This is a genomic window from Burkholderia sp. BCC0097, assembly GCF_902832985.1.
GTDB lineage: Bacteria > Pseudomonadota > Gammaproteobacteria > Burkholderiales > Burkholderiaceae > Burkholderia > Burkholderia orbicola.
Map to the genome: position 1 here is coordinate 1 of NZ_CADFDM010000016.1, position 57,210 is coordinate 57,210.

At 67.5% G+C, this 57,210-nt stretch carries 51 protein-coding genes and 1 pseudogene (1 of these 52 only partly in view); 19 read left to right on the plus strand and 33 right to left on the minus strand.

From position 1 onward, the window contains the following. From HWX07_RS34965 to HWX07_RS34975, 3 genes are all read right to left on the minus strand, one after another. The coding region (locus HWX07_RS34965; protein WP_175879306.1) for an amidohydrolase at positions 1-1,785 on the minus strand (1,785 nt) is incomplete at its 3' end. A 19-nt stretch (positions 1,786-1,804) separates the two neighbouring features. Further along, positions 1,805-1,972: a DUF1427 family protein gene (locus HWX07_RS34970; protein ID WP_175879307.1), complete on the minus strand. Its 168-nt coding sequence runs from the start codon at positions 1,970-1,972 to the stop codon at positions 1,805-1,807. Positions 1,973-2,140: 168 nt separating this feature from the next. Continuing rightward, positions 2,141-2,827: a hydrolase gene (locus HWX07_RS34975; RefSeq protein WP_034175518.1), complete on the minus strand. Its 687-nt coding sequence runs from the start codon at positions 2,825-2,827 to the stop codon at positions 2,141-2,143. 306 nt (positions 2,828-3,133) lie between these two features. Here HWX07_RS34975 and HWX07_RS34980 point away from each other — a divergent pair, with 306 nt between their 5' ends. Beyond that, complete coding sequence (locus HWX07_RS34980; RefSeq protein WP_175879308.1) at positions 3,134-3,412, plus strand: XapX domain-containing protein; 279 nt, start codon at positions 3,134-3,136, stop codon at positions 3,410-3,412. 158 nt (positions 3,413-3,570) lie between these two features. Beyond that, complete coding sequence (locus tag HWX07_RS34985) at positions 3,571-4,479, plus strand: LysR family transcriptional regulator (protein WP_175879366.1); 909 nt, start codon at positions 3,571-3,573, stop codon at positions 4,477-4,479. 155 nt (positions 4,480-4,634) lie between these two features. Here the strand turns inward: HWX07_RS34985 and HWX07_RS34990 are convergent, their stop codons facing one another. Next, positions 4,635-5,372, minus strand: a complete 738-nt coding sequence (locus HWX07_RS34990; RefSeq protein ID WP_175879309.1) for a YoaK family protein — start codon at positions 5,370-5,372, stop codon at positions 4,635-4,637. After that, a complete protein-coding gene (locus HWX07_RS34995; protein WP_175879310.1) occupies positions 5,354-5,590 on the minus strand; it encodes a DUF1427 family protein in 237 nt (78 codons plus the stop codon). Before HWX07_RS34995 ends, HWX07_RS34990 begins: the two co-directional genes overlap by 19 nt. 309 nt (positions 5,591-5,899) lie before the next feature. Between HWX07_RS34995 and HWX07_RS35000 the strand changes: the two genes are divergently transcribed. Both HWX07_RS35000 and HWX07_RS35005 read left to right on the plus strand, forming a co-directional pair. Beyond that, the gene (locus HWX07_RS35000) at positions 5,900-6,775 is read left to right on the plus strand and encodes an alpha/beta hydrolase (RefSeq protein ID WP_175879311.1); all 876 of its coding nucleotides are present in this window, start codon (positions 5,900-5,902) and stop codon (positions 6,773-6,775) included. Between the two features lie 40 nt (positions 6,776-6,815). After that, the gene (locus HWX07_RS35005; protein WP_175879312.1) at positions 6,816-7,958 is read left to right on the plus strand and encodes an FAD binding domain-containing protein; all 1,143 of its coding nucleotides are present in this window, start codon (positions 6,816-6,818) and stop codon (positions 7,956-7,958) included. A 199-nt stretch (positions 7,959-8,157) separates the two neighbouring features. Here the strand turns inward: HWX07_RS35005 and HWX07_RS35010 are convergent, their stop codons facing one another. From HWX07_RS35010 to HWX07_RS35030, 5 genes are all read right to left on the minus strand, one after another. Then, positions 8,158-8,436: a DUF4148 domain-containing protein gene (locus HWX07_RS35010; protein ID WP_175879313.1), complete on the minus strand. Its 279-nt coding sequence runs from the start codon at positions 8,434-8,436 to the stop codon at positions 8,158-8,160. Between the two features lie 173 nt (positions 8,437-8,609). Continuing rightward, positions 8,610-9,359: an amino acid ABC transporter ATP-binding protein gene (locus HWX07_RS35015; protein WP_006493844.1), complete on the minus strand. Its 750-nt coding sequence runs from the start codon at positions 9,357-9,359 to the stop codon at positions 8,610-8,612. After that, positions 9,346-9,996: an amino acid ABC transporter permease gene (locus HWX07_RS35020; protein WP_006481394.1), complete on the minus strand. Its 651-nt coding sequence runs from the start codon at positions 9,994-9,996 to the stop codon at positions 9,346-9,348. The genes HWX07_RS35015 and HWX07_RS35020 overlap by 14 nt, the downstream gene beginning before the upstream one ends. Further along, entirely contained in the window at positions 9,993-10,679 is a 687-nt protein-coding gene (locus HWX07_RS35025; RefSeq protein ID WP_011545692.1) for an amino acid ABC transporter permease, read from the minus strand. Before HWX07_RS35025 ends, HWX07_RS35020 begins: the two co-directional genes overlap by 4 nt. Before the next feature lie 89 nt (positions 10,680-10,768). Next, a complete protein-coding gene (locus tag HWX07_RS35030) occupies positions 10,769-11,575 on the minus strand; it encodes a transporter substrate-binding domain-containing protein (protein WP_175879314.1) in 807 nt (268 codons plus the stop codon). 471 nt (positions 11,576-12,046) lie between these two features. On the opposite strand from HWX07_RS35030, the gene ansP reads away from it, so the two are divergent. Continuing rightward, on the plus strand, positions 12,047-13,537 hold the full coding sequence (gene ansP / locus HWX07_RS35035; protein WP_175879315.1) for an L-asparagine permease: 1,491 nt from the start codon (positions 12,047-12,049) through the stop codon (positions 13,535-13,537). 71 nt (positions 13,538-13,608) lie between these two features. Here ansP and HWX07_RS35040 read toward each other — a convergent pair whose 3' ends face one another. Continuing rightward, positions 13,609-13,914: a DUF4148 domain-containing protein gene (locus tag HWX07_RS35040; protein WP_175879316.1), complete on the minus strand. Its 306-nt coding sequence runs from the start codon at positions 13,912-13,914 to the stop codon at positions 13,609-13,611. A gap of 127 nt (positions 13,915-14,041) precedes the next feature. After that, positions 14,042-14,319, minus strand: a pseudogene (locus tag HWX07_RS37100) (AbrB/MazE/SpoVT family DNA-binding domain-containing protein). A 207-nt stretch (positions 14,320-14,526) separates the two neighbouring features. Between HWX07_RS37100 and HWX07_RS35045 the strand changes: the two are divergent. From HWX07_RS35045 to HWX07_RS35055, 3 genes are read left to right on the plus strand one after another with little or no spacing between them, the layout of a single operon-like run. Further along, positions 14,527-17,775, plus strand: coding sequence for an efflux RND transporter permease subunit (locus tag HWX07_RS35045; protein ID WP_175879317.1), 3,249 nt, complete (start codon positions 14,527-14,529; stop codon positions 17,773-17,775). Between the two features lie 52 nt (positions 17,776-17,827). After that, a complete protein-coding gene (locus HWX07_RS35050; RefSeq protein WP_175879318.1) occupies positions 17,828-19,291 on the plus strand; it encodes an efflux RND transporter periplasmic adaptor subunit in 1,464 nt (487 codons plus the stop codon). Positions 19,292-19,322: 31 nt separating this feature from the next. After that, positions 19,323-20,858, plus strand: a complete 1,536-nt coding sequence (locus tag HWX07_RS35055; protein WP_175879319.1) for an efflux transporter outer membrane subunit — start codon at positions 19,323-19,325, stop codon at positions 20,856-20,858. On the opposite strand, the gene HWX07_RS35060 is transcribed toward HWX07_RS35055, so the two are convergent. Further along, positions 20,836-22,296, minus strand: a complete 1,461-nt coding sequence (locus tag HWX07_RS35060) for a heavy metal sensor histidine kinase (RefSeq protein ID WP_175879320.1) — start codon at positions 22,294-22,296, stop codon at positions 20,836-20,838. The genes HWX07_RS35055 and HWX07_RS35060 overlap by 23 nt on opposite strands. Then, on the minus strand, positions 22,293-22,970 hold the full coding sequence (locus HWX07_RS35065) for a heavy metal response regulator transcription factor (RefSeq protein ID WP_011545700.1): 678 nt from the start codon (positions 22,968-22,970) through the stop codon (positions 22,293-22,295). Before HWX07_RS35065 ends, HWX07_RS35060 begins: the two co-directional genes overlap by 4 nt. Before the next feature lie 518 nt (positions 22,971-23,488). On the opposite strand from HWX07_RS35065, the gene rbsK reads away from it, so the two are divergent. Genes rbsK through HWX07_RS35080 form a run of 3 tightly spaced genes read left to right on the plus strand, consistent with a single transcriptional unit; the run spans position 23,489 to position 26,884 of the window. Next, positions 23,489-24,415 carry a ribokinase gene (gene rbsK, locus HWX07_RS35070; RefSeq protein WP_175879321.1) on the plus strand — a complete coding sequence of 309 codons (927 nt, stop codon included), beginning with the start codon at positions 23,489-23,491 and terminating at the stop codon, positions 24,413-24,415. A gap of 40 nt (positions 24,416-24,455) precedes the next feature. Beyond that, complete coding sequence (gene fucP / locus HWX07_RS35075) at positions 24,456-25,829, plus strand: L-fucose:H+ symporter permease (RefSeq protein WP_175879322.1); 1,374 nt, start codon at positions 24,456-24,458, stop codon at positions 25,827-25,829. 2 nt (positions 25,830-25,831) lie between these two features. Further along, the gene (locus HWX07_RS35080; RefSeq protein WP_175879323.1) at positions 25,832-26,884 is read left to right on the plus strand and encodes an aldose 1-epimerase family protein; all 1,053 of its coding nucleotides are present in this window, start codon (positions 25,832-25,834) and stop codon (positions 26,882-26,884) included. 46 nt (positions 26,885-26,930) lie between these two features. Here the strand turns inward: HWX07_RS35080 and deoR are convergent, their stop codons facing one another. After that, positions 26,931-27,701, minus strand: coding sequence for a DNA-binding transcriptional repressor DeoR (deoR, locus tag HWX07_RS35085; RefSeq protein ID WP_012337409.1), 771 nt, complete (start codon positions 27,699-27,701; stop codon positions 26,931-26,933). Between the two features lie 146 nt (positions 27,702-27,847). Between deoR and deoC the strand changes: the two genes are divergently transcribed. From deoC to HWX07_RS35100, 3 genes are all read left to right on the plus strand, one after another. Next, on the plus strand, positions 27,848-28,528 hold the full coding sequence (gene deoC / locus HWX07_RS35090; RefSeq protein WP_175879324.1) for a deoxyribose-phosphate aldolase: 681 nt from the start codon (positions 27,848-27,850) through the stop codon (positions 28,526-28,528). 240 nt (positions 28,529-28,768) lie between these two features. Beyond that, complete coding sequence (locus HWX07_RS35095) at positions 28,769-29,680, plus strand: phytanoyl-CoA dioxygenase family protein (protein WP_175879325.1); 912 nt, start codon at positions 28,769-28,771, stop codon at positions 29,678-29,680. 109 nt (positions 29,681-29,789) lie between these two features. Further along, positions 29,790-30,656, plus strand: coding sequence for a DUF2071 domain-containing protein (locus HWX07_RS35100; protein WP_175879326.1), 867 nt, complete (start codon positions 29,790-29,792; stop codon positions 30,654-30,656). 8 nt (positions 30,657-30,664) lie between these two features. Here HWX07_RS35100 and HWX07_RS35105 read toward each other — a convergent pair whose 3' ends face one another. Both HWX07_RS35105 and HWX07_RS35110 read right to left on the minus strand, forming a co-directional pair. Next, positions 30,665-31,636: an ATP-binding protein gene (locus tag HWX07_RS35105; protein ID WP_175879327.1), complete on the minus strand. Its 972-nt coding sequence runs from the start codon at positions 31,634-31,636 to the stop codon at positions 30,665-30,667. Continuing rightward, complete coding sequence (locus HWX07_RS35110) at positions 31,633-32,541, minus strand: DMT family transporter (RefSeq protein WP_175879328.1); 909 nt, start codon at positions 32,539-32,541, stop codon at positions 31,633-31,635. The genes HWX07_RS35105 and HWX07_RS35110 overlap by 4 nt, the downstream gene beginning before the upstream one ends. A 90-nt stretch (positions 32,542-32,631) precedes the next feature. Here HWX07_RS35110 and HWX07_RS35115 point away from each other — a divergent pair, with 90 nt between their 5' ends. Continuing rightward, a complete protein-coding gene (locus HWX07_RS35115; RefSeq protein WP_006489734.1) occupies positions 32,632-33,432 on the plus strand; it encodes a helix-turn-helix transcriptional regulator in 801 nt (266 codons plus the stop codon). A gap of 32 nt (positions 33,433-33,464) precedes the next feature. On the opposite strand, the gene HWX07_RS35120 is transcribed toward HWX07_RS35115, so the two are convergent. Both HWX07_RS35120 and HWX07_RS35125 read right to left on the minus strand, forming a co-directional pair. Beyond that, the gene (locus HWX07_RS35120; protein WP_012337249.1) at positions 33,465-33,950 is read right to left on the minus strand and encodes an anthrone oxygenase family protein; all 486 of its coding nucleotides are present in this window, start codon (positions 33,948-33,950) and stop codon (positions 33,465-33,467) included. 2 nt (positions 33,951-33,952) lie between these two features. Next, complete coding sequence (locus HWX07_RS35125) at positions 33,953-34,198, minus strand: hypothetical protein (RefSeq protein WP_244130067.1); 246 nt, start codon at positions 34,196-34,198, stop codon at positions 33,953-33,955. 93 nt (positions 34,199-34,291) lie between these two features. Between HWX07_RS35125 and HWX07_RS35130 the strand changes: the two genes are divergently transcribed. Beyond that, positions 34,292-34,954, plus strand: a complete 663-nt coding sequence (locus HWX07_RS35130; RefSeq protein ID WP_175879329.1) for a TetR/AcrR family transcriptional regulator — start codon at positions 34,292-34,294, stop codon at positions 34,952-34,954. A gap of 71 nt (positions 34,955-35,025) precedes the next feature. Here the strand turns inward: HWX07_RS35130 and HWX07_RS35135 are convergent, their stop codons facing one another. From HWX07_RS35135 to HWX07_RS35160, 6 genes are all read right to left on the minus strand, one after another. Continuing rightward, positions 35,026-35,880, minus strand: coding sequence for a 3-hydroxybutyryl-CoA dehydrogenase (locus tag HWX07_RS35135; protein WP_175879330.1), 855 nt, complete (start codon positions 35,878-35,880; stop codon positions 35,026-35,028). 38 nt (positions 35,881-35,918) lie between these two features. After that, on the minus strand, positions 35,919-37,112 hold the full coding sequence (gene bktB, locus HWX07_RS35140; protein WP_124484365.1) for a beta-ketothiolase BktB: 1,194 nt from the start codon (positions 37,110-37,112) through the stop codon (positions 35,919-35,921). Between the two features lie 48 nt (positions 37,113-37,160). Next, positions 37,161-38,834, minus strand: coding sequence for an electron transfer flavoprotein-ubiquinone oxidoreductase (locus HWX07_RS35145; protein WP_175879331.1), 1,674 nt, complete (start codon positions 38,832-38,834; stop codon positions 37,161-37,163). A gap of 36 nt (positions 38,835-38,870) precedes the next feature. Beyond that, positions 38,871-40,661 (minus strand): acyl-CoA dehydrogenase, encoded by a 1,791-nt coding sequence (locus HWX07_RS35150; RefSeq protein ID WP_175879332.1) that lies wholly within the window; start codon positions 40,659-40,661, stop codon positions 38,871-38,873. A 405-nt stretch (positions 40,662-41,066) separates the two neighbouring features. Then, the gene (locus HWX07_RS35155) at positions 41,067-42,215 is read right to left on the minus strand and encodes an AraC family transcriptional regulator (protein ID WP_175879333.1); all 1,149 of its coding nucleotides are present in this window, start codon (positions 42,213-42,215) and stop codon (positions 41,067-41,069) included. After that, positions 42,215-43,849 carry an AMP-binding protein gene (locus tag HWX07_RS35160; RefSeq protein WP_175879334.1) on the minus strand — a complete coding sequence of 545 codons (1,635 nt, stop codon included), beginning with the start codon at positions 43,847-43,849 and terminating at the stop codon, positions 42,215-42,217. Before HWX07_RS35160 ends, HWX07_RS35155 begins: the two co-directional genes overlap by 1 nt. A gap of 301 nt (positions 43,850-44,150) precedes the next feature. On the opposite strand from HWX07_RS35160, the gene HWX07_RS35165 reads away from it, so the two are divergent. Further along, positions 44,151-44,942, plus strand: coding sequence for an HAD-IIB family hydrolase (locus tag HWX07_RS35165; RefSeq protein ID WP_175879335.1), 792 nt, complete (start codon positions 44,151-44,153; stop codon positions 44,940-44,942). A 185-nt stretch (positions 44,943-45,127) separates the two neighbouring features. Beyond that, positions 45,128-46,228 carry an AraC family transcriptional regulator gene (locus HWX07_RS35170; protein WP_175879336.1) on the plus strand — a complete coding sequence of 367 codons (1,101 nt, stop codon included), beginning with the start codon at positions 45,128-45,130 and terminating at the stop codon, positions 46,226-46,228. A gap of 15 nt (positions 46,229-46,243) precedes the next feature. Here HWX07_RS35170 and HWX07_RS35175 read toward each other — a convergent pair whose 3' ends face one another. From HWX07_RS35175 to HWX07_RS35200, 6 genes are all read right to left on the minus strand, one after another. Continuing rightward, positions 46,244-47,758 carry a HAMP domain-containing sensor histidine kinase gene (locus tag HWX07_RS35175; protein ID WP_175879337.1) on the minus strand — a complete coding sequence of 505 codons (1,515 nt, stop codon included), beginning with the start codon at positions 47,756-47,758 and terminating at the stop codon, positions 46,244-46,246. Beyond that, the gene (locus HWX07_RS35180) at positions 47,758-48,477 is read right to left on the minus strand and encodes a response regulator transcription factor (protein WP_011545754.1); all 720 of its coding nucleotides are present in this window, start codon (positions 48,475-48,477) and stop codon (positions 47,758-47,760) included. Before HWX07_RS35180 ends, HWX07_RS35175 begins: the two co-directional genes overlap by 1 nt. 170 nt (positions 48,478-48,647) lie before the next feature. Next, positions 48,648-50,729: a bifunctional diguanylate cyclase/phosphodiesterase gene (locus HWX07_RS35185; RefSeq protein ID WP_175879338.1), complete on the minus strand. Its 2,082-nt coding sequence runs from the start codon at positions 50,727-50,729 to the stop codon at positions 48,648-48,650. A gap of 236 nt (positions 50,730-50,965) precedes the next feature. Next, entirely contained in the window at positions 50,966-52,039 is a 1,074-nt protein-coding gene (locus HWX07_RS35190; protein ID WP_175879339.1) for a porin, read from the minus strand. A 187-nt stretch (positions 52,040-52,226) separates the two neighbouring features. Then, positions 52,227-53,669, minus strand: coding sequence for an MFS transporter (locus HWX07_RS35195; protein WP_175879340.1), 1,443 nt, complete (start codon positions 53,667-53,669; stop codon positions 52,227-52,229). 234 nt (positions 53,670-53,903) lie between these two features. Continuing rightward, positions 53,904-54,827: a dihydrodipicolinate synthase family protein gene (locus HWX07_RS35200; protein WP_175879367.1), complete on the minus strand. Its 924-nt coding sequence runs from the start codon at positions 54,825-54,827 to the stop codon at positions 53,904-53,906. Positions 54,828-55,013: 186 nt separating this feature from the next. On the opposite strand from HWX07_RS35200, the gene HWX07_RS35205 reads away from it, so the two are divergent. Next, positions 55,014-55,958 carry a LysR family transcriptional regulator gene (locus tag HWX07_RS35205; protein WP_012337218.1) on the plus strand — a complete coding sequence of 315 codons (945 nt, stop codon included), beginning with the start codon at positions 55,014-55,016 and terminating at the stop codon, positions 55,956-55,958. Between the two features lie 135 nt (positions 55,959-56,093). Here the strand turns inward: HWX07_RS35205 and HWX07_RS35210 are convergent, their stop codons facing one another. After that, positions 56,094-56,894: a hypothetical protein gene (locus tag HWX07_RS35210; RefSeq protein WP_175879341.1), complete on the minus strand. Its 801-nt coding sequence runs from the start codon at positions 56,892-56,894 to the stop codon at positions 56,094-56,096. Positions 56,895-57,017: 123 nt separating this feature from the next. Continuing rightward, positions 57,018-57,210: the 3' portion of a hypothetical protein gene (locus HWX07_RS35215; protein WP_175879342.1), read on the minus strand. It continues 635 nt past the right edge of the window; 193 of the gene's 828 nt are visible here — the last part of the coding sequence; its start codon lies off the right edge, out of view — the gene reads right to left on this strand; its stop codon occupies positions 57,018-57,020.

A 57,210-nucleotide genomic window follows, 5' to 3' on the forward strand; every position in this document is an offset into this window, starting at 1 on the left:
GCATTCGTTCGCGCAGGCGCACATCGCGGCGGCCGCCGCGCGCTGCAGCGGCGCGCCGTTGCGCTGCGTCGCGCCCCAGCCGCCATAGCCGCCGAACTCGCGCACCGGTGACCAGTCCGGCATGGCCGGCGGAATCGGCGCGTCGTGCGACGCGAACGGCCCCGCGCCCCACACGATCTTCCCGTCGACCACCGTCAGCAACGCGGTCGTGCCGGCGATATCGTCCTCCGCGCACGCGAAGAAATCGCGATCCGGGACCACCAGATCGGCAAGCTGCCCGACCGCGATGCGTCCTTTCTTGCCCTCTTCGTTCGAGAACCACGTCACGTACTCGGTCCACATCCGCAGCGCGGTTTCGCGATCGAGCAGGTTGCGCTGCGGATACAGGCGCATGCCGCCGACCGTCTTGCCGGCCACGAGCCATGCAAGCGACACCCACGGGTTGTACGACGCGACGCGCGTCGCGTCGGTGCCGGCCGACACCTTGAGCCCCTTCGCGAGCATCTTCGCGACCGGCGGCGTCGCCTCGGCGGCCTGCGCGCCGTAACGCTCGACGAAGTATTCGCCCTGGTACGCCATCCGGTGCTGCACCGCGATGCCGCCGCCGAGCGCGGCGATCCGGTCCATCGATTGTTCGGTGATCGTTTCCGCGTGATCGAAGAACCAGTTCAGCCCGGCGAGCGGGATGTCTTCGTTGACCTTCTCGAACACGTCCAGCGCGCGGCTGATCGTTTCGTCATAGGTCGCATGCATGCGCCACGGCCAGCGGTTTTCCGCGAGCACGCGCACGACGCCTTCGAGGTCGTCCTCCATCTGCGCGGGCAGATCCGGCCGCGCGACGCGGAAGTCTTCGAAATCGGCCGCGGAAAACGCCAGCATCTCGCCCGCGCCGTTGTTGCGGAAGTAGTCGGTGCCGTCGTGGTACTTGACGCTCTTCGTCCAGTTCACGAAGTCTTCCTTCTCCGCGTTCGGCTTCTGCGTGAACAGGTTGTACGCGATCCGGATCGTCATCTCGCCCGCGTCGTGCAGCTTGCGGATCACTTCGTAATCGTCGGGATAATTCTGCGAACCGCCGCCCGCGTCGATCACGCCCGTCACGCCGAGGCGGTTCAGTTCGCGCATGAAATGGCGCGTCGAGTTGTACTGATACTCGAACGGCAGCTTCGGGCCTTTCGCGAGCGTCGCGTAAAGGATCGTCGCGTTCGGGTTCGCGAGCAGCAGGCCGGTCGGGTTGCCCGCGGCATCGCGCAGGATCGTGCCGCCCGGCGGCTCCGGCGTGTCCTTCGTGTAACCGACGACACGCAGCGCCGCCGCGTTCAGCAACGCGCGATCGTACAAATGCAGGATGAACACGGGCGTATCGGGCGCGACTGCATTGAGTTCGTCGATCGTCGGCAGCCGTTTCTCCACGAACTGATGTTCGGTGAAGCCGCCGACCACGCGCACCCACTGCGGCGCCGGCGTCACGGCGACCTGCTGCTTGAGCATCTCCATCGCGACCGCAAGCGACGGCACGCCGTCCCAGCGCAGTTCCATGTTGTAGTTCAGTCCGCCACGAATCACGTGGCAGTGGTTGTCGATCAAACCCGGCAGCACGCCGCGGCCGCCGAGATCGACCACCTTCGTCGCGCGGCCCGCGAGCGGCATCACGTCCGCTTCGCCGCCGACGGCGACGAAGCGTCCGGCGGCAATCGCGACCGCCGTCGCGACGGGGTTCGCGCGATCGAGCGTCGTGAATCGTCCGTTATGCAGGATCAGATCCGGTTGGGTCACGGTTGCGGTCATATGCATCACCTCTTGTTGATCAGAAGCCAAAGAGTTGTTTCAAGGGGGGTAAGGCTTGCACGCCGATCAGCATGCCGAGCAACCCGACCAGCGCAATCAGCGGCGGTGCGGGAGAGCGAACCTTGATGGCGCTGTAAATCACACCGATCAGCACACCCGCGCCAAGGGAAACCAGATAAGGTTCCATGCAATAAATCTCCCGGACAATTTCAAATGCAGGCGCGGTGTTCCGACCTGCGTGCCGCGGGCGGCATGCGCGTTTCGCTCACGTCCGCCGCCCGCGGCAATGGCGCCCATGCGGCGCGTTCACATCGAACCCGCCGCACCGGCATCGGCGGTTGCCGGTCGTCCGCGCTTACTTCGCCGGAACGGGCGCAATCGACTCGTGCGGCGTCGCGGTGCGCTGCGGCGCCTTGTGGAGCATCGTGTACGCGTAGTCCACGCCCATCCCGTAGGCGCCCGAATGCTCCTTCGCGATCGCCATCACCGCGTCGTACGTCTCGCGGCGCGCCCAGTCGCGCTGCCATTCGAGCAGGACCTGCTGCCACGTGACCGGCACCACGCCGGCCTGCACCATCCGCTGCATCGCGATATCGTGCGCAGCCTGCGTCGTGCCGCCCGACGCGTCGGCGACCATGTAGATCTCGTAGTCGCCTTCGAGCATCGCGCAGAGCGCGAACGTCGTATTGCAGACTTCGGTCCACAGGCCCGACACGACCACCTTCTTGCGGCCGTTCGCGGCGAGCGCGTCGCGCACCTTCTGGTCGTCCCACGAGTTCATCGACGTGCGTTCGAGCGTCTTCTGGTTCGGGAACACGTCGAGCAGCTCGGGATAGGTATGGCCCGAGAAGCTCTCGCTTTCGACCGTCGTGATCGTGGTTGGGATGTTGAAGACCTTCGCGGCCTTCGCGAGCCCGACGACGTTGTTCTTCAGCGTCTGGCGATCGATCGACTGCACGCCGAACGCCATCTGCGGCTGCTGGTCGATGAAGATCAGCTGGCTGTTGTGTGGAGTAAGTACTTCAAGCTTCGGATTGCTCATGGTGATGATGTCCTTTGACGCGGAGAAAAATGAGGCTTGCCTGGCCGACACATCCGCGAGGCATCCAATGCGCTATACGGGAAGCGTCGGCAGTCGGCCTGCATCATTCAATACGCGAATTTTCGACCGCACCAGTTAATTGTTCTGATTCTCGCCACGCTCCTAATTCAAACTGAAAAGATCTGAATTTCATTGAATCGGCTAACGACGAACGCGCAGACCTGATAGGCTGGCCCAAGATTTTCGGATCGACGCCAGCCCGGTATTTATCCGTATTTTTAACGGCCGTCATTCCATTCAGAACCTATGAAACCGTACATTGCTTCACTTCTCGCCGGCATCCTCGCCGGCGTCGTCTACGCGCTGATCGGCGTGCAATCGCCGGCGCCGCCGACTATCGCCCTGGTCGGCCTGCTCGGCATTCTGGCCGGCGAGCAGATTCTTCCCGTGGTGCGGCGGATGTTCGACGGCATCCGGCTGGGAACCGCATGGCGCGACGCGAAGTGCAGCCAGCACATGTTCGGCGCGCTGCCCGGCGCACACGCCGACGCTTCCGCGAAACACCGCGAATCGACGCCGACGTGACAGGCGGACGTCGAGCGAACGCGGCGGAGGCCCGACCGTCGGCACGCATGCGTGCGTGCCTCGGTACGTCGGACGACGAACCGTTGTGAACAGTATTGGATTCAGCGTCGCTCGACTGCGCGACACCGTCTGATGTCCTTGTCGTAGCGAAACTCGTCATGAAACTGTCTTTCGAAGCACTCGAGGCACTGGACGCGATCGACCGCACCGGTACGTTTGCCGACGCGGCGGAGTTGGTGCACCGCGTGCCGTCCGCACTGACCTATCTCATCCAAAAGCTCGAGAGCGATCTCGACGTCGCGTTGTTCGATCGCAGCGGGCGTCGTGCGAAGCTCACGCGCGCGGGCCGCGTCGTCGTCGAGGAAGGCCGTCGTCTGCTTCATGCCGCCGAACAGCTTGAACGGAAGGCGCAGCGCGCGGAGCAAGGTTGGGAAACCGAGGTCCGCGTCTGCATCGCCGAGATACTGCCCTTCGACATGATGTGGCCATACGTCCACGCGTTCTACGATCTGGAAATGGACACGCGGCTGCGCCTCTCCACCGAAGTGCTCGGCGGCACCTGGGATGCGCTGATTTCGCGGCGAGCCGATCTGATCGTCGGCGCGGCGGGCGAGCCGCCGGAACTGCCGGACATCGTGGCGCAGCCCATTGGCACGCTCCGGCACGTATTCGCGGTCGCCCCGACCCATCCGCTGGCTGCACTGCCCGAACCGCTGTCGATGGCGTCGATCGTCGAGTATCGCGGCGCGGTGATCTCCGACACGTCCCGCGAACTTCAGCCGCAGTCGGTCGCGGTTGATGCTGGCCAACCGTATCTCGCGGTGCCGACGCTCGCGGCGAAACTGGCCGCGCAATGCGAAGGACTCGCGGTGGGTACGCTCCCGGACTGCATCGCGGCGCCCGCGATCGCACAAGGCAGGCTTGTCGCGCGGGAAGTCACCGGCATGCGCGACACGACCCATTGCTATATCGCGTGGCGCACCGACGAAGCCGGGCACGCGCTACGCTGGTGGGTCGAACAGCTCGGTCACCCGGACCTCGTCGACCGGTTCACCGCGCTCGTGTGACGCGGCGCTTTCCGCGAACGGTCGAGCGGTCTCGCGCTTACCGACCTGCATCAAGCCGTTCTCGAAATCAGCGTTGAAGGAAATGAAGAAACGCAGCGCGGCTTCGCCGCCGCCCCGGTCGCGCACGCAGCCGACGCCGCGTGCGGAATCGGCGCTCAGCGCGACACGGAGGGTTCGCCAGTCCGGCCGGATCGCCAGGTGAGGAAACCGAGCGCCGCGAGCGGCAACGCCAGTGCCCAGAACCCGGCGTACACGTAGGCGCTCGCCCCGGCGCCCGCGCCGAGCGCGAAACCGGCGACCGGCGGCAACGTGCGTCGCAGCCGCGCGCGTGCCGCTTCCCGTTCGGCCGGCGCGGCGATCGGCACGAGCCAGTCGAATGCATCGATGACGGCCTGCGTGACGTTACCGGTCATCACGGTGTTCGCGACGACGGTGCGCGCGGTCAACCGGCCGTGCGCGTTCTGCACGCCCATTGCCGCCGCACCCAGCAGCCCGCAGAGGATCGTCGCGGGCGCATCGGCGCTGCCGATCGGCGACGCCGCGACGCCCGCAAGCATGAATCCGGCCAGCAGGATCGTCTGCAGCGCGTACAGCGAGCGCGCCCGCGCGCCATGCCCGCGCACGCGCATCCGGTGATCGAGCACGCGGGCGGCGACGATGCCCGCGATGAATGCCGGAAACGCGAGCCATTTGATCATGAGGCCCTGGCCGACCCCGGCGAGGCCCGAGCCGATCAGGATGAAGTTGCCGGTGACGTGCGCGGTAAAGAGCCCGAACAACGCGACGAAGCCGAGCGTGTCGACGTAGCCGGCGATCGATGCGAGAAACACGTCCTCGCCGCGCAGGTGATCGGGGGCCGCCGCGCCCGCCGCCGTTACTTGCGCGGGCTGCATGTCGTGGCTTCCGCGGTTGTGTCGACGGTGTCCGCATCGCGGGCCTGCGCGGCGAGCGCACGCAACGGCGCCGGCACGAGCGGAATCGCATGCTCGCGGACGACGATGCCGAACGGGCGCGCCAGCGCGACCAGCGGCGGCGCGGGCGACTGCACGCGCACGAGGGGGTGCAGGAGGCCGACCGAGATGCGGGCTCCAGGGGAAATCAGGTCAGGCATGGTCCATTCCGGTTGTGCCGTCGGCCGGGCCGGCCGAAGGGCTTCGGCCTCGTGCGGCGGCTCGGTAACAAGACTAGGGAAGGCGGCCCTGAAAGTCACGGCGACGAACTGAATCGTTCTGAACGCGCGGTGCGGCGCGGTGACGCATACGCGCGACGACCGCCGACGAGCCGGCCGCCACGCCGCGCCCCCGCCTCACACCGGAGTTCAGAACGATTCAGCCACGATGTTCGTCACGTGGCCTATGCTCGGACAGCATCGGACGCGAGCCATATCGCGCACCGTCCGCATCGAACCGGGATTCCCACCATGACGACCGACACGCTCGCACTCACCCATCACACCGTTACGGCGAACGGCATCCGCCAGCACGTCATCGATGCCGGCGCGGGGCCCGTCGTCGTGCTGCTGCACGGCTTCCCCGAAACCAGCTTCGCATGGCGCTTCCAGATTCCGGTGCTCGCGCGGCACTATCGCGTGATCGTGCCCGACCTGCGCGGCTACGGCGAAACCGACAAGCCCGCGGCCGGCTACGACAAGCGCAACATGGCGCGCGATCTCGCCGCGCTGCTCGATGCGCTCGGCATCGAGCGCATCGCGCTCGTCGGCCACGATCGCGGCGCACGCGTCGCGACGCGTTTCGCGAAGGACTTCCCCGAACGCGTCGAGCGGCTCGTCGTGATGGACAACGTGCCGACGCGCATCGTCGCGCAGAACATGACCGCGCAAACGGCGCGCGCGTACTGGTTCTTCCTGTTCCACCAGGTGCCCGACCTACCGGAGGCGCTGATCGCCGGCAAGGAAGCCGAATGGCTCAGCTACTTTTTCGCCGACTGGTGCTACAACCCGCACGCGATCTCGGGCGATGCGTTCGACACGTACGTGCGCGCGTATCGGCGCCCGGGGGCCGTGCGCGGCGCGCTGGCCGACTATCGCGCGAACGCGGAAGACGTGCGGCAGGATCTCGTCGATGCGGACGTCAGGATCGCGTGCCCGACCATGGCGATCTGGGGCGAGGATTTCTACGCGGTCGGCAAGATGTTCGACATGAAGGCCGTATGGGAAGGCATGGCGACCCACCTGCGTGCCGAGCCGATCGCGCAGTGCGGGCATCTGCCGCACGAGGAGCAGCCCGAGCGCGTGAACGCGCTGCTGCTCGATTTCCTGAGCGGCTGGGCCGGCTGACGCCACGCCCGCCGCACGCGGCATCATCGGGGGACCTCGAATGGAACACGGATCGGGCCGCAAGGCCGTCATCGCCGGCGGATCGGTCGGCGGGCTGTTCGCGGCGACCGCGCTGCGCGCGGCCGGCTGGGACGTCCGCGTATTCGAGCAATCGCCGCACGCACTCGACAGCCGCGGCGGCGGCATCGTGCTGCAACCGCCGATCGAGCGCGCGTTCGCGTTCGGCGGCGTCGCGCTGCCGCGCGAGGCAGGCGTCGATTCGATCGACCGGATCTACGTCGATGCGCACGACCGGATCGTGCAGCGCTTCGCGATGCCGCAGACGCAGACGGGCTGGAACGTGATCTACACGGCGCTCAAGCGTGCGCTGCCCGCCGGCGTCATCCACGCGGGCGACGCGTTCGAGCGGTTCGAACCGGACGGCGAGCGGATCGTCGCGCATTTCGCGAGCGGCCGCACCGAGACGGTCGACCTGCTGATCGGCGCGGACGGCGGCCGCTCGACCGTGCGCGCGCAATTGCTGCCGGACGTGCGGCCGACGTATGCGGGCTATGTCGCGTGGCGCGGGCTCGTCGACGAACACGCACTGCCCGAGCAGGTGCTCGTTCTGCTGCGCGATCGATTCACGTTCCAGCAAGGCGACCGGCACCTGTTCCTGACCTATCTGGTGCCCGGCGCCGACGGCACGATCGAACCGGGCAAACGACGCGTGAACTGGGTGTGGTACCGGCGTCTCGCGTCCGACCGGATGCCGTCGCTGTTCGTTGCGCGCGACGGCACGCAGCGCGACGGGTCGCTGCCGCCCGGCGCGATGCGCGACGACCACCGCGCGGAACTCGTCGACGCCGCCGACCGGATGCTCGCGCCGACGCTCGCCGCGCTCGTCGATGCAACCGCCGCGCCGTTCGCGCAGGCGATCCTCGATCTCGCGGTCGGGCGGATGGCTGTCGGGCGCGCGGTGCTGCTCGGCGATGCCGCATGCATGGTGCGCCCGCACGCGGCGGCGGGCGTCGCGAAAGCGGCGGACGACGCGGTCGGCCTCGCCGAAGCCGTGCGCGACGTCGCACGCGGCGCCGCGTTCGATGCCGCGCTGGCGGGCTGGGACGCCCGTCAGCGCGCCGCCAGCGCAGCGATCGCCGCGCGCGGCATCGCGCTCGGCGCGCGGCTGATGGGCGCGGCGTGAGCGTGCGCCGGCCGGGTGTCGACTGTATGGCGGTGCGGATCGAACCGTGGATTCAGCCCGTGCAGCACGCTGGCGCGCCCGCCGTCGTCATCGGGCAGTTGCGGCTGCCCGCGCGCGAAGGCCGGGGCCGGGGCCGCGGCCGCCGCGAGCCACGCGGCGATCGCCAGCCCGGCCATGCGTGCCGATACCGTACCCCGCTTCATTGCGCGCTCGCCGTCGACACGGCGGCCGACGTCGCGGCCATTGCCGTGGGCCGGTCGCCATGCGCGATCGCATACAGCTCGCGATTGCGCGCGATCGTCTGCGTGCTCGGCGGATAGTCCCAGTTCGACGTCGGCAGCGTGCCGTCGCGCTCCGCCTGAATCAGGTCGGCACGCACGTCGGCGCGCGTGACCGTATGGTCGGCGGTTTGCGCGAATGCGACGATCGGTGCGCTCAGCGCACAGGAAAGCAATGCCGCACGAATCAGCGTGTTCATGATGTTCACCTCTCGAAGATAGCGTGTTAGCGTCCGCAGATCAGGCCGGACATCCGCTCCGCATCGATGCGATGAGGAGTGGTGTCCATTCTGCGATTCGCGCGCTGTCCGGAAGGTGAAGCTTCGATTACGGTCCTGTCATCTATCGCGGCCGGGCCGCACGGCGGCGTCGGTCAGCGCGTCACGGTTTCGGTGTTTCGCACACTGCCCAGAAACCGCGTCAACTCCACCGTCTGCGGCCGCTCGAAGATCTCGTCGGCCGTCCCGCTCTCCCACACGCGCCCCTGGTGCATGAACACGATCCGGTCGCTCACCGCCCGCGCGAAGTTCATCTCGTGCGTGACCATGATCAGCGTCATGTCCTCTCGCGCGAGTTGCTCGACCACACCCAGCACCTCGCCGACGAGCTCCGGATCGAGCGCGGACGTGATTTCGTCGCACAACAGCACGCTCGGCTTCATCGCGAGCGCCCGCGCGATCGCCACGCGCTGCTGCTGGCCGCCCGACAGCTGTTCCGGAAACGCGTCGAACTTGTCGCCCAAGCCGACGCGCTCGAGCATCAGTTCCGCGATCGCACGCGCCTGCTGGCGGTGCGCCTTCTTCACCACCGACTGCGCGAGCATCACGTTCTGGCCGGCGCTCAGGTGCGGAAACAGGTTGTATTGCTGGAACACCATGCCGACCTTCAGCCGCAGCGCACGCAAGTCCGCGTGCCGCGCATCGACGCGTTCGCCGTCGACCGAAATCGTGCCCGCGTCGATGCTCTCGAGCCCGTTGAGCGTGCGCAGCAGCGTGCTCTTGCCCGAGCCGCTGCGGCCGATGATCGAGACGACCTGCCCGCGCTCGACGGAGAAATCGATGCCCTTGAGCACATGATGGGTGCCGAAGTTCTTTTCGAGACCCCGGGTTTCAACGAGCGGCATGCCATCTCCTTTGCAACGTGCGCGCATAACGGGTAAGCGGATAACAGAGCGCGAAATAGATCAGCGCGACGAGGCCATACACGACGAACGGCCGGAACGTCGCGTTCGAGATCGCGATGCCGACTTTCGTCAGCTCGGTGAAGCCGATGATCGACACCAGCGCCGTGTCCTTCACGGCCTGCACGCCGAAACCGACCGTGGGCGCGATCGCGATGCGCGCGGCCTGCGGCAGGATCACGTGACGCAACTGCTCGACGTAGCTCATCGCCAGGCTGGCCGACGCCTCCCACTGCCCTTTCGGCACGGCCTCGACACAGCCGCGCCAGATCTCGGCCAGATACGCGCTGGTGAAGAACGTGAGCCCCGCCGTGGCAGCGACCCACGGCGGCACGTCGAGCCCGACGAGCGGCAGGCCGAAGAACACGATGAACAGCTGCATCAGCAACGGGGTGCCCTGGAACACTTCGATATAGAGCTTCGCGATGCCGCGCAGCACCGTCGAGCCCGACACGCGCATCACGAGCAACCCGAGGCCGACGAGGCCGCCCGTCACGAACGACACGATCGACAGCACGATCGTCCAGCGCGCGGCCAGCAGCAGGTTCGCGAGAATCTGCCCCAACGTGAAATCGGTCATCGCGCACCTCGCACGCGGCGGGTGAACAGGCGGCGGCCCATCGCGCCGAGCGTGGCGCGCAGCAGCAGCGCCATCGCCAGATACGCGAGCGTGATCACGAAGTACGTCTCGAACGCGCGGAAGTTGCGCGACTGAATGTAGCTGGCCGCGTAGGTCAGGTCGGCCACCGAGATCTGCGACACGACGGCCGAGCCGAGCATCGTGATCACGATCTGGCTCGACAGCGCGGGAAACACCTTGGCGAGCGCCTGCGGCAACACGACGTGGCGCAGCATCTGCGCGCGCGACATCGCCAGCGCGGACGCGGCCTCCAGATGCCCTTTCGGCACGGCGGCCACGCCCGCGCGCACGATCTCGACCGAATACGCGCCGAGATTGAGCGTCATCGCAAGAATCGCAGCCGTGTATTCGTCGATATGCACGCCAAGCGCCGGCAAGCCGAAGAAGATGAAGAACAGCTGGACGACGAACGGCGTATTGCGAATCGCCTCGACGTACGCGCCGATCAGCGGGCGCAAGCGCACGGCCGCGCGCGCGTCGGCGCTGTACGCGGCCGCGCCGAGCACGCCGACCGCCACGCCGAGCACGGTCGCGACCGCGGTCAGCGCAAGCGTGATCGCCGCGCCGCTCGCGAACACGCCGACGTACTCGGACAGTTCGCCGAATTGAAGCTGGTAGCTCATGGGAAGGGAATAAATTCGGGTTCGGACAACGACACGCGCCACGCCGGGTACCCCGGCCGCGGCGACGTATCAGGCGACACGGCGATGCGTCACAGTCCGGCCGGCAACGGCTGGCCGAGCCACTTGCGCGACATCTCGCCCAGCGAGCCGTCCTGCTTCGCATGCGCGATCGCATCGTCGATCTTCGCAAGCAGGCGCGGTTCGTTCTTGTTGACGCCGACGAAGCACGGCGAATTCTTGATCACGAACTTCACCTCGGGGCGGCGCGGCGGATTCTTCGCGAGAATCGCCGCCGCGACGATGTTGCCGGCGGCGATCAGTTGGACCTGCCCCGACAGGAACGCCTGGATCGTCGCGTTGTTGTCCTCGAAGCGCTTGATCGTCGCGTTCGGCGCAAGCTGCGACAGCGCGATCTCCTCGAGCGCGCCGCGCGTCGCGCCGACCGTCTTGCCGGTGAGATCGGCGGGCCCGCTCACCTTCACGTCGGACGGCCCGAACACGCCCTGGAAATACGGTGCGTACGCGCTCGAGAAGTCGATGACCTTCTCGCGTTCCGGGGTCTTGCCGAGCGACGAGATCACCATGTCGACCTTGTTGGTCGTCAGGTATGGAATCCGGTTCGCGCTGTTCACGGGCACCAGCTTCAGCTTGACGCCGAGCGCCTTGGCAAGGAGTCCTGCCATGTCGATGTCGTAGCCCTGCGGCTGCATGTCCGTGCCGACCGAGCCGAACGGCGGATAGTCCTCGGGCACCGCGACGCGCAGCGTACCGTTTTTCGCGATGGTGTCGAGCGCATCGGCATGGGCCGGCGCGGCGGCGAACAGCGCGATCACGGGGGCGGCGAGCAGCGCAGCCAGCCAGGTGCGTCGGGGGAACGGTCGGGTCGTCGGGCTCACGGTGAATCTTCCTTGTCTGGTATGTCGTCGGGCAGCGCGCAACGATTGCGCGGCCGACACCACTCCAGCAAAAACCGGGCCATTGCCGTGAAACGCTTGCCGCACGGGCAGGAGAGGGAAATGTCGGCGAACCTTTCGGCAAACCGAATTCCTCATTTCGGTGCATGAACCGGCGCCGTCGGTAACGGTTGCCCCCGCAGTGCGCGCCGGCGCACCAAATTACCTAACCGGTTCACCCGCCGCCGCGGCGTTATGCGCGGATTCGAACACGCCCAGTCCAAATTTGCATTCCGTTTGTGGCGGGAATTACGGCTGCATACGTTCGCGACGTACCGAGCCTTTCGTCACGTCCGACGAATCGCGATCAGGACGAGCGCGCCCGATTCCGCGCGCGAGTCCTCCGGTACCGGTGGTCCCGATCGTCCCGCGATCGGGATGAATTCAATCCCATCCGTGCGCGAGGATACCGTCATGGCATCGATTCCCGACCCGTCGACAACCGGCGAAACCGACAAACGCAGCTGGCTCGAATCGCACGAAGCCGGCTATCACAAGACCCTCGGCAATCGACAGGTGCAGATGATAGCGATCGGCGGGGCGATCGGCACCGGGCTGTTTCTCGGGGCCGGCGCCCGGCTGCAGGCCGCCGGCCCGGCGCTCGCGATCGTCTATCTGGTCTGCGGCGCGTTTTCGTTCCTGATCCTGCGCGCGCTCGGCGAGCTGGTGATGCATCGCCCCAGCAGCGGCAGCTTCGTGTCGTACGCGCGCGAATTCCTCGGCGAAAAAGCCTCGTTCGTCGCCGGCTGGATGTACTTCCTGAACTGGGCGATGACCGGCATCGTCGACATCACCGCCGTCGCGCTCTACATGCATTACTGGGCGCCGTTCGCGGCCGTGCCGCAGTGGATCTTCGCGCTCGTCGCGCTGTGCATCGTCGCGACGATGAACCTGATCGGCGTGAAGTGGTTCGCCGAGATGGAGTTCTGGTTCGCGCTGATCAAGGTCGCCGCGATCGTGCTGTTTCTCGTGATCGGCGCGGCGATCCTCGGCACGGGCATGCCGGTGGCCGGCCACGGCACCGGCATGCATCTGATCACCGACAACGGCGGGTTCTTCCCGCACGGGCTGATGCCGGCGCTGGTGCTGGTGCAGGGCGTGGTGTTCGCGTTCGCGGGCGTCGAACTGGTCGGCACGGCCGCCGGCGAATGCAAGGACGCGCGCAAGGTGCTGCCGCGCGCGATCAACAACGTGATCTGGCGCATCGCGATCTTCTACGTCGCATCGGTCGTGCTGCTGGTCTGCCTGCTGCCGTGGAGCGCGTACAAGGCGGGTCAGAGCCCGTTCGTCACGTTCTTCGGCGCGCTCGGCGTGCCGGGCATCGGCTCGGTGATGAACCTGGTGGTGCTCACCGCCGCGCTGTCGAGCCTCAACTCCGGCCTGTATTCGACGGGGCGCGTGTTGCGTTCGCTGTCGATGGGCGGCTCCGCCCCCGCGTTCCTCGCGCGAATGAGCGGGCAATCCGTGCCGTACGCGGGCATTCTGGTGACGGTCGCGATCTACGTGGTCGGCGTGCTGCTCAACTATCTCGTGCCGTCGAGCGTGTTCGAGATCGTGCTGAACATCGCGTCGCTCGGCATCATCAGCACCTGGGGCTTCATCGTCGTGTGCCAGATGAAGTTCCGCGCCGCGGTCAGGCGCGGCGAGGTCGAGGACGTATCGTTCAGGATGCCGGGCGCGCCCGTGACGTCGTGGCTCACGCTGCTGTTCCTGCTCGGCGTGCTGGTGCTGATGGCGTTCGACTACCCGAACGGGACGTGGACGATCGCATCGATCCCGCTGGTCGCGCTGCTGCTCGTGGCCGGCTGGAAGTGGCTGAGCCGCCGCGCGCGCCGCGCGCTGCTCAAGCCGACGATTCCGTCGATCGCGCTCACGCAGAACGTGCTCGAGAAAGGCGAGAACTGACGCGCGGCGGCATGCGGGCCGCTCGTCGAACGATCCGCCGCCGGGCTGCCGACGGCGGTCGCCGACCGCACTCAGTGATGCTCGTACAACGGCTGCGCGTCGAGCGATGCGAGCGACGACGTAACCGTCTTGGCCGCGTCTGTTGGCTGGGCAGCGGCCGATTGCGCTTGCTGCGCGACGACCTTCGCTTCCGCGGCCTGGATGTCTTCCGGGTAGTACGGGTCGGTGCCGATCGGCCGATAACCAGCCTTCTCGACGCGGACGAGATCGGCCCGCACCTCGGCGCGGGTGACCGCATGGTCGGTGGTTTGCGCAAATGCGACGATCGGTGCGCTCAGTGCGCAGGACAGCAGGACTGCACGAATCAGGTTGTTCATGATGTTCACCTCTCAAGGATGGCGTGTTCGCGTCCGCAGATCAGGCCGGACATCCGCTCCCCATCGATGCGATGAAGAGTTGGATGCATTCTGCGATTCGCGCGCTTTCCTGAAGGTGAGGCTTCGATTACGGTTTTGTTATCCGGCCGTATCCAGTCCGATCATCGAGCGGACGCCCCTGTTCGACGATGGCCCGACTCATGTCCTCGATTGACACCGGCTTCTCGGGCTTCTTCACGACGCCCTTCAGCGATGCGAGCGAGCGCGTGGCCGGGTAGATCTCATACCGGCCCGTTGCCTCGTTGAAGCTGAATTCGATCCGGTCTCCGGACTCCAGGCCCAGGCGATTGGGACGTCCACCGGAATGGTGACCCGCCCCTTTGACGTGATAGTGGCTGCTGTCATTGCGGCACCTCCAATATGCCTTACTTTCTTGTAAGGCATATAAAAAAGCAAGGGCGAGCCGCAGACCACCAAACGCCGACGCTGCCGCCGCCCGCACAGATAACGGTTTCGTAATCCTCGAGTCAGGGTCGGGTCAACGCCGCGCCGGCAGACTGCGTGCTCGTCGCATCGAATGCGCATCCGAGCCCTGCTTCGAGGAGCACCATCATGTGGATCGTCCGGCTGGCGTTACGCAGGCCCTACACGTTCGTCGTACTCGCGCTGCTGATCTTCATCGCGGGGCCGCTCGCGCTGCTGCGCACGCCCACCGACATCTTCCCGAGCATCGACATTCCGGTCGTCAGCATCGTCTGGTCGTACAACGGCTTCTCCGCGGAGGACATGGCCAAGCGGATCACGTCGAACTACGAACGCGCGCTCACATCCGACGTCGACGACATCGAGCACATCGAGTCGCAGTCGCTGAACGGCGTGTCGGTCGTGAAGATCTTCTTCCACCCGGGCGCCGACATCAATCGCGCGATCGCGGAAGCCGCGAGCAACGCCGCGTCGATCCTGCGCATCCTGCCGCCCGGCACGCTGCCGCCGAACATCATCACGTACAACGCGTCGACCGTGCCGATCCTGCAGCTCGGGCTGTCGAGCGGCACGCTCGCCGAGCAGCAGCTGTACGACCTCGGCAACAGCTTCATCCGCACGCAGTTGGCGACCGTCCAGGGCGCGGCCGTGCCGCTGCCGTTCGGCGGCAAGATCCGCCAGATCGTCGTCGATCTCGATACGCGCGCGCTGCAGGCGAAGGGGCTCGCGCCGATCGACGTCGTCAACGCGATCAACGCGCAGAACCTGATCCTGCCGGGCGGCACCGCGAAGATCGGCACGCACGAATACAACGTGCAGATGAACGGCAGCACGCAGACGGTCGCCGCGCTGAACGATCTGCCGGTGAAGACGATCGGCGGCAACGTCGTGTACGTGCGCGACGTCGCGCACGTTCGCGACGGCTACGCGCCGCAGACCAACATCGTGCGGGTGGACGGCAAGCGCGCGGCGCTGCTGACGGTCGAGAAGACCGGCAGTGCATCGACGCTGACGATCATCGACCAGGTGAAGGCGATGCTGCCGAAAATCGCGGCCGGGCTGCCGAAGGCGCTGCACATCGCGCCGCTCGACGATCAGTCCGTGTTCGTGAAGGCGGCGGTCCAGGGCGTCGTGCGCGAGGCGCTGATCGCCGCGTGCCTGACCGCGCTGATGATCCTGCTGTTTCTCGGCAGCTGGCGCGCGACGCTGATCATCGCGATCACGATCCCGCTCGCGGTGCTCACGTCGCTGCTCGCGCTGTCCGTGCTCGGCCAGACCATCAACATCATGACGCTCGGCGGGCTCGCGCTCGCGGTCGGCATTCTCGTCGACGACGCGACCGTCGCGATCGAGAACATCACGCATCATCTCGAGCTCGGCGCGCCGCTCGAGGAGGCCATCCTGACCGGCGCGGGCGAAATCGCGGTGCCGACCTTCGTGTCGACGCTGTCGATCTGCATCGTGTTCGTGCCGATGTTCCTGCTCACGGGTGTCGCGCGCTATCTGTTCGTGCCGCTCGCCGAAGCCGTGATCTTCGCGATGATCGCGTCGTACTTCTTCTCGCGCACGCTGGTGCCGACGCTCGCGATGGCGCTGATGCGCGCCAAAGGCGGCGGACGGCCGCCGCGCGGCGTATTCGCGCCCCTCGTGCATGTGGCGCGTTTCCAGGCCGCGTTCGAGCATCGTTTCGAGGCCGTGCGGCTGCGCTATCGCGCGCTGCTGTCGGCGGCGATCGCGCGGCGCCGCCGCTTCGCGGCTGCGTTCCTGCTCGCCTGCGTCGCATCGACGGGCCTCTACGCGTTCGCCGGGCAGGACTTCTTCCCGTCGGTCGATACCGGCGAGATCCGCCTGCATCTGCGCGCGCCGACCGGCACGCGAATCGAGGAAACCGCGCGGCTCACCGACGAAGTCGAAGCGAAGATCCGCAGCGTTATTCCGGCGAACCAGCTCGCCGGCGTGCTCGACAACGTCGGCGTGCCGGTGAGCGGGATCAACCTCACGTACGACTCGTCGGACCCGATCGGCACCGAGGACGCCGACGTGCTCGTCACGCTGAAACCGGATCATGCGTCGACGGCCGCGTACGTCGCCAAGCTGCGCAACGTGCTCGCGCAATCTTTCCCCGGCGTGACGTTCGCGTTCCTGCCGGCCGACATCGTCAGCCAGATCCTCAATTTCGGGCTGCCCGCGCCGATCGACATCCAGATCGTCGGCAACAAGCTCGACCAGAACCGTGCGGTCGCGAATACGCTGCTCGCGAAGCTGCGCGGCGTGCGGGGGCTCGTCGATGCGCGCATCCAGCAGCCCGGCGACGAGCCGGCGATCAACGTGAACGTCGATCGCACGAAGGCGATCCAGGCCGGCCTCGAACAGCGCGACGTCGCGCAGAACCTGCTGATCGCGCTGTCCGGCAGTTCGCAGACGACGCCGAACTTCTGGCTCGATCCGCGCAACGGCGTCAGCTATCCGGTGCTCGTGCAGACGCCGCAATACACGGTGAATTCGCTGCAGTCGCTCGCGAACGTGCCGCTGCCCGCCGGCACCGCGCGCGCGCCGCAGACGCCGGCCGGCGGCCCGGCCGCGGGTGCGCCCGCGCAGAACCTGCTCGGCGCGCTCGGCTCGTTCTCGCGCGCGACGCAGCAGGCTGTGGTGTCGCACTACAACGTGCAGCCGGTGCTCGACATCTTCGCGTCGGTGCAGGGGCGCGACCTCGGCGGCGTCACGGGCGACGTGACGAAGCTCGTCGACGCCGCGCGCGCGCAACTGCCGCCCGGCTCGTCGATCGTGCTGCGCGGCCAGGTGCAGGCGATGCACGAGTCGTTCACGGGCCTGCTCGGCGGCCTCGCGCTCGCGATCTCGCTGGTCTACCTGCTGATGGTCGTGAACTTCCAGTCGTGGCTCGATCCGCTCGTGATCGTCGGTGGGCTGCCGGCGTCGCTCGCCGGCATCGCGTGGATGCTGTTCGTCACGCGCACCACGCTGTCGGTGCCCGCGCTGACCGGCACGATGCTGTGCATCGGCATCGCGACCGCGAACAGCATTCTCGTCGTGAATTCGGCGCGCGAACTGCTCGCCGCTGGCGAGCCGCCGTGGCAAGCGGCGCTCGACGCCGGTTTCAGCCGCTTCCGGCCCGTCGTGATGACCGCGCTCGCGATGCTGATCGGCATGTTGCCGATGGCGCTCGGGCTCGGCGACGGCGGCGAGCAGAACGCGCCGCTCGGCCGCGCAGTGATCGGCGGCCTCGCGTTCGGCACGGTGTCGACGCTGCTGTTCGTGCCGGTGCTGTTCGGCTTCGTCCACGCGTGGCTCGCGCGGCGTCGCGATGCCGCGGCAGCGCGGGGTGCGCAGGACGCACCCGATACGCCTGCGCTGCGTTGAGTGCGGACGGCCGCCCTTTCTCATCCTTCGACTCGCCCGACCCGGACCCATCATGAACGACTCGATCGAACCCGTCGCCCCGCCGCCCGCCGCCGAAGCGGCCACCGTGCCCGCAGCCGCGCCGCCCGCCGCGCGCGGCGCCGCCTCCGACACGCCGCCGCCCGCCGCACGCGCCAACACCTCCGACACCCCCCCGCCCCGCCGCGGCCGCAAGCTGGCCGTGCCGCTCGCGGCCGTCGCGCTCGCCGCCGCGCTGCTCGCGCTCGGCATCGTGCCGCGGATCGATGCACGCGCCGCGCAGCGTGCGCAGGTCGCCGCGCAGCAGGCGCTGCCGGTGTCGGTCATCGTGCCCGGCGCGGCGCCGGCCGACCAGACGCTGACGTTGCCCGGCTCGGTGGCGCCGTATGCGGACGCATCGATCTATGCGCGCACGAGCGGCTATATCGCGCACTGGAGCGTCGATCTCGGCACGCACGTGAAGGCCGGCCAGACGCTCGCGCAGATCTCCGCACCCGATCTCGACGCGCAGTTGCGCCAGGCGCGCGCCGACGAAGCGAGCGCGCAGGCGAACTACGACTATGCGAAATCCACCGCGCAGCGCTGGCAGGACATGCTGAAAACACAGTCGGTGTCGCAGCAGGACACCGACACGAAGGTCGCGGACATGAACGCGAAGCGCGCGATGCTCGCGTCCGCGCAAGCGAACGTCGCGCACCTTGCCGAACTCGTGTCGTACGAGTCCGTCACCGCGCCGTTCGACGGCGTGATCACCGCGCGCAACGTCGACGTCGGCACGCTGGTCACCGCGGGCGGCACGCCGGGCAGCCCGGGCCTGTCCGGAGAACTGTTCCATCTCGAACAGACGGACACGCTGCGCGTGTTCGTCGACGTGCCGCAGGACAGCGCGACCGGCGTGTCGACCGGCACCTCCGTCTACCTGACGACGCCGCAGTATCCGGGGCGGCGGTTTGCCGCGCAGGTCGCGCGCAGCGCGGGTGCGATCGATCCCGTCACGCGCACGCTGCGTGTCGAGATCGACGTCGACAATCGCGACGGCGCGCTGATGCCCGGCGCGTATGCGCAAGCGCATCTCGTCTTGCCGAGTGCGGCGCCGGCGCTGGAGCTGCCGGTCAGCGCGCTGCTGTTCCGCCCGAATGGCGTGACGGTCGCCACCGTCGGCGCGAACGGGCAAACCGCGCTGAAGACCGTGCAGATCGGGCGGGATTTCGGCACGCGCGTGGAGATCGTCGCGGGGCTCGCGGCGACCGATCGCGTGATCGACAATCCGGGCGATGCGATCACGGCCGGGGAAGTCGTGAAGATCGTGTCGACTTCCCACGATGCGGCGTCGGTTGCGGCTTCGTCGGCTTCGTCTGCGCAGGTCGCGCGGGCCGCACAGGCCGCACAGGCCGCGCAACCAGCGTCCGCGACCGGTGTGCGCAACGTGCCGCCCCTGCGCGCGGCCGGCATCGCACCTGCCGCGTCGACACCCGCTCCGGCACCCACCCGCGGCTGACCCATCGACGACGACTCACGAGACATTTGCCATGCGCCTTCCTCATCCGCTTCCGTTCGCTCGCCGCATCGTCGCGCTCGGCGCCGCCGCGGCACTGACCGCCTGCTCGACGCTGCCGCCCTATTCGCCACCCGCCGTCGCGGTGCCCGCGCACTACGCGGGCGCACCGGTTGCACCGGCCGCACAGGCCGGCTGGCGCGCCGCGATGCCCGCCGACGCCGCCGCGCGCGGCGCGTGGTGGACCGTGTTCGGCGACGCCGATCTGAACGCGCTCGAAGCGCGCGTCGACGTGTCGAACCAGACGGTGAAGAAAGCCGTCGCCGATCTGCAACAGGCCCGCGCGATGGTCGACTATCAGCACGCCGGGTTCCTGCCGACGATCACGGCAGGCGTCGCGCAAAGCCGTGCGCGCGTGTCGCAGAACCGGCTCGGCTCGTCGCTCGCCGGCAAGACGACGCCCGACTACCAGGCCGGCGTCGCCGCAAGCTGGGAGCCCGACGTGTTCGGCCGCGTGCGCGACGCTGTGACCGGCGCGCGGGCGAACGCCGCCGCGAGCGCGGCCGACCTGCAGGCCGTGAAGCTGTCGGTCACGGCCGAACTCGCGACCGACTATTTCGCGCTGCGCTCGCTCGACACGCAGAAGCAGTTGCTCGACGACACGGTGCACGCGTACGCCGATGCGCTGACGCTGCTCAAGCAGCAACTGGCGGCCGGTGCGATCGACGCGTCGGCGGTCGCGCAAGCCGAGACCCAGCTCGAATCGACGCGCACGCAGGACACCGACATCGATGCGTCGCGTGCGCAGTTGCAGCACGCGATCGCGACGCTCGTCGGCGAGAGCGCGTCGACGTTCGCGCTGCCGCCGCGCGTGCAGGCGTTCCACGTGCCAGCCATTCCGGCCGGCGTGCCGTCGCAACTGCTGGAGCGACGGCCCGACATCGCGGCGGCCGAGCGCCGTGTCGCGGCCGCGAACGCGCAGATCGGCGAGGCGCGGGCCGCGTTCTTCCCGGATCTCGTGCTGTCGGCGAGCGCCGGCCTCGAAAGTTCGTTCTTCGCGCCGTGGCTCGCCGCGCCGAGCCTGTTCTGGTCGCTCGGCCCGCAACTCGCCGGCACGCTGTTCGACGGCGGCCGCCGCAGCGCATCGCTGCGCGGCGCGCATGCGCAATACGACGGCGCGGTCGCCGACTACCGGCAAACCGTGCTCGTCGCGTTCCAGCAGGTCGAGGATCAGTTGTCCGCGCTCGATGCACTCGCGTCCGAAGCAGGCAGCCAGCAGCGCGCGACCGACGCGGCCGACCTGTCGCTGCGGCTGACGACGAATCGCTTCAACGCGGGCGCCGTCAGCTATCTGGACGTGGTGACCGCACAGACGATCGCGCTGACGAACCGGCGCACCGCCGATCAGATCGACGCGCGCCGGATCGAGGCCGAAGTCGGGTTGCTGAAGGCGTTGGGCGGCGGCTGGCAGGCGAGCGCGAGCGCTGGCGCGGAATCGAACACCGGTGCGAAGGAACCCGCGGCCGCCGTGCGGCCCGAACCCGCCGTCACGCAGCCGGCGGCCGGTTGAACGTGAGCACGAAGCGCGTGCCGCGCGCATCGCTTTCGACTTGCGCGGTGCCGCCGTGCAGCTCCATCACCGAGCGCACGATCGCGAGGCCGAGCCCGGCCGTGCCGCCCGGCGCACCGCCGCTGCGCGCGGGGTCGCCGCGCACGAAGCGGTCGAAGATCCGCGGCAGCAATGCAGGATCGATCGGCTCGCCCGGATTCTCGACGACGACGCGTACCGCATCCGGCGTTTCATCGACGGCGAGCGTGATGACACCGCCGGCCGGCGTGTAACGTAGCGCGTTCGCGAGCAGGTTGCCGACCGCGCGACGAAACAGCTCGACATCGGCAGTCAGTTGCCCGTGCCCGTCCACGCGCAATGTCGAGCCCGCTTCGTCGGCGAGCCCTTCGAAATACTCCGCGATGCGCTCGAGTTCTTCGCGCACGTCGAACGCGCGCTGCCGCGTGACGAAGCTCGGATGCTCGGCGCGCGCGAGAAACAGCACGTTCTCGATCATCCGCGCGAGACGGTCGTATTCCTCGAGATTCGATTCGAGCAGCGTCTGGTACTCGTCGACCGACCGCGGCCGCGCGAGCGCGACTTCGGTGGCGCCGCGCATGTTGTTCAGCGGCGTGCGCAGGTCGTGAGCGAGATCGGCGCTGAATTGCGACAGATGCGCGAACGCCTGCTGCAGGCGCCCGAGCATCGCGTTCTGCGCATCGACGAGCGCGCGCAGCTCGGGCGGCGCGCGCGACGCGTCGAGCCGCGTGTCGAGCTTGTCGACCGTGATCCGGCCGGTGTCGTCGACGATCTCGCGCAGCGGCGCGAGCGCCTTGCGGATCAGCCCGTAGCCGAGCAGCAGCGCGAACAGCGCGCCGAGCCCGCCGGCGAGCTTGAGCCGGTCGCGGTAGCCGTCGAGCAGATCGGCCCGGTCGCGCATGTTGCGCGCGATCGCGATGCGGATCGGCGTGCGGTCGCCGAGCGCGGCCTCGATCACGACGCCGCGCATCGGCGTGCCGCCGTCGGCGGTCCACGTGACGAGGCGATCGGCCGTGATCCGGTCGTTCGCGGGAACCGGCACCGCGTGCGGCGTGAACAGTTGCGCGTCGGCCAGCGGCGTCGAGGCGGCCGCCGGCGCATCGTCGAGCGCGGCGAGCCGGACGTTGTGGCGCGCGAGCACGTCGCCCCCCGCATCGACGACGGCCATCGACAGCGCCTCGTTGCCCAGCACCTGGCTCGTCAGCCGCTCCGCGTGCGCCCGCGCCGCATCGAGCGACTCGAGTTCGCCCGCGAGCCGGCGCGTGTGGCGCGCGGCCAGCACGATGTCGAGATCGTCCTGCGTGTTCACCTGCCGCTCGAGCCCCGCATACACATACGCGCCGACGAGCGCGAACGCGGCCAGCGTGGTCGCGGCGAACGCGAGCGCGAGCGTCGCGGCCAGCGAGCGCGGGCGCGTCATGCGTCGTCCTTCGGTTCGAGCACGTAGCCGACGCCGCGCACGGTATGGATCAGCTTGACCGGAAACGCGTCGTCGATCTTCGCGCGCAGGCGCCGGATCGCGACCTCGACGACGTTGGTGTCGCTGTCGAAATTCATGTCCCACACGTACGACGCGATCTGCGTGCGGCTCAGCACCTCGCCCTGCCGGCGCGCGAGCAGTTGCAGCAGCGAGAATTCGCGCGGCGTGAGGTCGATCCGCGTGGCGCCGCGCTTCACGCGGCGGCGCACCACGTCGATTTCCAGATCGCCGACCGCCAGATGTTCGGTCTCGCGCGGCGGCCCGCGACGCGCGAGCGTGCGGATGCGGGCGAGCAGCTCGACGAACGCGAACGGCTTCACGAGATAGTCGTCGGCGCCGAGTTCGAGGCCGTGCACGCGGTCCTGCACGTCGTCGCGCGCGGTCAGGAACAGCACCGGCGTCGTGTGCGTGTCGCGCAGCCGCTTGAGCACGGCCCAGCCATCGAGCACGGGCAGCATCACGTCGAGCACGATCACGTCGTAACGCTCTTCCTGCGCGAGCGTCAGCCCTTCGCCGCCGTCCTTCGCGAGATCGACGCTGAAACCCGATTCCTCGAGCCCCTTCTTCAGGTACGCGCCCGTCTTCGGTTCGTCTTCGACTATCAGGATGCGCATGGCCGGCTCCGTCGCGTTCGTGGGGACATCCGGCGATGTTACCGGGAAACGGCGACGCGGCACCCCTGCGTGCAAGCGCGAATGGCGTAGATGACAAAACCGTAATCAGCCGGTCAGCCTGGCGTGCGGTTGCGGAGCCAGGCGGCGAATTCCCGTCCCGTCCGGCCTGTGCGCGCAGTCCTGACGAGCAGCCGGCGGCGCAATCGCCATGTGACCTTTCATGCGTCGGAAATTGCCATTGGCCAACACGACGAAGGAGTGAGGGCTGCGGCCACGACATTCCAGAGGAGCAACCCCAAGCCCTCTCGAGTGCATTACTGGCATTTTCGGCCCGTCGCTCACGCCACCTGGCCATGAGGCCGCACACCCTGTCCTCATGCGACGGCCCCCGACCCCGAAGTGACCCTCCTAACATCACAGGATTGCATTTTCACATTTAATGTGATTTTATTATCACCTGTCGCGACCCGCCGCCGCCCACGTGCGCGCGTCGCCCACATACCAAGGAAGAGACGCAGATGGAGACAATCGCCGTCATCGGCAGCAACATGGTCGACCTCGTGACCTATGTCGCGCGCATGCCCGTCCGGGGCGAAACGCTGGAGGCCCCGAACTTCGAGCTCGGCTGCGGCGGCAAGGGCGCGAACCAGGCCGTCGCGGCCGCGCGCCTGGGCGCACGCGTCGTGATGGTCACGAAAGTCGGCGACGACGTCTTCGCCGACAACACGATCCACAACTTCGAGCGCGAAGGCATCGACACCACGCACGTGCGCAAGGTCGCCGGCGTGCCGAGCGGCGTCGCGCCGATCTTCGTCGAGCCCGATTCGAGCAACAGTATCCTGATCGTCAAGGGCGCGAACCGCCACCTGCAGCCGGCCGACATCGACGCAGCCGCGCCGATGCTCGCCGAATGCGCGCTGATCGTGCTGCAACTCGAGATCGAGCTCGACACCGTCTATCACGCGATCGAATTCGGCGCGCGGCACGGCATCCCGGTGCTGCTGAATCCCGCGCCGGCGGTCGCCGACCTCGATTTCGAACGCATCCGTTCCGTCGAATTCTTCGTGCCGAACGAAACCGAGCTCGCGATCGTGTCGGGCCTGCCGGTCGATTCGCGCGAGAGCGCGACCCGCGCCGCCGAAGCGCTGGTCGCACGCGGGCTCAAGCACGTGCTCGTCACGCTCGGCAGCAACGGTTCGTTGCTGGTGTCGCGCGACGGCGTGCATCACGTGCCGGGCGTCCCGGTCGACGCGCGGGACACGACGGGCGCCGGCGACGCGTATATCGGCTGCTTCGCGCGCTGCTATGCCGCGTCGCGCGATGCGGTCGATGCGATGCGCTATGCGTCCGCGTACGCCGCGCATTCGGTCACGGGCCTCGGCACGCAGAAGTCGTACGCCGACGCCGCGACGTTCGAACGCTTCCTGCGCGACGCCGGCTTCTGACCGGCGCCTTCATCGACGAGACATTGGGAAGGAGACACCCATGAGCCGAACCCGGATCGAACACGCCCCCGACGGCTATTACCTGAATCGCACGCCCCTCTTCGCGTTCACGCTGCTGTGCTGCCTGTTCGCGCTGTGGGGCACCGCGGCGAACCTGAACGACGTGCTGATCGCGCAGTTCAAGAAATCGTTCTTCCTGTCCGATTTCGAATCGGCATTCGTGCAGTCCGCGTTCTATCTCGGCTACTTCTTCCTCGCGATTCCGGCCGCGACCGTCGTGAAGAAGTTCAGCTACAAGACGACGATCCTCGTCGGCCTGCTGCTCTACACGACCGGCTGCCTGCTGTTCTTCCCGGCCGCGTCGATGGCGAAGTACGGGATGTTCCTCGTCGCGCTGTTCGTGATCGCCGCGGGCCTGTCGTTCCTCGAAACGGCGTCGAACTCGTATTCGACGCTGATGGGCCCGCGCGACACCAGCACGCGGCGGCTGAATATCTCGCAGACGTTCTATCCGTTCGGCGCGATGGCCGGCGTCTACATGGGCAGCTTCCTGATCTTCAAGGAAGGCGACGCGTCGCATGCGCAACTCGCGGCAATGTCGGCCGCCGACGCGCACACGCACCAGCTCGCGATGATCCAGGCCACACTCGAACCGTACAAGTGGCTGATCGTCGTGCTCGTCGCGGTGTTCATCGTGTTCGCGCTGACGCCCTATCCGGCGTGCAAGGGCAATGCGGCGAGTACCGTCACGCACCGGATCGACGCGCGCGGCACGCTCGCGCGCCTGTTCGGCAACCGGCGCTTCGTCGCCGGCGTGGTCGCGCAGTTCCTGTATGTCGGCGCGCAGGTCGGCGTGTGGAGCTTCACGATCCGGCTCGCGATGCAGATCGGCGACCTCACCGAGCGCGGCGCGTCGCGCTACCTGCTCGCGACCTTCTTCGCGTTCTTCGTCGGCAAGCTGGTCGCGACGCTCGTGATGAAGCGCGTCGGCCCGGCCAAGGTGCTGATCGTCTACGGCATCCTGTGCATCGCGCTGCTCGCATACACGATCAGCGTGCACAACATCACCGCCGTCTATGCGGCCGTGTGCGTGAGCATCTTCCTCGGCCCGTGCTGGCCGACGATCTACGGGCTGACGATCGACGGCCTCGGCAAGGACACCGAATACGGCGGCTCGATCCTCGTGATGAGCATTGTCGGCGGCGCGGTCGTGCCGCTGATCCAGGGGCTGATCTCCGATCACACCGGCGGCAACATGCAGCTCGCGTTCGCGGTGCCGCTGCTGTGCTTCGTCGTGATCGTGTACTACGGCTTCTACTGCCTGCGTCACCTGCCGGCGGCCACGCCCGACGCGGCGGCCGACAGCCATGCGTCCACGCGCTACGCCGCGACGCGCAACACGTCGGGAGCCTGACCATGCGCGGCGAGATCGAACTGCGACGCGACGACTTCCGCGAAGCGCCGCGCACGCTGTACCGCACCGACGGCCTCACCGTCACCGCGTTCGCCTATCCGTCCGGCGTCGAGGCGCTGAAGCTCGAGAACCGCCGCGGCCATCTCGTCGTGCTGCCGTATCTCGGCCAGATGATCTGGGCCGCCGAATTCGACGACCGCGACCTGACGATGAAGCACATGTTCCGGCAGCCGAGGCGCGCGACGTCGATCATCGATACCTACGGCTGCTTCATGTTCCACAGCGGGCTGCTGCGCAACGGCTGCCCGGGGCCGGACGACACGCACGCGCTGCACGGCGAGATGCCGTGCGCGCCGATGGACCGCGCGAGCCTCGTCGTCGGCACGGACGCGCGGGGCGCAACGGTCGAAGTGACCGGCGAATACGAATACGTGCAGGGCTTCGGCAGCCACTACGTCGCGCGTCCGTCGGTGCGGCTGGCGGAGCACGATGCGCGGATGACGATCGCGATGGAGGTGACGAACCTCGGCGGCACGCCGATGGACCTGATGTACATGGCCCACCTGAACTACGCGTACGTGCCGGGCGGCCGCTTCGTGCAGTCGCTGCCGCGCGGCGGCATGCGGCTGCGCGACAGCGTGCCCGCGCACGTGAAACCGACCGCCGCGTGGCGCGACTACACGGCCACGCTCGCGCGCGAACCGGCGCGGCTCGCGACGCTCGATGCGCCCGCGCTGTACGACCCGGAGATCGTGTTCTTCATGAACGACGTGGAAACGGATGCCGACGGCGTCGCGCATTTCCGGCTCGCCCATCCGGACGGCGGCGCGTTCCACACCGCGTACCGCCCCACGCAATTTCCGCATGCGACGCGCTGGGTCCTCTACAACGCGGATCAGCAGGTGGCCGCGTTCGCGCTGCCGTCGACCTGCGAGCCGGAGGGTTACGAAGCCGAACGCCGCAAGGGCCACGTGGCGGCACTGGCGCCGGGCGCATCGCGCTGCTTCGAAGTGGTCACCGGCTACCTCAGCGCGGCGGAAGCCCGCGATGCGTGATGTGATGAAAAGCGCGACGCAGCGCGCGCCGCACGCCCGCGCCGCATCAGGTCACGAGCGCGATCCCGTGCTCGCGGATCGCCGTTTCGTAGCGGCGGCTCAGTTGCCCGTCGGAGATCACGTAGTTGAAGTCGGTCAGTTCGGCGAAATAGGCCGCGCGCACTTCGTCGAATTTCGTGTGGTCGACCAGCAGAAAGCGGTTCTGCGCACGCGCCATCACCTTCTTCTTCGCATCGACTTCGTGGAAATTGAAGCACGTGACGCCGCAGCGTTCGCTCACGCCGGCCGCCGAGATGAACGCCTTCGACACGCGCACCGAGTCGAGAATGCCCGTTTCGGCGACCGATTCGAACACCATGTTCTGGCGGTGATACGCGCCGCCGCACAGGATCACGTTGCAATGCGGCTTTTGCTGCAGCTTCGCGAACACGTTCAGCGAATTGCAGACCGCCGTGAATTCGAGGTCGTCGGGGATGAAATCGACGATGAACGGCGTGGTCGACCCGCAGTCGACGAAGATCGTGTCGCCGGTCGTCACGAATTGCGCGGCCAGCTTGCCGATGCGGCGCTTTTCCTCGGTCTGCCGGTTGTTCTCGGCGCTGATCAGGTATTCGCCGATGTCGCTGCGCTGCGCGGCGAAATGGCGCGTCACGTAGCCTCCGATCAGGCTGAGGCCGTGCGGGTTGTCCGCGAGATCGCGGCGGATCGTCATTTCGGACACGCCGAACAGCTCGGCGACTTCCCTCAGATGAATCGCGTTCTGCCCTTGCAGCACGTTCATCAATGTCTTGATCCGCTCGCCCTTCTTTGTTTCCATGCCTGTATCCTGCGTGCCCGCCACGTGAGTCGCCCGTCGTGCCGGGCGCGCAGACCCGGCCGGAATGTCGTATTTGTAACAAACCGATGTGAAAACATCAACTTTCCGTGTGCCCTTTGCGCACACGATCCGTGGAGTCCTGACACATGCCGCTTTCCAACGCCCAACTCGCCCAAACCATCGATCACACGCTGCTCGCGCCCGACGCGAGCGACGCGCAGATCCGCGAACTCTGCCGCCAGGCGGCCGAGCATCGCTTTTACTCGGTCTGCGTGAATTCGGCGAACGTGCCGCTCGCCGCGCGCGAGCTGGCTGAAACCGGCGTGCTCGTCTGCGCCGTGGTCGGCTTTCCGCTCGGCGCGGGGCTGTCCGCCGCGAAGGCTTTCGAAGCCACCGCCGCGATCGCGGCGGGCGCGGGCGAGATCGACATGGTGATCAACCTCGGCGCGCTGAAAAGCGGCCGCGCCGACGACGTGAAGGCCGACATCGACGCCGTGCATCGCGCTTGCGGCTCGGTGCCGCTCAAGGTGATTCTCGAAACGGGGTTGCTGACCGACGACGAGAAGGTGCGCGTGTGCGAGATGTGCCGCGATCTCGGCGTCGCGTTCGTGAAGACGTCGACCGGCTTCGGCCATGGCGGCGCGACGCTCGCCGATGTCGCGCTGATGCGCCGCACGGTCGGGCCGACGCTCGGCGTGAAGGCGTCGGGCGGCGTGCGCGACCGCGCGGCCGCGCTCGCGATGCTCGAAGCCGGCGCGACGCGGCTCGGCACGAGCTCGGGGGTGGCGATCGTGACCGATCAGGGCGGCGGCGCGTCGGGGTACTGACGCGCGAACGGCCGGCCTTCGCACGCATGCCCCGCGCGTCAAGACCGGCCGTCGACATGGCTCGCACGCGCCGCACCGTGCGGCGTCGCCCGGCGGATGCGAAAAAATCGTACGGGTTGCCGCGGTCGGCAACCAACGTAAGGTATCGAACAGAAGCGCCGCGCGCGAAAATACGAAAATCGAAAAACCAGCGGCCATCCGCATCGCTTCGCGATCCGTGAACTCATCGTCAAGGCGCCAATGCAAGCCAATCTTCGATCCCGGTTCCATCACGACGGCTTTGCGGTTATCGACCGGCTGATCGACCCATCGGAGATCGAAGACTTGCGCAAAATCGGCCATCGTCTGCTCGGCAGCCGCACGGGCTACGCCGAGGGCCTGATGTTCGATTTCTATCCCGAGACGAACGGGCGCGATGCCGGGCCTCAACTGCTCCAGCTCCACTGGGCCTCCTATTTCGAGCGTCGGCTATCGGCACTCCGTATCCGTCGCGCCGCGTTCGAGATCGCCCAGGCGCTGCTCGGCCCGGAGGTTCGTTTTGCCGGTGACAGTTTTTTCCTGAAGCAGTCGCGTACGGGCACCGTGACGCCGTGGCACCAGGACGACGCGTTTACCGACGCGCGTATCGAGCATCGCGAAGTCAACTTCTGGATTCCGCTGCAAGCCGTCTCGGTCGACAACGGATGCATGCAGTTCATCCCCGGATCTCATCTGTACGACGTCCTTCCGCATGGTCCGCTCGGGGGTGACGTGACCGCACATGGGCTCGAGTGTGTCGACGGATTCGATCCGGCGCACGCCGTGGCATGTCCGTTGATGCCGGGAGACTGCACCGTGCATGCGGGGCGCACGCTGCATGCCGCGGGGGCGAACCTCTCGGATCAGCCGCGGTACGCGTATGCGCTCAATTTCCGGTTACCGCGACGGCGCTCGAGCGTGGCGACGAACTTCCCCTGGCACAACACGTGGCGGCCCTCGCGCATCGAGCGCGCCCGGGCGTCCCGGAGCCTGCGGGGGTACTGGCCGTACCTTCGACGCGAACTGTACACGTTCGATTTCCGCAATCCGTTCGAGTGGCGACTCGCGGGCGGGAGGATCGCGCGTTGGCTGAACGTGCCGCGACGACAGATGCGCGAACCCGGGCCGGAATGAATCGTGGCGAGGTCCGCCGCACGAGCGGCACCATGCGGCGGCCCCCGGCAAATGCACGCGGTTCGGCCAAAGACCTCGCCTCTTCCGCGCACGCGGCAACCCCGGCACAATGCCGACCATGCGCTACGACAACGCCTTCGTCTATCCGTCCACCGGCCTCGCCGGCCGGCTCGCCAACCGGATCGTCGCGAGCGGCCCGCTGCTGCGCGCACGCCGCGCGCTGCTGTCGCGGCTGCCGTTCCTGCAGCTCGCGAGCGACGTCGAACAGGTCGTGTATTGCACGTGGATCGTCGATGTCGCGGCCGTCGCGCACCTCGTGCCGCGTGGCGTCACGCTCGCGAGCCGCGGCGGCCGCACGCCGTTCACGACGCTCACCTACCGGCACCGGCACTTCGGCCCGCGTCTCGCCGGCCCGCTGCGGCGCGTGTTTCCATCGCCGCTGCAGAGCAACTGGCGGCTCTACGTCGACACGCTGCCGCACGGCGCGCCGGCCGAGCGCACCGTGCTGTTCGTGAAGAACGTGTTCGACCATCCGCTTTATGCACTCGGCAGCCGGCTGTTCAGCGACGCACTGCCGTCGCATCTCGCACGGCCCTTCACGCACGCGGCGCGCGATGGCCGCTACGACACGCGGCTGGCGGGCAGCGGCGGCAGCGCGCCCGACTTCCGCTGCACGGCCGAGGCGTCACACGACCGGACGCTGCCCGACGCCTTCGCCCCGTTCTTCGACGACTGGCGCGCGGCCGTCGCCGCGCTGTCGCTGCAGCACGCGGCCGTCGCCCATGTGGAAGACTGCGATCGTCTTGCCCATGCGTCGATCGACCTGCCGATCGACGTGGACGCGGTCCGACCGCTGAAGACGGTCGGACCCACCGGCGGCGGCGACTTCCTCGCCCGCATCGGCGCGACCGGCGAACCGCTGTGCTTCGTCGTGCCGGACGTCGCGTTCCGCGTGCTGTCCGAGCGGCTGCTGTAGCGCGCGGCTCAGGCAGCCGGGCGCACGGGCGCGCCCTCGCCGCTTTCGTCCGCGAGCCGTCCCGCGTAATCGCGCGCGAATTGCACAGCGATACGGCCCGAGCGCGCGCCGCGTTCGAGCGCCCACTGCAGCGCGGGCTCGCGCGCCGCACGAATCCGCGCGTCATCGAAACCGGCCGCGCCGAGACGGCTCTCGACGACGGCGAGGTACTCGTCCTGCGTGAAGCCGTAGAACGTGACCCAGATCCCAAAGCGCTCCGACAGCGAAATCCGCTCCTCGACCGCGTCGCCCGGGTGCAGCTCGCCGTTCTCCGCGCGCGTCACGTTCGCGTTGTCGCTCGCCTGCTCGGGCATCAGATGGCGTCGATTCGACGTCGCGTACACCAGCACGTTCGACAGGTCGCTCGCGACCGAGCCGTCGAGCACCGTCTTGAGCCCCTTGTAACCGGTCTCGCCGGCCTCGAACGACAGGTCGTCGCAAAACACCAGGTAGCGCTCGGGCCGCGCGCGCACCAGCTCGACGATCGCCGGCAGATCGTTCAACCCTTCCTTGCTGACCTCGATCAGCCGCAAGCCGTGCGCCGCGAACGCATGCAGGCACGCCTTCACGATCGACGACTTGCCGGTGCCGCGCGCGCCGGTCAGCAACACGTGATTGGCCGCGAACCCCTGCACGAACTGCCGCGTGTTCCGCTCGACGATCGCCGCCTGGCGGCCGACGTTGCGCAGCGCGTCGAACGCGACGAGCGCGGGCGCGGCGATCGGTTCGAGCGGCGCCGTTTGATGGCCCGCGCCGAAACCGCGCCAGCGAAACGCGATGGCCGCATCGAAATCGACGGCCGCCGGTGGCCGGGTGCCCACGAGCGCCTCGAGCGCGGTCGCGATCCGCTCGAGCTGACGCGCGAGCGCCGGCGCGGCGACGGATGCCCGTCCGTCCGGCAGCGCGGCCATCAGGTCCTGCATGTCGGGATGGGCGCTCATTGACGGACTCCTTGCGCCCCACCGGCCTGAAACGGAAAGCGCTGCGCGATCGCGACGCCGAGCAGCGCGACGCTGCCGCCGATCAGGTGATACGGCCGCAGCGATTCGCCGAGCAGCACGATCGCGCCGGCGGCCGTCATCACGGGCAGCAGGTTCATGAACATCGCGCAACGGCTCGGGCCGAGCAGCCGCACGCCCCGCATCCACAGATACGGGAGCACCACCGACGCCAGCACGCCGGCGTAGAGGATCAGCGGCATGCTCGCGCGCGTCGGCCACGCGGCCTGCGCGGGCAAGCGCAACAACATCGGCACCATGAATACGAGCGCGGCCAGCGCCTGCACGTAGGTCGACTGCCAGGCCGGCAGCGCGCCGATGCGCCAGCGCTTGAGCAGGACGCCGTACAGCGCGTACGCGGCCGATGCGGCCAGCATCAGCAGGTCGCCGAGATGCACGCCGCGCGCGGCGATCGCCGTCGGGTGACCTTCGGCGATCAGGTAAACGACGCCCGCGAGCGACAGCACCCCGCCGCCGATCATGCCGGCGCCGGGCGGATCGCCGAGCAGCAGCGAGCTCAGCAGCATCGTCATCAGCGGTACGAGCGCGGTGATGATCGCCATGTTGGTCGCGCTGGTCGTCTTCGCGGCCTCGTAGGACAGGCTCCGGAACAGCGCCATCGCGAGAAAGCCGAGCATCGCGAGCTTCGGCAGGTGCGCGACGAGCACCGCGCGATTGCGCCACGCGGGGCGCAGCGTGAAGACGCTCATCAGCGCCACCGCAAGCAGCAACCGGTAGAACGTGATGGCCGACGGGTCGATCGTCGAGGCGGACAGCTTCGACACGACGATGTTGCCGGCCCACAGCGCGATCGCGCAGAAGGGGAGCAGAAAAGGAGACTTGTTCATCGCGTTTGACGGATTAATATCGTGACAGGGAGGCTGGCGTGAATCGGAACGCCATCGTGCCCGCCCGCCCACTGCCTGTCTCACGCCAAAATGTCACGACTTGTCGCCAATCGGACACGCGAGTCCACCCCGCCGTTTGCGCACCTGCGCTACGAATCGACGCCGATGCCCGTGTCGGCGATGGCGGCCACGTACGTGCACGGCACGTCGATCGCGCCGCACCGCCATCGACGCGCGCAATTGCTCTACGCGATCGAGGGCGTGATGCACGTGGAATCGGAAGGCGCGTCGTGGGTCGTGCCGCCGACGCGCGGCGTCTGGCTCGAAGCCGGCCTCGACCATACGGTGCAGATGAGCGGCGACGTGCAGATGCGTACCGTGTTCGTCGAACCGGGCGCGGTCGAGCACCTGCCCGCGCGCAGTTGCGTCGTCGAAGTGCATCCGCTGCTGCGCGAGCTGATTCTCGCCGCGGTCGACGTGCCGCTCGATTACGCGCCGGGCTCGCGCCACGATCACCTGATGCACCTGCTGCTTGCCGAAGTGACCGTCGCGCCGCTGTTGCCGCTGTACCTGCCGTGGCCGCACGATGCGCGCCTGCGAACGATCTGCGACACGCTGGTCGCCACGCCCGACGACCTGCGCACGATCGCCGAGTGGGCCGACCTGCTCGGCCTGTCGGTCCGCACGCTGCATCGCGCGTTCCGGCGCGAGACGGGGCTCAGCTTCCGCCGCTGGCGCGAGCAGGCGCGGCTGCTGCTCGCGCTCAAGCGTCTGGCGCACGGCGAGAAAGTGCTGACCGTGGCGATGGATCACGGCTACAGCAGCCAGAGTGCGTTCTCCGCGATGTTCAAGCGGCACTTCGGGATGTCGCCGTCGGCTTTTTACGCGTAACGGCCGCGCTGTCGCTACCGCTACCGCTACCGCTAGCGCGCCGCGATTGCCGCGATGAAGCATGCGCATGCGGCGGCCGACGCCACCGTGCGCACGTGATTCCATCTCGTCCAGTCGTGCAGGTAGCGCGTCCACAGCGCCGCGCCTTGCGCCGTGGCCGGATCGGCTGCGGCAAGCGCATCGTTGAGCGGCACGTTGACGGCCATCGTCACCGCGAACATGCCGAACCCGTAGAGCACGCCGCCGGCGAGCGCCGTCATCGCGCCCGGCGAGTCGCGATCGAACAGCGCGATCACGACGAGCGCGAGCGCCATCAGCGTCGTGCCGAGGAACAGCGGCATGAATGGCGAACGCACGATGTCGACGTTGATCGCGTTCATCGCGGCCGCGCCGGCCTGCGGCGCGAGCCGTCCGAGCGACGTCATCACGAACGTCGAGAACGCGAAGTACACGCCGGCCATCAGCCCGCAGCCAATGGCGGAACCCCACAGCAACGCTGAAGTCACGAACGCGATCATGGTCAGGCGCGCCATACGCCGGTCGCGTCCACCGCGCCTTCGACGGCCAGATCGGGCGGGTAGGTCACATAGGCGGTCGACACACCGTCGAGCGCGGCGGGGCAGATCTCGGGCGCCGTCCAGTCGAAGCGAACAGCCGATGTGCGCGACACCGGCCGCGTCGCGAGGCCGCGTGCGCGCAGCCGGGCATCGACGCGGGCGCCCGTCTTGCCCGAACCGCCGACGATGAGGATGGGAAGTGCGGACATGTGCGTCTCCTTTTTTAAAAACGCGAGAATTTCTCGTGTTTAAAAACACGATAGACTCTCGCCTTAGCAACGTCAAGTTTTTCGGGAGGCGGCATGGGCCGACAAAAATCGGGGCAGAACGACGAGCCCGACGCGGCGGCGGACGCGCCGGCGCGCGCGCGGCTGGTACCGACACAGCAGCGCAGCCGCGAGCGGTTCGAGCGCATCCTGGCGTGCGCGTCGGACGTGATGATCGAGAAAGGCTGCGACGCGCTCCGGATGAGCGACATCGTCGAACGCACGGGCATCTCGTTCGGTTCGCTGTACCAGTACTTTCCGGACAAGGCGGCCGTGATCGGGACGCTCGCGGAGCGCTACAACGCAGTCGGGCACGATTGCGTGCGGCGCGACCTCGCGGGAATGAAGACCATCGACGACCTGCACGCCACGCTCGCGCGCATCACCGACAGCTACTACCGGATGTTCGTCGACGAGCCGCTGATGCGCGACATCTGGCGCGCGACGCAGGCCGATCACGCGCTGCAGGCGCTGGACCGCGCGGATGGAGAATTCCTGGCCGGCCTGTTCGCGAATGCGTTGGCGGAAGTCGCGCCCGACACGACCCGCGCGCAGCGCAGCGCATTCGCCGAGTTGATGATGATCCAGATCGCGGCGGCAGTGCGCCACGCGATCACGCTGCCGCCGAAGGCGGCGCGGCAGTTGCTCACGATGTTCAAGCGCATGCTGCCGCGCGATTTGTCGGTACTCGACGCGTAATCGCGCCATGCGTGCCGCACAATGCAAGCGGCCGCCCGAAGGCGGCCGCGCGAAGTGGGATGAAGTGCCGCTTACTTGCTGTAGTCGTACACCCCACGCCCGGTCTTGCGCCCGAGCCGCCCCGCCGACACCATCTCGCGCAGCAGCGGGCACGCACGATACTTCGGATCGCCGAAGTCCTTCACGAACACGTCCATCACCGCGAGGCACACGTCGAGGCCCACGAGGTCGGCCAGCGCGAGCGGCCCGATCGGGTGGTTCGCGCCGAGCTTCATCCCCGCGTCGATCTCCTCGGCCGACGCGATGCCTTCGGCCAGCACGAAGAACGCTTCGTTGATCATCGGCACCAGGATCCGGTTCACGACGAAGCCCGGCGAATTGCGCACGCCGATCGGCGACTTGTCGAAACGCTCGGTCAGCGCGCGCACGGCCGACGCGGTCGCGTCGCTCGTCTGCAGCCCGCGGATGATCTCGACGAGCGGCATCAGCGGCACCGGGTTGAAGAAGTGCATGCCGAGAAAACGCGACGGATCGGCGAGCGGCGCCGCGAGCGCGGTGATCGAGATCGACGACGTGTTGGTCGCGATGATCGCGTCCGGGCGCGCGACGGCCTCGATCTGCTTCAGGATGCGGCCCTTCAGCTCGACGTTCTCGGTCGCGGCTTCGATCACGATGTCGACGGTGGCGAGCTTCGCGTAGTCGGTCGACGTCGTGATGCGCGCGAGCGCCGCATCGCGGGCGGCCGCGTCGAGCTTGTCCTTCGACACGAGCCGCTCGAGGCTGCCCTTCAACGTCGCGAGGCCCTTGTCGAGCGCGGCGTCGCTGACGTCGATCATCACGACGTTCAGTCCTGCAACGGCGGCGGTTTGCGCAATGCCGTTACCCATGGTTCCGGCGCCCACGACGCCGACGGTTTCGATGGCCATGACGATTCCTGTGTATTCGGATGCTGAGCGGTCGATTATCAGATGTTCTCGAAGATCGCCGCAATCCCCTGGCCGCCGCCGATGCACATCGTCACGAGCGCGTAACGCCCGCCGATGCGCTTCAGCTCGTACAGCGCCTTCACCGTGATCAGCGCGCCGGTCGCACCGATCGGGTGACCGAGCGAGATGCCCGAGCCGTTCGGGTTGACCTTCGCCGGATCGAGGCCGAGCTCCTGCGTGACCGCGCACGCCTGGGCCGCGAACGCCTCGTTGGCTTCGATCACGTCGAGATCGCTGATCTTCAGGCCGGCGCGTTCGAGCGCCTTCTGCGTGGCCGGCACCGGGCCGATACCCATGTACGCCGGATCGACGCCCGCGTGCGCATACGCGACGAGGCGGGCGAGCGGCTTCACGCCCTGCGCGCGTGCGGCGTCCGCGCTCATCATCAGCACGGCGGCGGCCGCGTCGTTGATGCCCGACGCGTTGCCGGCCGTCACGGTGCCGTTCTCCTTCGCGAACACCGGCTTGAGCTTCGTGAAATCGTCCGCGCTCGCGTCGTGGCGCACGTGCTCGTCGGTATCGAACGCGACCTCGCCCTTCTTCGTGCGGATCGAGATCGGCAGGATCTGGTCCTTGAAACGCCCTTCCGCGATCGCGCGCGCCGCGCGACGATGCGATTCGAGCGCCAGCGCATCCTGCGCGTCACGCGAGATGTCGTATTTCTTCGCGACGTTCTCGGCCGTCACGCCCATGTGGATCGTCTGGAACGGGTCGTGCAGCGCGCCGAGCATCATGTCGACGAGCTTCGCGTCGCCCATGCGCTGGCCGAAGCGCGCGGCCGGCACGGTGTACGGCGCGCGGCTCATGCTCTCCGAGCCGCCGCCGATCGCGACGTCGGCATCGCCGAGCATGATCGTCTGCGCGGCCGATACGATCGCCTGCAGGCCCGAGCCGCACAGGCGGTTCACGGTCAGCGCCGGCGTGTGCTGCGCGACGCCGCCGTTGATCGCCGCGACGCGCGCGAGATACATGTCCTTCGGCTCCGTGTTCACGACGTGGCCGAACACGACGTGGCCGACCGCATCGCCCGGCACGTTCGCGCGCGACAGCACTTCGGCGACCACCTTCGCGCCGAGGTCGGTCGGCGAGAAATCCTTCAGGCTGCCGCCGAAATCACCGATCGCGGTACGGACACCGCTCACCACCACGACTTCCTTCGCTGCATTGCTCATCGTCTCACTCCGGTTCGTTCGCGCCCATGGGCGCGGGGATGCGTTGCGTTACATGTTCGGATAATTCGGCCCGCCGCCGCCTTCGGGCGTGACCCACACGATGTTCTGCGTCGGGTCCTTGATGTCGCAGGTCTTGCAGTGCACGCAGTTCTGCGCGTTGATCACGAGGCGCTCGCCGCCGTCGTCGTTCTTCACGAACTCGTACACCGCCGCCGGGCAGAAACGCGCCTCCGGCCCCGCGTACGTGCGCAGGTTCACGTTCACCGGCACGCTCGCGTCTTTCAGCGTCAGGTGCGCCGGCTGGTTCTCCTCGTGGTTCGTGTTCGAGATGAACACCGACGACAGCCGGTCGAACGTCAGCTTGCCGTCCGGCTTCGGATACGCGATCGGCTCGCACTGCGACGCCGGCTTCAGCATCTCGTGGTCCGCATGCTGGTGATGCAGCGTCCACGGCACGTTGCCGCCCATCACTTTCTGCTCCAGCCCCACCATCAGCGTGCCCAGGTACAGGCCCTTGGCCATCCACTGCTTGAAGTTGCGCGCGCGGTACAGCTCCGTGTACAGCCACGATTGCTTGAACGCATCCGGGTACGCATTGAGCTCGTCCGACTGGCGGCCTGCCTGCACCGCGTCGAACGCGGCGTCGGCGGCCAGCATGCCGGTCTTGATCGCCGCGTGGCTGCCCTTGATCCGCGATGCGTTCAGGAAACCCGCGTCGTCGCCGATCAGCGCGCCGCCCGGGAACACCGTCTTCGGCAGCGACAGCAGGCCGCCGGCCGTGATCGCGCGCGCGCCGTACGACACGCGCTTGCCGCCTTCGAGGAACGCGCGGATCGACGGATGCGTCTTGTAGCGCTGGAATTCCTCGAACGGCGACAGGTACGGGTTCGTGTAGCCCAGGCCCACCACGAAGCCGACCACCACCTGGTTGTTGTCCATGTGATACAGGAACGAGCCGCCGTACGTGTCGGACTTCAGCGGCCAGCCGGCCGTGTGGATCACGAGGCCCGGCTTGTGCTTGGCCGGGTCGATTTCCCACAGTTCCTTGATGCCGATCCCGTATGCCTGCGGATCGGCGTTCGCGTCGAGCTTGAACTTCGAGATCAGCTGGCGGCCCAGATGGCCGCGGCAGCCTTCGGCGAACAGCGTGTACTTCGCGTGCAGCTCCATGCCGAGCTGGAAGTTCTCGGTCGGCTCGCCGTCCTTGCCCACGCCCATGTTGCCGGTGGCGACGCCTTTCACCGAACCGTCGTCGTTGTAGAGAATCTCGGCAGCGGGGAAGCCGGGGAAGATCTCCACGCCGAGCGCCTCGGCCTGCTGGCCGAGCCAGCGGGTCACGTTGCCCAGCGAGATCACGTAGTTGCCGTGATTCTTGAAGTTGTCCGGCAGCGCCCAGTTCGGCGTGGTCACCGCGCTCTTCTCGGACAGGAACAGGAAGCGGTCTTCGCTCACCTCGACGTCGAGCGGCGCGCCGCGTTCCTTCCAGTCGGGAAACAGCTCGGTGATCGCGCGCGGGTCCATCACCGCGCCCGACAGGATGTGCGCGCCGATCTCGGAACCCTTCTCGAGCACGCACACGCCGATCTCGGTGCCTTTCTCGGCGGCCAGCTGCTTGAGCCGGATCGCGGCAGACAGCCCGGCCGGGCCGCCGCCGACGATCACGACGTCGTATTCCATCGATTCGCGCGGGCCGTATTGCGCGAGCAAGTCCTGTGTGGTCAAAATCCTGTCTCCTGCTGCGTCCCGACCGTCAGTGGGTCAGAACTGGTCTTCCGTCAACGCGAGCACGCTCTCGTTGCCCTTCGCGCCGACGATCGACGCTTCGAGTGCGCTCGCCTGCACCAGCACGTGCTCCGCATAGCATTGCGCGATCGCGATCTTCGCGTCGAAGAACGCCGTATCGCTCGCGCGGTTCGCGTGCGCGGCCAACAGTGCACGCCCCATCTGCCAGCCGCACAGCACGACGCCCGCGAGCTTCAGGTACGGCACGCTGCCCGCGAACACCGCATTCGGGTCCTGCTTCGCGTTCGCCAGCACGTAGTCCACCACCGACGACAGCGAGCGAGCGCCCTTCTCCAGCTGCGCCTTCATCGATGCGGCCGCCGCGCCGTCCAGCTTGCCGAGCGCCGCGACGGTCTCGCCGATCTCGGCGATCAGCGCCTTCGCGACCGCGCCACCGTCGCGCAGCGTCTTGCGGCCGACGAGGTCGTTCGCCTGGATCGCGGTCGTGCCTTCGTAGATCGCGAGAATCCGCGCATCGCGGTAGTACTGCGCGGCGCCGGTTTCCTCGATGAAGCCCATCCCGCCGTGCACCTGCACGCCCAGGCTCGCCACGTCGTTCACCATCTCCGTGCTCCAGCCCTTCACGACCGGCACCAGATATTCGTAGATGGCCTGATGACGCGCGCGCGTCGCCTCGTCCGGATGGCGGTGGGCAATGTCGCTGTGCGCGGCGGCCACATAGGCCAGCGCCCGCGCGCCTTCGGTCAGCGCACGCATCGTGCCCAGCATCCGGCGCACGTCCGGATGATGGATGATCGTCACCGACTGCTTGGCCGAGCCGTCCACCGGGCGGCTCTGCACGCGTTCCTTCGCGAATTCGGCCGCCTTCTGGTACGCGCGATCGGCCACGCCGATCCCCTGCATCCCGACCCCGAAGCGCGCCGCGTTCATCATGATGAACATGTATTCGAGGCCGCGGTTCTCCTCGCCCACGAGATAGCCGATCGCGCCGCCGTGATCGCCATATTGCAGCACCGCCGTCGGGCTCGCCTTGATCCCGAGCTTGTGCTCGATCGACACGCAGTGCACGTCGTTGCGCGCGCCGAGCGAGCCGTCGTCGTTGACCATGAACTTCGGCACGATGAACAGCGAGATGCCCTTCACGCCTTCCGGCGCGTTCGGCGTGCGCGCCAGCACCAGGTGGACGATGTTGTCCGCCATGTCGTGCTCGCCCCACGTGATGAAGATCTTGGTGCCGAACACCTTGTAGGTGCCGTCGCCCTGCGGCTCCGCGCGCGAACGCACCAGCGCGAGGTCGGAGCCGGCCTGCGGCTCGGTCAGGTTCATCGTGCCGGTCCATTCGCCGGAGATCAGCTTCGGCACGTAGCGCTGCTTCTGCTCGTCGGTGCCGGCCGTCAGCAGCGCCTCGATCGCGCCGTCGGTGAGCAGCGGACACAGCGCGAACGACAGGTTCGACGCGTTCAGCATCTCGATGCACGGCGTCGCGATCAGCTTCGGCAGCCCCTGGCCATCGTATTCGGCCGGATGCTGCAGCCCCTGCCAGCCGCCTTCGACGAACTGGCGGAACGCTTCGCCGAAGCCCGGCGTCGCGGTCACGACGCCATCCTTCCAGCTGCTCGGGTTGCGGTCGCCCTCGACGTTCAGCGGCGCCAGCACCTCGCCGCAGAATTTCGCGGACTCGTCGAGCACGGCCTGCGCCGTGTCGTAACCCGCATCCTCGAAACCCGGCAACTGCGCAACGGCGTCGATGCCCGCGAGTTCCTTCAGCACGAACAGCATGTCCTTGACGGGGGCGTTATAGCTCATGGTCGATGTTCCAATCAGGCGGTGAATAGGGCGCCACGGGGTCCGGTACGGCAAAACCGGCCAGAACCGGCGACGTGATGGGCCATCCTAACGCCGGGATGCCGGATTTTCATTGTCATATCCGGCCCACATGGTGACAAAATCGGCCACGTCGCGCGCGGGCGGCGCCCCCCGCACGCGGCCGAGAAGCCCGTCGGGCGGGCATCAGCGCCCGATTCGTCCGCATCGGAAATCGCGATAAAGGGCGCCAAAAAAGCGATCAAGCGCGCGCCCGCGTGCCCGGCTCGAGCAGCAAGGGGCGCCGGTTATGGGAGTGTCCGCTGAAAACCCGGCAGTGAAAACCGCAAGGGAGCCGCTTATGGGATTCAGATCCGGGAAGCTGCGACTCACCACTCCGCGCCCGCGTCACGCCCGACGCCGGTACGTCCCTGGCGTACTCCCCGTCCAGTGCCGGAACGCGCGATGAAACGCGCTCGGATCGTCGAAGCCGATATCGGCGCCGATCGCCGCGATCGTGTCCGGCGTGTCGGTCAGCCGCTGGATCGCGATATCGCGCCGCAGCTCGTCCTTCAGCACCTGGAACGTCGTCCCCTCGGCGGCCAGGTGGCGGCTCAGCGTGCGCACCGAACAATGCAGGTGCTCGGCCGCCTGGTCGATCGCGGGCAGATCCGGCAGCGCGGCCGACAGGTACTGCCGCACGCGGTGGCACACGAGCTGTTCGCTGAACGATTCGAAGATCCAGTCGCCGGGCGCGCGCGCGAGAAACTTGCTCAGGTTGCGCTTGCTCTGCCGGATCGGCGCGTCGAGATAATCGGCGCTGAAGCGCATCAGCGTGCGCGCGCAGTCGAACTGCACGGCGCCGGTGAAGAAGTACAGGTGATCGACCGCATGGCGCGGCCGCGGGCACGCGAACTCGATCTGCAGCAGCGGGATCTTCTGCCCGATCAGCCAGGAGCACACGCCGTGCACGAGCTTGAGCATCAGCTCCTGGCCGAGCGCGCCGATCGGCCCAATGGCGTCGTTCGGACGCAGCAGCACCTGCGCGACGAGATCGTCGCGCTTCGATTCGACGAAGAAGTCGTCGAGCAGGATATGGAAGAATTGCCCGAAACGATGCAGCGCCGTTTCGAGGTTGCGCGCGTCGAGCAGGCTCAGGCACAGATACTTCAGCGTGCCGCCGCGCAGCGGCCGCGAGAAGATGCCGGGCATCTCGTCGTCGAGATCGATCGCGAGCGTGCGGTACAGCGTCGAGAACTGCTCCTCCGTCACTCGCGCGTGCGGCTCGCCGAGCAGCTCGATCGGAATGCCGGCGCCGCGCAGGTAGCGCTCGACCTCGTCGCGCTGCACGCCCGCGCTCGCGAGAAAGCCGTTGACGAGCGAGATCGGCACCGTCGCGCTCGGCGAAGGCAGCGCACGCCCGGGCCGGGCGGAAAGTGAATCTGAGCCGGTCATCGCGTCCCCGTCGATCGAACCGAGCGCATTGTACTTGAGCGGCCCGCGCGCCACCTTCGGGGCTTTCCGCGCAGCGGCGGCCGCGCGGCGCGTCGCTCTCATCAGTCGGTGCGGCTGAGTTCCCGGCGCAGGATCTTGCCGACCGTCGACTTCGGCAGCCGGTCGACGAAGCGCACGAGCTTCGGCACCTTGTACGCGGCCAGGCTCGCGCGGCAATGCGCGACGAGTTGCGCTTCCGTCACGTCGGCGTCCGGCGCAAGCACCACGAACAGCTTGACGGCCTCGCCCGTGCGCGGGTCAGGCACGCCGATGCATGCGCATTCCGCGACGCCCGGCAGCGCGGTCGCGACCGCTTCCACCTCGTTCGGGTACACGTTGAAGCCGGACACGATGATCATGTCCTTCTTGCGATCGACGATCCGCAGAAAGCCGGCCGCGTCGAACACGCCCACGTCGCCGGTGCGGAAATAGCCGTCGGCCGTGAACGCGGCCGCATTCGCGTCCGGTTTCTGCCAGTAGCCGCTCATCACCTGCGGCCCCTTCACGCAGATCTCGCCCGCTTCGCCGATCGCCACCTCGCGATCCTGCTCGTCGAGCAGCTTCACGTCGGTCGACGGCAACGGCAGGCCCGTGGTGCCCGTGAACCGGTCGATCGACTGCGGGTTGAACGACACGACCGGCGACGTTTCCGACAGCCCGTAGCCCTCGCGGATGAAGTTGCCGGTCACCGCCTTCCAGCGCGACGAGATCACGTCGATCACCGCCGCGCCGCCGCCGGCCGACAGCTTCAGCCGCGACCAGTCGACCTCCCTCAGGCGCGGATGGCCGGCGAGCCCCGCGTACAGCGTGTTCACGCCGACGAACACCGTCGGCCGCGCGGCCTTCAGCACGTCGATGAACCCGTCCATGTCGCGCGGGTTCGCGACGAGCCAGTTCCGCGCGCCGATCGCGAAGTAGGACAGGAAGTTCACCGTCAGCGCGAAGATGTGATACAGCGGGATCGCGGTGACGACGACTTCCTCGCCCGGCCGGCGAGCATCCGGCACGATCGCCGCGAACTGCGTGATGTTCGCGACGAGGTTGCGATGCGACAGCGCCGCGCCCTTCGACAAGCCGGTCGTGCCGCCCGTGTATTGCAGCAGCAGCAAGTCCGCGCCGCTCAGCGCCACCGGCTCGCACGCGAGCGATTCGCCGGCGGCGATGGCTTGCGCGAGCGCGTTCGAACCGGGCGGCAGCGCGTCGCAGGCGCCGGCCGGCGCATCGACGACGCCGAGATCCTCGCGCCCCACGCTCAGCACGGTGCGCACCCGCGTGTGGCCGACCACGTCCGCGAACGTGCCCATCGACCCGCCGCAGACGACCGCCACCTCGACCCCGGCATCGTTGAGCTGATGCTCGAGTTCCCGCGCGGTGTAGTGCGGATTCACGTTGACCTGGACCGCGCCGATCTTCGCGACCGCGACGAACACGACCGGGAACGCCAGCACGTTGGGCAGCATCACGGCCACGCGATCGCCCTTGCGCACCCCGACGACCCGCTGCAGATACGCGGCCAGCGCGGTCGACAGGCGCTCGACGTCGGCATAGGTGAGCGTGCGGCCGAACGCATGGAACGCCGGACGATCGGCGAAGCGGCGCATCGCGTCGTCCAGCAGCGCGCTGACGGAAGGATGGCGATCGGCGTCGATCTCGGCGGGGATCGAGCCATACGACCCGGTCCAGTGTCTCTTCGTCATGTCTCACTCCTCTTTGGACGGCACGCCAGCATGCGTACCGTTCGCACGGCGGCCTGCACGCCCGAAGGACGCGGGCCGCCGCCTGACCGGCGACTATCGCCCGCGCGACGCGCTTTGCAAATGATCCGGGCGGCCGAAAACATGATCGAAACGGACACGCGCGCACGCCGGCGTGTCCGGGCAACCCCGCCGGACGCCGCCACGCGCATATTCCCGGGCGCGAATTGCAAAGCAGCAAGCGGCATGGCGCGGCGTGCCACCGTTCTTCATAATCGACGACCGCTCCTCATTCGCCGAGACCATGCAGCCGCTCGCCCTGGCCCCCGCCGACACCTTCTCGTCCGTTCGATTCGTGCTGACCGACATGGACGAGACCCTGACCCATCGCGGTCGCCTGGCCGCGCAGACCTATGCGGCGCTCGAACGGCTGCAGACGCGCGGCATCCGCGTGATCCCGGTCACCGCCGCGCCGGCCGGCTGGTGCGACCAGATGGCACGGATGTGGCCGGTCGACGGCGTGATCGCGGAGAACGGCGGGCTCTTCATCCGGCGCGGCCCGGACCGACACGGCGCCGAACGCCGCTACTGGCACGCCGACGATGCGCTCGCCGGCGCGCGCGACGCGCTCCGGCGCATCGCGCGGCATGTCACGAAGGCCGTCCCCGCCGCCCGCCACGCGGACGACCAGGACTTCAGACTGACGTCGCTTGCGTACGCCCGCGGCGGCGGCGACCAGGACCAGCGGATTCTCGACGCGCTGCTCGAGGCCGGCGCGGACGCGACCATCAACAACCTGTGGGTGATCGGCTGGGTCGGCGGGTACGACAAGCTATCGATGTCCCTGCGCGTGCTGGCGGATACGTTCGGCGTCGAGGCCGGTGCGGCGGCCGGTTGCGTCGCCTATTCGGGCGACTCCACGAACGACGCGCCGATGTTCGGCTATTTCGCGCATACGGCCGGCATGAGCACCGTGGTCGAGTATCTGCCGCAGTTGCCCGCGCCGCCGCGCTGGATCACGCAAGGCCCGGGCGGCAGCGGCTTCGTCGAATTCACCGACGCGATTCTGCGCGCGCATCCCGGCGATCGGGGCTGACCGCCCGCGCGGATCAACACGTGGAACCGGCGCGCGAAACCGTTCGCGCGGCAGGCAGGCGTCTTCCAGCCCGGGTGATGCCGCGTAGCGCCGGCGTGTATCAGGGTGAACCCGCTGGCGGATGGGAGCGTTCCCGCGCAGAATTGCGTGCCGTCAACGATATCGATTCGGACGCAGGACCCGCCATGCCGCGCAGTGCGCTCTTGAAACCGACCGACGCCCGTCCCGCCCGGCTGCCGGACGCCGCTTCCGCCCACGCGTTGCGCGAGCAGCGCTTCACGCCGGCCAAGCTGGCCGTGCTGGTCGAGGTGGCCGCGCAAGCCGGCCTCGACCCGGCGACGGTGCTCGCCGGCACCGGCCTCACCCTGGCCAACGTCGCGGACCCGTTTGCGCTCACGTCGCCGCTGCAGTTCCTGACGGCCGCGCGCAATGCGGTCGGCCGGTACGACGACACCGACCTCGGCGTGCGCGTCGGCCGCCGGCTGCACGCGTCGAGCTACGGCATGTACGGCTACGCGATGCTGTGCTCGGAATCGCTCGCGCATGCGTTCGATTCGGCCGTCAAGTATCACCGGCTCGCGAACGGCATGCTGCCGATCCGCTGGGTTGAACAGGGCGATACCGCATCGTGGCTGTTCCCGGACCGGCACGAAGTCGCGCTGCCCGATCTCGACGAGCCGCTGTACCGTTTCCTGATCGACATGCAGTTCGCGTTGCACGTAACGATCATCAAGGACGTGATGGGCGGATGGTGCGTGCCGGCGCGCGCGCAGTTCGCGCAGCCGCGGCCGCCGCACGGCGCGCTGCTGGCCGACGCGCTCGAATGCCCGATCGCGTTCGACCAGCCGCATCACGTGCTCAGCTATCCGGCGGCGTGGCTCACGCGCGCGCCGCAGCTCGCGAACCCGATCACCGCCGCGCAGGTGTCGTCGCACTGTGCGCAGTTGCTCGACGAATTGCGCAGCCAGTCGGGCATCACGCGGCGCGTCTACGAGGAACTCACCCGCACGCCGGGACAATTCCCGGACATCGACGCGATCGCCGAGATCCTGTGCATGACCTCGCGCACGCTGCGCCGCAAGCTCGAAGCCGAAGGCACGTCGTACAGCGAACTGCTGACGAGCGTGCGCAAGGCGCTCGCGATCGACTACCTCAGCACGACCACGCTCAGCACCGAGGACATCGCGCTCACCCTCGGCTTCAGCGATGCAGTGGGATTTCGCCACGCGTTCAAGCGCTGGACCGGCACGACGCCGAGCGACGTGCGGCGCAAGCGCGGCGGATGACGCCGCCGCTCGCGGTCAGCGCGCGTCGGCCGCCGCCGGCGCCGCGACCGCCAGCGCAAACTCGAACACCGCGCCGCGCCCGGGCCGGTCGACGAGCCGGATGCCGCTGCCGTTGAGCGCGAGCATCCGGTGCACGACCAACAGGCCGAGCCCGCCGCTCGTCGCGGTGCCGCCGCTCATCGGCCGCTGCGGCCGCTGGAACAGCCCTTCGCGCCGCGCCGCCGGAATCCCTTCCCCGGTATCCGACACGGTCACGACCACGCGGTCGCCCCGCGGCTCCAGCGCGATCTCGACCTCGCCATGCGAAGGCGTGTGCCGCAGCGCGTTGTCGAGCAGGTTGGTCAGCACGCGCTCGATCATCCCGAGATCGGCCGACACCACCGGCACGCGCGGCGGAATCCGCGCATGCAGCGCGACGCCGCGCGATTGCGCGGCGAGTTCGAATTTCTGGAACACGTCCTGCACGAGATCGACGAGCGAGAACGGCTCGCGCTCGGCCTGCACGCCGCCCGATTCGAGCCGCGCGAGCTCGAACAGCGCCTGCGCGAGCCGTCCGACTTTCGCGCTCTGCGCGAGCGCGATCGACAGGTAGCGCCGCCGCTCCGGCTCGGCCAGCGTATCGGCCTTCAGCGACAGCGTCTCCAGATAACCGTGCAGCGATGTCAACGGCGTGCGCAGGTCGTGCGAGATGTTCGTGATCAGTTCGCGCCGCTGCTGGTCCTGGCGCGTCAGCGCGCGCCACTGATCGCCGATCCGGTCGGCCATCTGCGCGAACGCGGATTCGAGCACCGCGATATCGTCGCCGCGCGGGCCCGGCGGCAAGCGCAGCACCGGCGGCGGCGGCGTGTCGGGCGTACCCGGCGCGCCGGGTGCGCCGTTCGCGTCGAAGGCGCGCATCGCGGCCGTCAGCCGGCGCAGCGGGCGCGTGATGAAGCTGAACGCGACGAGGCCCGCGAGCAGGCCGAGCAGCGCGACGATCGCCATCGACCACAGCGTCGTGCGCAGCACGTTGCCGGCGTCGACGCGCGCGGCGAGCCGGTCATGCGCCTCGCCGAGCAGCACCACGTAGATGTAGCCCGACGGCGGCTGCCCCGCGCGCTGCAGCGGCGCGGCGCTGAACACCTTGCGCGCGTCGGGGCTGCGCGGATCGTCGCCGAGGATCGGCAGCGGCTCGCCCGCGATGAAGCGCTGCACGGGCGCGAGATCGACGCGGTCGCGCTTCACGTGGCCCGGCGGCGCATCGTCGCCCTTGATGCGCCCCGCGTTGTCGAGCAGGTACACCTCGACACTCGGGTTCACGCCCATCAACTGGCTGAACAGCGTGCGCACGGCGTCGGGGCGCAGCCCGTTCGCGTCCATCAGCGGCGCGCTGTTGGCGATGTTCGTGGCCAGGTCGCGCGACAGGGCCTGCACGACCTCCTTCTCGCGCATGTCGTTCGCACGGATCTGCAGCCATGCCGACGCGCCCGAGCACGCGATCAGCAGGATCGAGAACACGAGCGACAGCCGCCGGGTGAGCGTGAGTTTCATCACGCGTCCCGCTGGCCCGGCGCGGCGAGCTTGTAGCCGCGCCCCCACACGGTGAGGATGCGCACCGGCTCGGCCGGATCGGCCTCGATCTTCGCGCGCAGCCGGTTGATGTGGGTGTTGACCGTATGTTCGTAGCCTTCGTGCTGATAGCCCCACACGGCGTTCAGCAGGTCCATCCGCGAGAACACCTTGCCTGGGTGCCGCGCGAAGAAATACAGCAGGTCGAATTCGCGCGGCGTCAGGTCGAGGCGCGCGCCGTCGACGCTCGCCTCGCGTGCGATCGGGTCGATCGCCAGCCCCGCGACGTCGAGCGTGCCCGCGTCGATTCGCGAATCGCGCGCGAGCGCATCGACGCGGCGCAGCAGCGCCTTCACGCGCGCAACGAGTTCGAGCACCGAAAACGGTTTCGCGAGGTAGTCGTCGGCGCCGAGTTCGAGGCCGAGGATTCGATGCACCTCGCTCGACCGCGCGCTCGTGATGATGATCGGCGTATAGCGCGTCATCGCCCGCGCCCGCCGGCAGATTTCGAGGCCGTCGACGCCCGGCAGCATCAGGTCGAGGATCAGCGCGTCCCAGTTGCCCTGTTCGAGCAGGCGCAACCCTTCGGCGCCGTCCGCGCTGTGCACGACCTCGTAGCGCTCGTCGCGCAGGTGCAGGCTCAGCACGTCGGCGATGTCGGCATCGTCCTCGACGATCAGGATGCGTTTCGGTTGGTCCATGGCGGTGGGCGGCGGCACGTCGGAGCGAGGCTCGGTAATGGCGGTCGACGGGCGATCGGCCCGGGTCGAATCGCGGCGGAAGGCCGCGCTGCCGTCATTGTGCAAAATTTTGCGGCGGAGAGTGATCACATTTCGTTTAACTCTGGACCCCGACGCATTCCCACTCCGAATCAAACAGGCTTGATCGCAGTGCCTTGCGCGGTCATTTCGACGAAGTGATCCGCCGGCATCGGGCGCCCGAGCAGGAAGCCCTGCAGCGAGTTGCAACCGAGGCGGGTCAGGAACTGCTGCTGGGCCGCCGTTTCAACGCCCTCCGCGACGATCTTCAGGTCGAGTGCCCGGCCGAGCGCGACGATCGCCGAAATGATCGCGGCATCTTCGGTATCGTGTTCGAGATCCCGGATGAATCCCCGGTCGATCTTGAGCTCGCTGGCCGGCAAGCGTTTGAGATACAGCAAGCTTGAATAACCCGTTCCGAAGTCGTCGATGGAAATGCGCACGCCCATGTCGTGAAGCTGCTGCAGGATTCTCAAGCTGGCGTCCGCATCGCGCATCGCGGTCGATTCCGTGATCTCCAGCGTCAGGCAGTGCGGCTCCAGCGCGTGCCGCTGCAATGTGGCCTCCACGACCCGGATCAGGCTCGCGTGACCGAATTGCAGCGGTGACAGGTTGACGGCCATCGTCCAGTCGGTTCGACCTGCATCGCACCACACGCGCATCTGCCGACAGGCCTCGTCCAGCACCCACTCGCCGATCGGCACGATCAAGCCGGTCTTTTCCGCAATCGAGATGAACTGATCGGGTGAAATGAGACCGCGCGTCGGGTGCATCCATCGCAACAGCGCCTCGACGCCGATGATCGGTCCGTGCGGGACTTCGAACTTCGGCTGGTAATGCAGGACCAGCTCACGCCGCTCCAGCGCCAGACGGAGTTCCTGCACGATTTTCAGGTGCTCGCGAACATTCGCGTTCATCGATGCTTCGAAGAAACAGTACGCGTTCCGGCCGAGTGCCTTGGCGTGATACATCGCTGCATCGGCGTTGGTCATCAGGTCGCGGAAATCGCTGCCGTTGCCGGGATAGAGCGCAATACCGATACTGGCCGACACGCGCAATTCGTGTTCGGACACGCGGAACGGTCTCCGGATCACCTCCAATATCTTGTCCGCCACGCCGGCCGCGTCGGCGGGCTCGTCCACCGCCACGGCCAGCACGAATTCGTCGCCCCCCAGGCGGGCAATCGTGTCCTGCGAACGCAGGTTCGCGCCGATGCGCCGTGCCACGTCGACCAGCAACAGATCGCCGACGTGATGACCATAGGCGTCGTTGACCGCCTTGAATCCATCGAGGTCCATGAACATCAGTGCGAAGCTCCCGTGCTCGCGGTCGGCGCCCTGGATCGCCTGATCGATCCGGTCCTCGAGCAGCACGCGATTGGGCAGCTTGGTGAGGTTGTCGTGCAGCGCCAGATACGTCAATTCCTGGTTGGCTTCGGCCAGTGACGTGGCCAGTACCGCCGTGCGGGACTCCAGACGCAGATCGAGGATCGAGACGATCAACGCGATCGCGAGTATGGCCAACGTGGCCACGATGATGACGAGTGCCAGCCAGCCCGCATCCATGCGGGAGCCGGCTGCCCCGCAGTTGCTGCCCAGCGGGAAGCGGGCGGCGGCCATCCCGGTATAGTGCATGCCGGCGATGGCGGCGCCCATCAGGACTGCCGATCCCAGATTGAGCAGGCGCACGCGCGACGAGTTGGCACGCCGGATGAATACGATCCACAGCACGGCGCCCGATGCGACCACGGCAATCGCGACCGACAGGCAAACGAGCAACGGGTCGTACTGGATGCCGGGCGACATGCGCATCGAGGCCATGCCCGTGTAATGCATGCCCGCCACGCCGGCCCCCATCAACATGGCCCCGCCGCACAGCCGGCGCCACTTCAGCGTGTCGCGACAGACGAGCCACAGTGCGCCCGTGGAGCAGACGATCGCGATCAGCAACGACAGCAAGGTAATGGCCGGATCGTATCCCAGTGGAATCGGCAACGCGAAAGCGAGCATGCCGACGAAATGCATCGACCAGATGCCCGTGCCCATCACGCAAGCCCCGCCGACCAGCCACCACTGTGCGGCGCGCCCCTGAGCGCTCTTGATGCGTCCCGCCATGTCCAGCACGGTGTAGGACGCCAATATGGCAATCAGCAGCGAAAGAAGAACGAGCAACGCGTTATAACTGGTCGGCAGCATTGTTTTTTACAGATCGCTTTCGATTCAGCGACGACGAGACCACGCGTTGCATGGGGTCTTCGTGAATTCGTGTGAAGGTTGGGCACAAAAGGAAAGCGGTGCCGAAGGAACGGAATGGTTGTGCGACCAACCAGACGGTTCCAGCGACCACCGCTTGCATGGCGGATCATAAACGCGACCTCCCGTTCAGGGAAGGATCTAGCGCTGCGAAGCGCTGGAAGGGGCGTGGGCGGGAATCAGAACGTGTGGCGAATGCCCACCGCAAACGTGTTGCCGGTGGGGTGAGCGCTCAGCTTGTCGTAAGCGTAAACCGCGTAGAGGTCCGTCCGTTTCGACAGCAGGTGGTTGTAGCCGACGGACGCGGTGTTCCGCAGGCTGCCGGCCGCCGGGGTAGCGCCGGACCGCTTCGTGCGCGCCCACTCTGCGAGCAGGAAGTCGGCCGGTGACAACGGGATCGACAAGCCGGCTTCGTAGGTGCGGCTGCCGGTCGGCGTACTTGCGTCGCTCGTCATCGCCCACGCGCCGTAGAGCGTGACGAGCTTGAAGTCGTATGCCGCGCCGGCCAGATAGGCGTACTGCGCGCCGACCGGCCCTGCCGCGGTATACCGCACGCGCTGGCCGGACAGCACGGCCGTGAGGCCATGCGCTTGATAGTTCAGGTGAACGCCGAGATTGCCGACGCCCGGCGAACCCGCCACGCCGCCAAGACCATAGATCACGGTGGCGGCGAATCCCTTGAAGTCGGGCGTCGTGTACTTGACGGTGTTGTTCCACACCGTGTCGCCGATGATCGTCCCGCCATAGTTGGTCACGAACGTCTGCAGGACGAGCGGAGAGAAGACGGTCGAGGATCCGAACGGATTGACGAGGGATTCAGCCGTATAGGCCGGGTTTCTTTGTCGCCCGAAGGTCACCTGCCCGAAGTCGCCTTGAAAGCCCACGTACGCATTGCGTGACCAGAACGGGTCCGCCGTACTGCGGCCGAGCGCGCCGTTCGCGGGTTGAAAGAAGCTTTCGAGAACGAAAATGGCGCCGACGCCGCCGCCAAGGTCTTCCTTGCCGCGGATTCCCCAGAACGATGTGGTCAACCCGCCGCTCCCCATCTGTACCGCGGCCTGCGGCGTGTCGCTGCGTTTGATGCTCCCGGCGTAGGTGCCGAGCAGGCCATAAAGCTGGACCCGGGAGCCGCTATCCGCGTGCGCTCCGACGAAAGTCAATGCCACGCCGGCGCTGAATATCGCCGTCATGCCGAGCGTACCGACAACGCGCCGGGCGGCAACGCGCACCCCGGCCTGTCGTGTCTTTTTCATTTCGGTTGTCTCCATTCATATTGTTGTGAGCGTCCTTTTCCGTGGCAATCCACTCAGCAGTACTGATGGATTACGCTGTAACGGCGGCGCTTGTTGCGAGCATGTCGCTGAAGCCACTGCGTGACGAGCAAGGAAACGCCTTCCCTCGAGGCTTCTCAGGGGAAGGCGCCGTCAGGCATGCGAGTGGCTACGGGGAAATCTCTTCGAGCGAACGATTGGTCGTCTCCACCATTCGCGCGGCGACGAAGAAGCCCACCGCACTGACCGCGGCAAACATGACGAATACCGCGGCGATGCCTCTCCCGGTCAAGACGACGCCGACGATCGCCGGCGCGGCAGCAGACGCCGCGCGCAGCCACGAAGTCGCGAGACCGGTGCCGATGGCGCGCATCCGGGTGGGGTAGATCTCAGGGGTGTACAGGTACAGAAGGACCGTGGTCGTTGCCATCACCGCGTACGCCGACGATCCGAGCAACATCACGGACCACGCGCTGCCGGCGCCATGAATGCCGAGTATGGCAAGCAGGGCGGCGCTGATGATGAAGCAGGCCATCGCCCATCGGCGGCGCCCGACCCGATCGATCAGCAGCGCACAGGCGAGCACCCCGCAGGTACTCAGGACGTTCGAGATCGACGCCATCTGAAGCGACGTTTGCAGCGGCAGATGGTAGACCGTCTTGTAGAGGCTCGGCAGCCAGTTGTTGATGCCATTGGCCACGAAATAAGCGCTCGCCCAAAGCAGCCACGCGACGACGGTGCGGCCTCGGTAGAACGGCGAGAAGAGCTCCCTCCACGTGCCCTTGCGCTTCGACTGTCGTCCGGTCAGAAGGCCCGCCACGCGCGCGTCCACCTCGGCCCTTTGGGTCTGCGTGTCGAGGTTGCGCTTCGTGGTGCTGGCTTCGAGCCGCTCGATGATGCGTTCGGCCTTATCGAAACGCCCCCGTGCAACGAGCCAGCGCGGCGACTCCGGAAGACGTGCGATCAGGATCGCGACGACCATGCCCGGAATCCCGCCGATCAGGAACATGGTTTCCCAGCCGAAGCGCGGGACGACGAACGCACCGAGCTGCGCGGCCGCGAGCAGGCCCAACGGGAAAATGAGTTCGTACAGGATGAAGAAACGCCCGCGGCCGTGCGCCTGAGACAGCTCGTTGATGTACGTGGCGGCCACGGGCACTTCTCCGCCCACGCCGATGCCTTGCAGGAAGCGCATCAGAAACAGCATGTGAAAGCTGCCGGTGAACGCGCATACGACGCTCATCGCCGACATGACGCCCACCGCGACGGTGGCGCTCGGCACCCGCCCCAGGCGCTCGGCCAGCCAGCCGAACACCAACGCGCCGACGACCTGGCCCAGATAGCCGGCAGCGATCAGCACGCCGATTTGACCCGGAGACAGATGCCACAGCCCCACCAGGACGGGCAGCACGAAAGCCAGCGAAAGTGCGTCGAATGCATCGAAGAGGGTCGCGCTGCCCATGACGATCCGTGCCTGGGTGTGCCACTTGCAGAACGGCACGTTCTCGATGCGGAACAGCAGGTTCGCCGCCCGCAGTTGCTCGCTCGTGGGACGCGTTTCGCTCACGGATCGACCAAGGTCGACGCCGCAGGCGGTCGAAGGGGTGTTCATGCTGTCTCCTGAAAAGCTGCATTTTATGAACCTTCGGCTTGCTTCTTGTTTTGCAGCACCGGTCGCGTTTCTTTATGGTTTGCCGCGACATCGGCGTGTTTTTTATCGTTTGCCGAGCCTGTCGGCGGCGGCGCGCGCAACGCGGTTTCGCGCGCCGCCCCGACTGCTCGATGCCGACGGCAAGGGAGCGGCGTTTCGCCGTCGGCATCCGGCTATGGACGTACCGCGCCGGAGTCAATCGACGAGGCCGGCCGAACGAAGCGCGTTCGCGATTTCAACGTCCGCGCCTTGCGCGAGCGGCAGCAACGGCGAGCGCACCGTGGCGTGCTCGAGGATGCCGCGAGCCACCAGGCCATGCTTGAGCGCGACGGTGCCTTCCATGTGCGACCCGCGGTGATACACGTTGCGCGTCACCGGCAGCAGGCGATCGTGAATCGCGCGGGCGGCCGGGTAGTCTTTCGCCTTGCCTGCCTTGATCAGTTCGATGAGCGGCTCGGGAGCCAGGCCGCCGTAGCCGACGAGCGCGCCGTCGACGTCGAACATCGTGTGAAGCAGATACTCGTCGTGGCACGTCAGGATTTGCAGTTCCGGACGCTCGCGTCGGATGATCGGAATCTCGACGTCCCAGCGACGCATGTTGCGTACGCCGTTTTTCATCGCGAATACGCCCGGTTGCGCGGCGATTTCCAGCTGTGTTTCGAGGTTGTAGGTCGCCTTGGTGGCGTCCGGGTACTGGAACAGGATGAGCGGCAGGCCGCTGCCCTCGTGGATCGCGCGGTAGCGATCCTGCGGCGCGCCTTTCTGATAGCCGAAGCGCAGCCAGCCATGCGACGGATACACCAGACCGGCCGACGCGCCGGCCTCCACCGCGCGCTTCGCCTCTTCCACCGCCACTTCCGTGCCTTCGAGCGTGATACCGGCGATGACCGGAATCTTGCCGTCGACGGACTTCACGAAGCTTTCGATGACTTGAGCCTGTTCTTTCTGCGAGAGGAACGTGCCTTCGCCTGCGTGTCCGAGCACCGTCAGACCTTTGACGCCTTCGATGCCGCCGAGCCATGCGCCCAGCCGTTGAATGGCGGCATGGTCCACCGCGCCCTCGCGGGTGAAAGGGGTAACGGGTGCCGGGACCAAACCGCGCAGATCGATTGCCTTCATGACGTCTCCAAATGTGAGCTTTTCCGCTCCTCCTTGCCGGAGGAGAGCCCGCTGCCCGCTTCGCATCGAACCGTAACAACGGTGCATGCGTTGCAGTGTAGGGACGCCCGACCCATACGAGAACAGCCAGATCACACATTTCAGCTATACTGATTTGACATATCTCGGGGGGGGGGAGACTTCGCGATGGACTATGCGGCCTGGAAGCTATTCATCGACGCGGCGGAACTCGGCAGCCTGAGCAAGACGGCCATTGCTTACGGAACCAGTCAGCCTCACATCAGCCGGCAGATCGTCGAGCTCGAGCAGTATTGCGGCGGCCGTCTGTTTCAACGGACAGGCCGCGGCGTGGTATTGACCGAGCTGGGCGCGCGTATCGCGCCGCGCGTGAGGACCTGGCTGGCCAGCACGGAGCAGTTGTCCAACGACATCCGCAGCACGGCGGGCGAACCGATCGGCGTGGTCAGGCTCGGAATCCTGCCCTCCACCGCTCATCCGCTTGTCAGCACCCTTTACCACCAGCTTCGCGAGCGTTACCCGCTGGTGCAGTTACAAGTGCGCGAGGGTCAAGGGGCGTTGCTGGAAACCTGGCTCGAGAACGGCAGCGTCGATCTCGCCATCCTGTTTCGGAACAGTCCGACGCCGAGAAACGGCGACGAATATCTGGTCGAGGCCGCGACTTACCTGGTGGGGGCGGAAGGTGATCCTCTGACCAGTCAGCCGACGATCGCGTTTTCCAGGCTCGATGGCATTCCGCTGGTCTCTTTCTGCCGCCCCAATAGCTGGCGCGAGCGGCTCGAACAAATCGCGGACGAACATCAGGTGTCGCTCAATTTTGCGGCGGAAGCGGACTCGCTGAGCCTGCAGGGGCACATCGTCGCCGACGGCGGCATCCATGCGTTGCTAGGCCCTTACGCGATCGCCAATCTGGAACGGGAATGCCGGTTGCAGGCGTCGATGGTGGTCGAGCCGTCCGTGCCGCGCTTCATTGCGCTCGCCATGTCGCCTCACGGCGAATTGACGCTGGCGTGCCGCACGGTCATGCAGCTCACGAAGGAAATCGCACGATCGCGCAATCTCTCGTCGGATCTTCGGTTGGGCGTGTCCGCCGCGTTCCTGCGTTCCATCTGAAGGGCCGGGGTACGGTGTGTTCGCAGTCCTGATCGAGCGGGATATCGATGTCCGCCACCGCGTCCTGTTGTCGGGCGAGCGGCGCGGCGGGATGGCGCAACCTCTCCATCCGCCGCGCGCATCTCGCGTCGACCCCTAGTACGACTTGCCGCCCACCGTCGCTGCTTCCAGTTCGCGCGTGATGATCTGCGTGCCGCCGACGTTGGCGACCGACTTGACCAGGCCGACGCCCGGCGCGAGCCAGTCGTCAGCGCTCGTCTTGGTCGTCACCGCCTGGTTGGCGGTAGTCTCCGTGGTCTGATAGTGGCAGGCGTTCGCGAAGACCTTGCCATTCCGAAGGCTGACCGTTTCGCGCGCGACGTAGGTCCGCTGGATCGAGACAGCCGTTTGCGCGCCGCCTGACGGAACGACGGGCGTATCCACGTAGTTCACCGTCTCGCTTCCCGCGAGCCCGATCGTCTCGACATAGGGCGGCGAGTTCACGTCCCGCAACGCGAGCGTGCCGCCGCTGTAGACCTCGCCGCCGTAGTACGTGCGCACGCCGTTGCCGACGAGGTAGTAGTGATTGGTCTGGATCGGCGAGCCGGTCGTGGTTTCGGCCTGCTGCGTGAGCGCCACGCCGTCGAACGTCGCCGGCGCGTAAGTCCGCGTGTACACGCCGTTGTCGACCGACGGGCTCTGCGACGTCGCTTGCGTGTACATGTGCAACTGCACGGTATCGCCCTGCTGGTAAACCGGATCGCACTCGACGTTCGACGCGGTCGGCGAGCCCGGATTGCCGCCGGATGTGCCCGTGGTCGGCGTTCCGCCGCTTCCGCCGCTGCCGCCGTTGTTGCTCGTGCCCGATCCGCCTGATGCAGCGGGCGAGGAATTATCGTCGCCGCCGCAAGCGGTCAGCGCGAGGCAGGTCAATGCGATCAGTGCAACGGCTTTCATCGGGATCACCTTCTGAACGAACAGGACGAACGAAGCCGGCACGCGCGGATCACGCCGCACGCACCGGCCATCACGAATCAGAGATCAGGAATCGGCCGGCGGCATCCCGCCGGCCCGCCAACGTCAATTCACCTGCAGCTGGCCACCGCGGCCCAGCCCGCCCTTCACGTCCTGCGCCTTGTAGCTGCGCAGCGCGACGACCATCTTGTTGTACGCGTCGATGAACGCGACGACCGTCGCCTTGCCTTCCGGCGTCGACGAGAAGCCCGCCAGCGCGCCGCCCACCCCGCCGCCGAAGCCGCCCAGCGCCGCGCCG

Coding starts and splice junctions, on each gene's coding strand:
- HWX07_RS34970 (WP_175879307.1), bottom strand. CDS start 1,972: ATGGAACCTTATCTGGTTTCCCTTGGCGCGGGTGTGCTGATCGGTGTG.
- HWX07_RS34975 (WP_034175518.1), bottom strand. CDS start 2,827: ATGAGCAATCCGAAGCTTGAAGTACTTACTCCACACAACAGCCAGCTG.
- HWX07_RS34980 (WP_175879308.1), top strand. CDS start 3,134: ATGAAACCGTACATTGCTTCACTTCTCGCCGGCATCCTCGCCGGCGTC.
- HWX07_RS34985 (WP_175879366.1), top strand. CDS start 3,571: ATGAAACTGTCTTTCGAAGCACTCGAGGCACTGGACGCGATCGACCGC.
- HWX07_RS34990 (WP_175879309.1), bottom strand. CDS start 5,372: ATGCAGCCCGCGCAAGTAACGGCGGCGGGCGCGGCGGCCCCCGATCAC.
- HWX07_RS34995 (WP_175879310.1), bottom strand. CDS start 5,590: ATGCCTGACCTGATTTCCCCTGGAGCCCGCATCTCGGTCGGCCTCCTG.
- HWX07_RS35000 (WP_175879311.1), top strand. CDS start 5,900: ATGACGACCGACACGCTCGCACTCACCCATCACACCGTTACGGCGAAC.
- HWX07_RS35005 (WP_175879312.1), top strand. CDS start 6,816: ATGGAACACGGATCGGGCCGCAAGGCCGTCATCGCCGGCGGATCGGTC.
- HWX07_RS35010 (WP_175879313.1), bottom strand. CDS start 8,436: ATGAACACGCTGATTCGTGCGGCATTGCTTTCCTGTGCGCTGAGCGCA.
- HWX07_RS35015 (WP_006493844.1), bottom strand. CDS start 9,359: ATGCCGCTCGTTGAAACCCGGGGTCTCGAAAAGAACTTCGGCACCCAT.
- HWX07_RS35020 (WP_006481394.1), bottom strand. CDS start 9,996: ATGACCGATTTCACGTTGGGGCAGATTCTCGCGAACCTGCTGCTGGCC.
- HWX07_RS35025 (WP_011545692.1), bottom strand. CDS start 10,679: ATGAGCTACCAGCTTCAATTCGGCGAACTGTCCGAGTACGTCGGCGTG.
- ansP (WP_175879315.1), top strand. CDS start 12,047: ATGGCATCGATTCCCGACCCGTCGACAACCGGCGAAACCGACAAACGC.
- HWX07_RS35040 (WP_175879316.1), bottom strand. CDS start 13,914: ATGAACAACCTGATTCGTGCAGTCCTGCTGTCCTGCGCACTGAGCGCA.
- HWX07_RS35045 (WP_175879317.1), top strand. CDS start 14,527: ATGTGGATCGTCCGGCTGGCGTTACGCAGGCCCTACACGTTCGTCGTA.
- HWX07_RS35050 (WP_175879318.1), top strand. CDS start 17,828: ATGAACGACTCGATCGAACCCGTCGCCCCGCCGCCCGCCGCCGAAGCG.
- HWX07_RS35055 (WP_175879319.1), top strand. CDS start 19,323: ATGCGCCTTCCTCATCCGCTTCCGTTCGCTCGCCGCATCGTCGCGCTC.
- HWX07_RS35060 (WP_175879320.1), bottom strand. CDS start 22,296: ATGACGCGCCCGCGCTCGCTGGCCGCGACGCTCGCGCTCGCGTTCGCC.
- HWX07_RS35065 (WP_011545700.1), bottom strand. CDS start 22,970: ATGCGCATCCTGATAGTCGAAGACGAACCGAAGACGGGCGCGTACCTG.
- rbsK (WP_175879321.1), top strand. CDS start 23,489: ATGGAGACAATCGCCGTCATCGGCAGCAACATGGTCGACCTCGTGACC.
- fucP (WP_175879322.1), top strand. CDS start 24,456: ATGAGCCGAACCCGGATCGAACACGCCCCCGACGGCTATTACCTGAAT.
- HWX07_RS35080 (WP_175879323.1), top strand. CDS start 25,832: ATGCGCGGCGAGATCGAACTGCGACGCGACGACTTCCGCGAAGCGCCG.
- deoR (WP_012337409.1), bottom strand. CDS start 27,701: ATGGAAACAAAGAAGGGCGAGCGGATCAAGACATTGATGAACGTGCTG.
- deoC (WP_175879324.1), top strand. CDS start 27,848: ATGCCGCTTTCCAACGCCCAACTCGCCCAAACCATCGATCACACGCTG.
- HWX07_RS35095 (WP_175879325.1), top strand. CDS start 28,769: ATGCAAGCCAATCTTCGATCCCGGTTCCATCACGACGGCTTTGCGGTT.
- HWX07_RS35100 (WP_175879326.1), top strand. CDS start 29,790: ATGCCGACCATGCGCTACGACAACGCCTTCGTCTATCCGTCCACCGGC.
- HWX07_RS35105 (WP_175879327.1), bottom strand. CDS start 31,636: ATGAGCGCCCATCCCGACATGCAGGACCTGATGGCCGCGCTGCCGGAC.
- HWX07_RS35110 (WP_175879328.1), bottom strand. CDS start 32,541: ATGAACAAGTCTCCTTTTCTGCTCCCCTTCTGCGCGATCGCGCTGTGG.
- HWX07_RS35115 (WP_006489734.1), top strand. CDS start 32,632: ATGTCACGACTTGTCGCCAATCGGACACGCGAGTCCACCCCGCCGTTT.
- HWX07_RS35120 (WP_012337249.1), bottom strand. CDS start 33,950: ATGATCGCGTTCGTGACTTCAGCGTTGCTGTGGGGTTCCGCCATTGGC.
- HWX07_RS35125 (WP_244130067.1), bottom strand. CDS start 34,198: ATGTCCGCACTTCCCATCCTCATCGTCGGCGGTTCGGGCAAGACGGGC.
- HWX07_RS35130 (WP_175879329.1), top strand. CDS start 34,292: ATGGGCCGACAAAAATCGGGGCAGAACGACGAGCCCGACGCGGCGGCG.
- HWX07_RS35135 (WP_175879330.1), bottom strand. CDS start 35,880: ATGGCCATCGAAACCGTCGGCGTCGTGGGCGCCGGAACCATGGGTAAC.
- bktB (WP_124484365.1), bottom strand. CDS start 37,112: ATGAGCAATGCAGCGAAGGAAGTCGTGGTGGTGAGCGGTGTCCGTACC.
- HWX07_RS35150 (WP_175879332.1), bottom strand. CDS start 40,661: ATGAGCTATAACGCCCCCGTCAAGGACATGCTGTTCGTGCTGAAGGAA.
- HWX07_RS35155 (WP_175879333.1), bottom strand. CDS start 42,215: ATGAGAGCGACGCGCCGCGCGGCCGCCGCTGCGCGGAAAGCCCCGAAG.
- HWX07_RS35160 (WP_175879334.1), bottom strand. CDS start 43,849: ATGACGAAGAGACACTGGACCGGGTCGTATGGCTCGATCCCCGCCGAG.
- HWX07_RS35165 (WP_175879335.1), top strand. CDS start 44,151: ATGCAGCCGCTCGCCCTGGCCCCCGCCGACACCTTCTCGTCCGTTCGA.
- HWX07_RS35170 (WP_175879336.1), top strand. CDS start 45,128: ATGCCGCGCAGTGCGCTCTTGAAACCGACCGACGCCCGTCCCGCCCGG.
- HWX07_RS35175 (WP_175879337.1), bottom strand. CDS start 47,758: ATGAAACTCACGCTCACCCGGCGGCTGTCGCTCGTGTTCTCGATCCTG.
- HWX07_RS35180 (WP_011545754.1), bottom strand. CDS start 48,477: ATGGACCAACCGAAACGCATCCTGATCGTCGAGGACGATGCCGACATC.
- HWX07_RS35185 (WP_175879338.1), bottom strand. CDS start 50,729: ATGCTGCCGACCAGTTATAACGCGTTGCTCGTTCTTCTTTCGCTGCTG.
- HWX07_RS35190 (WP_175879339.1), bottom strand. CDS start 52,039: ATGAAAAAGACACGACAGGCCGGGGTGCGCGTTGCCGCCCGGCGCGTT.
- HWX07_RS35195 (WP_175879340.1), bottom strand. CDS start 53,669: ATGAACACCCCTTCGACCGCCTGCGGCGTCGACCTTGGTCGATCCGTG.
- HWX07_RS35200 (WP_175879367.1), bottom strand. CDS start 54,827: ATGAAGGCAATCGATCTGCGCGGTTTGGTCCCGGCACCCGTTACCCCT.
- HWX07_RS35205 (WP_012337218.1), top strand. CDS start 55,014: ATGGACTATGCGGCCTGGAAGCTATTCATCGACGCGGCGGAACTCGGC.
- HWX07_RS35210 (WP_175879341.1), bottom strand. CDS start 56,894: ATGAAAGCCGTTGCACTGATCGCATTGACCTGCCTCGCGCTGACCGCT.